Source organism: Ramlibacter sp. (assembly GCF_036383835.1).
GTDB lineage: Bacteria > Pseudomonadota > Gammaproteobacteria > Burkholderiales > Burkholderiaceae_C > Ramlibacter.
This window is the reverse complement of record NZ_DASVNN010000113.1, coordinates 1-52,731: the sequence shown is the minus strand read 5'-3', so window position 1 is coordinate 52,731 and position 52,731 is coordinate 1. Positions and strand designations below refer to the sequence as shown.

Here is a 52,731-nt window from a genome sequence, read left to right as displayed (position 1 = left end):
ATGCTCCCCAACACCCCCCGCATGATCTCCCGCCCCACGGTGCTGCCCATGGTCCGGATGGCGGACTTGGCCATGGCTTCGGCCAGGCCTTCGCGGCGGCCGCCGCGCGGGCCGGTGGAGCCGAACAGCACGTCGCTCAAGCCGCCCATGACGCCGCGGTCGGCATCGGCCGTCCCCGACTTGCCGGCGGCCGCGGTGGCCTGCGCCTCCTCGGTGCGCACCTTCAGCTTCTCGTAGGCCGATTCGCGGTCCTGCGTCTTCTCGTAGGCGCCGGCCACCAGCGAGCCGGCCATGAGCGCCTGGCGCTGCTGCGGCGTGATCGGGCCGATCTGGCTGCCGGGCGGCAGCACGTACAGGCGCTCGGTGATGCTGGGGCGGCCTTTCGAGTCGAGGAAGCTCACCAGCGCCTCGCCCACGGCCAGCTCGGTGATCGCCGTCTCGATGTCGAGGCCCGGCTTCTGCCGCATCGTCTGGGCGGTCGCCTTCACGGCCTTCTGGTCGCGGGGCGTGAACGCGCGCAAGGCGTGCTGCACGCGGTTGCCCAGCTGGGCGAGCACCGAGTCCGGGATGTCCAGCGGGTTCTGCGTCACGAAATAGACGCCGACGCCCTTGGAACGGACCAGCCGCACCACCAGTTCGATGCGCTCGACCAGCACCTTCGGCGCCTCGTTGAAGAGCAGGTGGGCCTCGTCGAAGAAGAAGACCAGCTTGGGCTTTTCCGGGTCGCCGATCTCGGGCAGCTGTTCGAACAGCTCCGACAGCATCCACAGCAGGAAGGTCGCGTACAGGCGCGGCGCGTTCAGCAGCTTGTCGGCGGCGAGCACGTTGACCACGCCCTTGCCGCCCACGGTCTGCATGAAGTCGTTGATGTCGAGCATGGGCTCGCCGAAGAACTTGTCGCCGCCTTGCGACTCGATCGTCATCAGCCCGCGCTGGATGGCGCCCACGCTCGCCGGGCTGATGTTGCCGTACTGGGTGCGGAACTCCGCCGCGTTGTCGCCCACGTGCTGCAGCATGGCCCGCAGGTCTTTCAGGTCCAGCACCAGCATGCCGTTGTCGTCGGCGATCTTGAACACGAGGTTCAGCACGCCGGCCTGCGTCTCGTTCAGGTCCAGCATGCGCGAAAGCAGCAGCGGGCCCATGTCGGAGACGGTGGCGCGCACCGGATGGCCTTGTTCGCCGAAGACGTCCCACAGGGTCACCGGACAGGCGGCCGATTCCGGCGCCTCCAGGCCGCGTTCCTTCAGGATGGCCGCCATCTTCTCGGGGATCGCCCCGGCCTGGCTGATGCCCGAAAGGTCGCCCTTGACGTCGGCCATGAAGACCGGCACCCCAATCCTGCTGAATTCCTCGGCCATTTTCTGCAGCGTCACCGTCTTGCCGGTTCCGGTGGCCCCCGTGATCAGGCCGTGCCGGTTGGCCAGCCCGGGGAGGACGTGGGCTTCAGTCTTGTCGTGCTTGGCGATCAGGATGGGGTCGGCCATGGTGCGAAAAGTAGAATGACGGGGTAATACGTAGAGTACAGCACAAGAGCAAGGAAGATTCCGTGGCCGGACACAGCAAATGGGCGAACATCCAGCACCGCAAGGGGCGCCAGGACGAAAAGCGGGGCAAGGTCTGGACGCGCGTGATTCGTGAAATCATGGTCGCGGCCCGCCAGGGCGGCGGCGACCTCTCGGCCAACCCGCGGCTGCGGCTGGCGGTGGACAAGGCCAAGGCGGCCAACATGCCCGCCGACACCATCAAGCGCAACATCGACAAGGCCACCGGCAACCTCGAGGGCGTGAGCTACGAGGAGATCCGTTACGAGGGTTACGGCATCGGCGGCGCGGCGATCATCGTCGACACCATGACGGACAACAAGGTGCGCACGGTCGCCGAAGTGCGCCACGTCTTCAGCAAGTACGGGGGCAACATGGGCACCGAAGGTTCGGTGGCCTTCCAGTTCAGGCACGTCGGCCAGATGATCCTGGCGCCCGGCACCAGCGAGGACAAGGTGATGGAAGTGGCGCTCGAGGCGGGCGCCGAGGACGTCATCACCGACGAGGACGGCGCCATCGAGGTGCTGGCCGCGCCGGGCGAATTCGAGGCGGTGAAGAACGCGCTGGAAGCCGCCGGCCTCAAGCCGGAAATCGCCGAAGTGACGATGCGTCCCGAGAACACGATCCCGCTCGCGGGCGACGACGCCGCGCGCATGCAGAAGATCGTCGACATGCTGGAAGACCTCGACGACGTGCAGGCCGTGTTCCACAACGCCGAAATCGAGGCCGAATGAAAGTCCTCGTCATCGGCGGCGGCGGCCGCGAACATGCGCTCGCCTGGAAGCTTGCCCAGTCGGGCAAGGTGCAGGCGGTCTACGTGGCGCCCGGCAACGGCGGCACCGCGCTCGACCCGCGCCTGGAAAACGTGCCCATCACCGACCTGCGCCAGCTGCGCGACTGGGCGCTGAAGGAGAAGATCGCGCTGACCGTGGTCGGCCCGGAAGCGCCGCTGGCCGCCGGCGTGGTGGACGATTTCCGCGCCCACGGCCTGCGCATCTTCGGCCCCACGCAGGCTGCGGCGCAGCTGGAAAGCTCCAAGGCCTTCGCCAAGGCCTTCATGGAGCGCCACAAGATCCCGACGGCGGAATACGGCACCTTCACCGACGCCGCCGAAGCCCACGCCTACGTGGACCAGAAGGGTGCGCCCATCGTGGTGAAGGCCGACGGCCTGGCCGCCGGCAAGGGCGTGGTGGTCGCCATGACGGCGCAGGAGGCGCACGAGGCGATCGACTTCATGCTCCTGGACAACAAGCTGGGCGTGACGCACAACGCCGGCGGCGCCCGCGTGGTGATCGAGGAGTTCTTGCAGGGCGAGGAAGCCAGCTTCATCGTGATGTGCGACGGCCGCAACGTGACGGCCATGGCCACCAGCCAGGACCACAAGCGCCTGCAGGACGGCGACCAGGGTCCCAACACCGGCGGCATGGGCGCCTATTCGCCCGCGCCGGTGGTCACGCCCGCTGTGCATGCGCGCGCCATGCGCGAGATCATCCTGCCGACGATCCGCGGCATGGAAAAGGACGGCATCCCCTTCACCGGCTTCCTGTACGCCGGCCTGATGATCGACGCCAAGGGCCAGCCGAAGACGCTGGAGTTCAACTGCCGCATGGGCGACCCGGAGACGCAGCCGATCATGATGCGGCTGAAGTCGGACCTGTACGACGTGATGATGCACGCCACCTCCGGCACGCTGGACCAGGTGGAGCTGCAATGGGACCGCCGCACCGCGCTGGGCGTGGTGATGGCCGCGGGCGGCTATCCGATGGATCCGCGCAAGGGCGACGCGATCCACGGCCTGCCCAAGGACACCGAGGACGCCGTGGTGTTCCATGCCGGCACGATCCCGCGCGACGGCGAGACGGTCACCTCCGGCGGCCGCGTGCTGTGCGTCACGGCACTGGCCGACACGGTCAAGGCGGCCCAGCAGCGCGCCTACGACGTGCTGCGCCACATCTCCTTCGATGGGGCGCAGTACCGCCGCGACATCGGTTTCCGCGCCGTGAAAGGCTGAAGTGGAATCCCGCATCCCCGAGGTGCGCGGCTGGCTCACGGGCCTGCAGCGGCGCATCACGGACGCCATCGCCGAAGTCGACGGGCAGCCTTTCCGCGCCGACGCGTGGAAGAAGGAGCCCGGCGAGCCGCTGCAGGGCGAGGGCGTGACGATGATCCTGGAGGAGGGCGGCGTGTTCGAACGCGCCGGCTGCGGCTTCTCGCATGTGCGCGGGCCCAGGCTGCCGCCGTCGGCCACGCAGCACCGGCCCGAGCTGGTCGGCGCTGCGTTCGAAGCCATGGGCGTGTCGCTGGTGTTCCACCCGCGCAACCCGTACACGCCGACGGTGCACATGAACGTGCGCATGCTGGCGGCGCTGCCCGAGGATGCGCCGGCGGTGTACTGGTTCGGCGGCGGCATGGACCTCACGCCGTACTACGGCTACGAGGAAGACGCGGCGCATTTCCACGCGGTGTGCCGCGACAGCCTGGAGCCCTTCGGCGCGGACAAGTACCCGAAGTTCAAGGCCTGGTGCGACGACTACTTCTTCCTGAAGCACCGCAACGAGCCGCGCGGCATCGGCGGCATCTTCTTCGACGATTTCTTCGAGGACGGCTTCGACCGCAGCTTCGCGATGCTGCAGTCGGTGGGCGACGGTTTCCTCGCTGCCTACCTGCCGATCCTGCAGCGGCGCAAGGGCACGCCCTTCACCCAGCGCGAGCGCGACTGGCAATGGCTGCGCCGCGGCCGCTACGTCGAGTTCAACCTCGTGTGGGACCGCGGCACGCACTTCGGCCTGCAGTCGGGCGGCCGCACCGAATCGATCCTGATGTCGATGCCGCCGCACGCCTCCTGGGCCTACCAGCACCAGCCGCAGCCGGGTTCGCCCGAGGCGGAACTGTTGTCGCGGTTCCTGGTGCGCAGGGAGTGGCTCTGAACGCGCGGCCGGCCCGCGTGGGCATGTTCGGCGGCGCCTTCGATCCGCCGCACCGCGCCCATGTCATGCTCGCGCGCGCGGCGGTGGACCAGCTCGGGCTGGACCGCCTGCACGTGCTGCCGACCGGCAGCGCCTGGCACAAGAGCCGCGACCTGACGCCGGCGGAGCATCGACTCGCGATGACGCGCCTGGCCTTCGCGGACGTGCCCGCCGTGCTGGTCGACGACCGCGAACTCAGGCGCACCGGCGCTACGTATAGCATCGACACCCTGCGCGAACTGCGCGCCGAACATCCGCAGGCCCAGCTGGTCCTGCTGATGGGCGAGGACCAGGCCGCCGGCTTCACGGGCTGGCGCGACTGGCAGGAGATCGCGCGCCTGGCCCTGCTGGGCGTGGCCGGACGCGGCACGGGCGAGGGTGTTGCCGCGCTGCGCGCCCTGCCGGGCGTCCGCCTGGAGACCCTGCAGTTGCCGCAGATGCCCGAGAGTGCGACCGAGGTCCGTCGCCGACTGACACAGGGGCAGGACATTACCGAACTGGTTGAGCCAGCCGTTGCCCGTTATATTGAATCCCATCATCTTTACAAGAACACCGATGACGACTGAAGCCGCAGCCAAGAAGGACACGCAGAAACTCCAGAGGGCCATCGTCGATGGCCTCGAAGACGTGAAAGGCCAGGACATCCAGGTCTTCAACACGGAGCATCTGTCTCCCTTGTTCGAGCGGGTCATCGTCGCCTCGGGCACGTCCAACCGCCAGACCAGGGCGCTCGCCTCGAGCGTGATCGATGCCGTGCGCGAAGCGGGCTTCCCCAAGCCGCGCATCGAGGGCGAGGACAACGGCGAGTGGATCATCGTGGACTGCGGCGCCGCGGTCGCGCACATCATGCAGCCGGCGATCCGCCAGTACTACCACCTGGAGGAGATCTGGGGCGAGAAGCCGATCCGCCTGCGCCTGGGCGCGCCCAAGCCGGAGGCTCCCGCGAAGAAGGCGATCAACAACGCGCCGGCCAGGGAGCCGACGTCGCTTCGCCGGACCACCGCCGTGAAGACCATGGAGCGCGAGGCGAGCGCGGCCAAGAAGGCTGCCGCGAAGAAGGCCGCGGCGAAGAAGGCGGCGCCCGCCAGGAAGGCCGCTCCCGCGAAGAAGCCGGCCGCCGGTGCCGGCGCGAAGTCCACCGCCCGCACCGCCGCCGGCAAGGCCGCCCTGAAGGCGCCGGTGAAGAAGGCTGCGCCGAAGAAAGCGCCCGCGAAGAAGTCGCCGAGCCGGGGCTGAGCGATGCGCCTGCTGGTGGTCGCGGTCGGCCAGCGCGTGCCCGACTGGGCGCAGGCCGCCTGGGACGACTACGCCAAGCGCTTCCCGCCCGAGATGCGTCTCGAACTCAAGGCGGTGAAGACCGAGCCGCGCGCCTCCAAGACCCTGGCCACCTTGCTCGCCGCCGAGCGCGAACGCATCGAAGCGGCGATCCCCAAGGGCGCGCGGGTGGTGGCGCTCGACGAACGCGGCACCTCGCTCACCACCGTGGCGCTCGCCGGCAAGCTGAAGGACTGGCAGCTGGAAAACGACACGGTGGCTTTGGTGATCGGCGGTCCCGACGGCCTCGATCCCGTCTTCCGCCAGGCGGCGCACGAACGCATCCGCCTCTCGGACCTGACGCTGCCGCACGCCATGGTGCGCGTGCTGCTCGCCGAACAGCTCTATCGCGCCTGGTCCATCCACACCGGCCATCCCTACCATCGTGAGTGACTTCGTCTACCTGGCGTCGCAAAGCCCGCGCCGCCGCCAGCTGCTGGAACAACTGGGCGTGCGCTACGAGCTGCTGCTGCCGGAGGCGCACGAGGACAGCGAATCGCTGGAGGAAGTGCGGGGCGGCGAAGCGCCGGCCGCCTACGTGCAGCGCGTGACCGGCCTGAAGCTCGATGCGGCGGTGGCGCGCCTGAAGCAGCGCGGCCTCGAACCCGCGCCCGTGCTGTGTTCCGACACCACCGTGGCCCTGGGCCGCACGATCTACGGCAAGCCGGAAGATGCGAAGGACGCCGCGCGCATGCTGCGCGAGCTGGCCGGCAGCACGCACCGGGTGCTCACCGCGGTGGCGGTGCAGGCCGGGCGCCGGCGGCTGGCGGCCCTGTCGGATTCGCGCGTGACCTTCGCGGCGATGACGACAGCGCAGGTGCGCGATTACGTGGAGACGGGCGAGCCCATGGGCAAGGCGGGCGCCTATGCGGTGCAGGGGCGGGCGGCGGCGCACATCGCGCGCATCGCCGGCTCCTACACCGGCATCATGGGCCTGCCCTTGTTCGAGACGGCGCGCCTGCTGCAGTCGGCGGGCGTGAAGACGCAGGCCTGACGTCGGCCAGCACGGTGCGCTCCGGCGCGGCGCCATCGAGCTCCACCGCCTCGGGCACCAGGCCGATCACCTCGCGCCGTGCGTTGAACACCGGGCGCAGCGAGAACTGGAAACGGCGCTCGCCGCCGGGCAGCTGGATCGTCATCGGCAGCATCACCTTCTGGCCGGTCCGCGCCTTCTCGACGGCCCGCCGGACTTCCTCCGGTGCGCCGGGTGTCGCGGTGAACCAGGGCGTGTCCCAGAAGGGCTTGCCCGCCACCTGCGGCAGGCTGCAGCGGATCGCCGCGAGCGAGGCAGGATTGGAATCCAGCAGCATGCCCTCGACGTCCAGGAAGCCCTGGAAGATCAGGTCGGTGGCGAAGGTCGCACGCATGCGGTCCGCCACGGCCTGCTGCGTGAGGAGCGTCCGCGTGAGTTCCTGCGTGCGGTCCTTCACCTGCATCTCCAGCGTCTCGGTGAGCCGGCGCAAGGCGAGCCGGGCGCGCTGTTCGGCTTCCATCAGCGAGGCGAGCCGCGCCCTTTCCTCGCCCAGCTGCCAGTTGCTCAGGCGCAGGGCGGACTCGGCGCGCGCGCGCTCGGTCACGTCGGTCGCCAGCACCAGGATGCCGTCCACCTCGCCGCGCGCATTGCGCATCGGCTGGTAGATGAAGTCCAGGACGCGCTCCTCCGGCGCGGCGTTCTCGCGCTGCTGCAACTGCACGACCGCGCCGGCGCCCACATAGGGCTCGCCGGAGCGGTAGACGCCGTCCAGCAGTTCGAGGAAGCCCTGTTGCACGACTTCGGGCAGCGCCTCCGCCACCGGACGGCCGCTGACGTCCCGGCCGCCCACGAGGCGCTGGTAGGCCAGGTTGGCGAACTCGAACACATGCTTCGCCCCGCGCAACAGGGCCACGGGCACCGGCGCCTGGGCGAACAGCTCGCGCCAGCGCGCCAGTTCGGCCTCGCGCTGGCGGCGCGCCACGATGACCTCGGTGATCTCGTTGCCCTGGTTGAAGATGCCGCCGACGCTGCTATCGGCGCCACGGATCGGCGTGAGGCTGTAGTTCCACCAGGTCTCGCGCGTCTTGCCGCCGCGCGCCATGGGCAGCATCTGCTCGTAGAGGGCCAGGCCCTCGCCGGACAGCACCTGGCGGAACTGGGGACCGACGATGTCCCAGATGTCCGCCCAGCCCTCGTGCGCCGGCTTGCCCAGGATCCAGGGATGCTTGTCCGCGGGAATCACCGACCAGGCATCGTTGTAGAGCACGTGCATGTCCGGCCCCCAGTAGATCGCGGTGGGGAAGCTCGAATTGAGGCAGAGGCTCAGCGCCATGCGCAGGGCGTCCGGCCACTGCTGCGGCGGGCCCATGGGATGCGCGTCCCACGCGAAGCCGCGGATGCGCTCTCCCATGGCACCGCCGCCTTGCAGGAACGCGAGGGGGGTCGGGGCGGCGGAACTCGGCATCGGTGCGGGTTGGCATGCCAACGGCGGCATGCGGGACGGGCAGTCTAGCAGGCGCTTCGCGGAGGATGATGCTGAGGTATCCTGTCGTGACAGATGCAGCAGGACATCCTGGTGAACTGGTCCCCGCAGGAGACGCGGGTGGCCATCGTGGAGAACGGCGCCGTGCAGGAATTGCACGTGGAGCGCACGCTGGAGCGTGGGCTGGTGGGCAATATTTACCTCGGCAAGGTCGCGCGGGTGCTTCCGGGCATGCAGTCGGCCTTCATCGATATCGGGCTGGAACGCGCCGCCTTCCTGCACGTGGCCGACGTATGGCAGAGGCAGCCGGACGGCGAGCCGCCGTCGATGGCCCGCAGCGGCCAGGTCCAGGTGCCGATCGAGAAGCAGGTCTTCGAAGGCCAGGCGCTGATGGTGCAGGTGATCAAGGACCCGATCGGCACCAAGGGCGCGCGGCTGTCCACGCAGATCAGCATCGCGGGCCGGCTGCTGGTGTTCCTGCCGCAGGACGACCACCTGGGCGTGTCGCAGAAGATCCCTTCCGAGCAGCGCGACGCCCTGCGTCGCCGGCTCACCAAGCTCGTCGGCGACGCCGGGGGCGGCTTCATCCTGCGCACCAACGGCGAGGACGCGAGCGACGAGGAACTGGCCGAGGACATCGCGTACCTGCGCAAGACCTGGGCGCGCATCCGCGAGGCCGCCACGCGGCTGCCGCCGCCGGCGCTGCTGCACCAGGACCTGAGCCTGCTGCAGCGCGTGCTGCGCGACCTGGTGACCGAGGAGACGCAGACCATCCGCATCGATTCGCAGGAGCAGTACGCGGTGCTGGCGGAGTTCGGGCGCGAGTTCATGCCCAAGGCGGCCGCCAGGCTGCAGCACTACAAGGGCGAGCGGCCGATCTTCGACCTGTACAACGTCGACGAGGAGATCGAGCGCGCCCTCGGGCGGCGGGTGGACCTGAAGTCGGGCGGCTACCTCATCGTGGACCAGACCGAGGCGCTGACGACGATCGACGTGAACACCGGCGGCTACGTCGGCTCGCGCAACTTCGACGACACGATCTTCAAGACCAACCTGGAAGCGGCGCAGGCCATCGCCCGGCAGCTGCGCCTGCGCAACCTGGGCGGCATCATCATCGTCGACTTCATCGACATGCAGCGCGAGGACCACCGCGAGGCGGTGCTGGCGGAGTTCCGCAAGCAGCTGGCGCGCGACCGCGTCAAGACGATGGCCGGCGGCTTCTCGCAGCTGGGGCTGGTGGAGATGACGCGCAAGCGCACGCGCGAGTCGCTGGCGCACCTGCTCTGCGAGCCCTGCCCCTCGTGCCAGGGCAAGGGCACCGTGCGCACGCCGCGCACCGTGGCCTACGACATCCTGCGCGAGATCCTGCGCGAGGCCCGCCAGTTCAACCCGCGCGAATACCGCGTGATCGCCGCGCCGAAGGTGATCGAGCTGTTCCTCGACGAGGAGAGCGCGCACCTGGCGGGGCTGTCCGATTTCATCGGCAAGCCGATCTCCCTGCAAAGCGAGAACGGCATGAGCCAGGAGCAGTACGACATCGTGCTGCTTTGAACGTCGTCGTCTGCCATCGGGGCAGGTCGTCGTAGGGTGGGCAAGCTCCGCTTGCCCACCCTACAAGGATTCGCCGGCAGCAGTCAGAAGACCTCCAGCTCCCGCCACCCCGCCCCGCCGTCGATCGCCTTCTTCATCGACGCGAAGAAGGCGTGCTTCCTCTGGAAGTTGTCGTTGTAGCTGATCCCGCCCATGTGGATCCACGCGCCGTCGATCACTTCGACCTGGCGCGATTCCGCCGCCGCCGGCGGCTGCATGCGCAGGAACTGCTGCGGCGCGAAGCGCAGGTCCGCGCGCGGCAGCACGCTGTACAGGGTGTCCCAGTTGTGCCCGCCGGTGTCCAGCTGGCGCGAGAAGTCGTACAGGAAGTTCAGCGGCTTGCCTTCCGTGTAGGCGAAGCGGTAGAAGCAGTAGCCGGCCCACAGCGACCAGTGGCCCAGGTTGCCCGCGTTCAGCACGCCGTACACCGGCTGGCCGCGCAGGCGTTCGTCCACGTCGACGGGCTCCATCGGGATGAGGTCGTGGTCGAGGAAGCCGAAGATATCCGGCCGCAGCGCACGCACCACGTTGTGGTAGACCCAGGACATCGCCATGCCGTGCGAGCGGTTCACGTGCGCGGTCTGGTAGGGCGGCAGCCCGAAACAGGAGACCTGGTGGTGGTCGCAGACCCGCTGGATCTCCCGCCGGATGCCTTCGTCGCCGGAGTTGTCGAAGACGAGCAGCTCGGTGCCCGGCAGGTAACGCGCGGCCATCTGCAATTGCCAGTCGAGCGACCAGGGCTGGCGGAAGGCGATCACGATCGCGACGCGGCCGCCCTTGAGGTGGTGGTGGCGGGCCAGGAATTCGGCGAGCTGCGGCGGCCGCACGTGCCGGTAGTGCCGCAGCAGCAGGTGGTTGCGGACCTGCCGGAACGCCTGCCCGAAGGGCACGAGGCGCAGCCACTCGCCGGCGCTGAACTGGTGCAGCTTACGCATTCGAGGCGGTTTCCTCGATGCGGGTCACCGGCGGGAGCACGCGCCGCGCCTGCTGCAGCACGCGGTCCGGCGTGATGGCGGGCAGGCAGTCGCTGCGGCTGCCGCGATGGTCTTCGCAGCCGGCGCGTCCGCAAGGCACGCAGTCCTGCGGACCCTGCAGCAGCGTCACGTTGCCCACCTGCTGGATCGCGGCGCGCCGCACGAAGCGCACGGGCTGCGGCGCGCTGGCCGGCCAGGGGGCCCAGCGCTGCGGGTTCGTGGGACCGAACACCGCAATCACCGGCAGTCCGGCGGCCGCCGCGAGATGCGACACCGACGTGTCCGGGCCGATGTACAGCGCGGCGTCCGCGAACAGGCGCACCAGCTGGTTGAAGTCGAGCCGGCCCGAGGTGTCGACCAGCTGCGGGGCCTCGCCAAGACGCCGCAGCGGGGCGATGCACTCCTGGTCGCGGGTGCTGCCGCTGCCGGTGAGGACGACCTGGCGTCCTTCGGCGAGCAGCGCGCGCACCACGGCGTCGTAATGCGCGATCGGCCACTGCTTGTAGTCCCACATGGACGGCGCGTGCACCAGTACGAAACCGGGACGCAGCAGGGCGGCGAGGTCCTCCGGCAAGGGCCGCGCCGGCGGGACGCTCACCGGCGGCACCGCCGCGCCGGCGGGCAGCCAGGGCGCGAGCAGGGCGTGCTTCTCGGCCACCGAGTGCACCTCGCCGCGGTCGCCCGCCGCCACGACGGCGTGGTCCAGGCTCCGCTTCTTCCACCAGTTGCTGCCGCTTTGCTCCGGCACGATGCCGCTGCGGGCGCGGCCGGCGATCCAGCCGAGGATGTGGGCGCGGTCGCCGACGTCGGTCACCAGGGCGAGGTCGTAGCGGCGCCACAGGCGCAGCGCGAGCGCGATGCCGCCGCGCCAGCCGAGGCGGGCCGGGACTTCCTGCAGTTCGTCGGCGTCCGGATTGCCCTTCAGCATGCCCAGCGTGCGTTCGATCCCCAGCACCTCGATGCGGGCGGCCGGCCAGCGTTCCCGGGCGGCGCGCAGCAGCGGCGTCGTCAGCAGGACGTCGCCGATCTGCCGCGAGGTGACCACGAGGACCCGCCGGGGCGACGCGTTCATGACGTCCCGAACTGGAGCGCGTGCAGGCGCGTGTAGATGCCGCCCAGCGCGATCAGCTCGGCGTGGGTGCCGCTTTCCACCAGCCGGCCGTGGTCCAGGACGGCCACGCGGTCCGCGTGTTCGATCGTCGACAGCCGGTGCGCGATGATCACCGTGGTGCGTCCGGCCATCAGGGTGTTCAGCGCTTCCTGCACCAGCCGCTCGGATTCGGTGTCCAGCGCGGAGGTGGCTTCGTCCAGGACCAGGATCGGCGCGTCCTTGTAGAGGGCGCGCGCGATCGCCAGGCGCTGGCGCTGGCCACCGGACAGCTTGGCGGCGTTGTGGCCGATCGGGGTGTCGATGCCCTGCGGCAGCTGCTGCACCAGCGAGGAGAGGTGCGCCGCTTCCAGCGCCCGCTCCACGCGCGCGCGATCGAGTTCGTTGCCCAGGGCCACGTTGCCCGCCAGCGTGTCGTTGAACATCACGACTTCCTGGCTCACCATGGCGAACTGCCGTCGCAGCGCCTGCAGTTCCCATTCGGACAGTGCATGGCCGTCCAGCAGCACCTGCCCGCCCGAGGGCTCCACGAAGCGCGGCAGCAGGTTCGCGAGCGTGGTCTTGCCCGAGCCGGACGGACCCACCAGGGCGAGGATCTCGCCGGGCCGCACTTCCAGCGAAAAGTGGTCCAGTGCCGGGCGGCTCGCGCCCGGGTACGTCACCGTCAGGTTGCGCAGTTCGAGGTGGCCCCGCGCGCGCTCCGCCGGCGCGTAGCTGCCGCCGCTTTCCGGTTGCGTCTTCTCCACCAGGTCGTAGGAACGCTCCAGCGAAGCCAGGGCGCGGGCGATGGGGTTGGCGAGCTCGGACAGGCGCTTCACCGGCGCGATCAGCATCAGCATCGCCGCGACGAAGGCCGCGAACGAGCCCACGGTCATGTCGCCGCCGCTTTGCCACAGCGCGATGCACACCACCACCGACAGCGCGGCCGCCGCCATCATGTGCGTCGTCGGCGTGAGCAGCGCGGAGGCCACGGCCGATTTCATGGCGAGCCGCCGCAGCGACAGGCTCAGCGCGCGGAAGCGGCCGGCCTGCGCGCCCTGCGCGGCGTGCAGGCGCACCATGCGGTTGGCCAGCACGTTCTCTTCCACCGCATACGCGAGTTCGACGGTGGCTTCCTGGCTGCTGCGGGCGAGCCGGTAGAGCCGCCGCGACGCCGTGCGCATCAGCCAGGCCACCGCGGGTGCCATCACCAGGACGATCAACGTCAGCTGCCAGTTGATCCACATCAGGTAGAGCAGCAGGGCGACGACCGCCAGGCTGTCCTTCACCAGGCCGGTGAGGGCGTTCACCAGCATGTTGAAGCCGTTCTGCACCTCGTGCACGATGCTGTTGGACAGCGAACTGGCCGATTCGCGCGTGAACAGGTCCATCCGCGCGTCGAGCAGGCGCCCGAACAGCGCCTGCCGCAGGCTGTACATGCCTTCGTTGGCGATCTTGGCCAGCGCGATGTCGGCGATGAAGCCCGCGGTGCCGCGAATCCCGAACAGCAGGAGGAGGGCGGCGGGCACCAGCCAGGGGTTGAAGTCCGCCTTGAAGCCCTTGTCCAGCAACGGCTTCATCAGCGCCGGAATGGCGGGCTCCGTGGCGGCGCCCACGATGGTGGCCGCAAGCACCACCAGCCACATCCTGCGCACGTGCTCGATGTACGGGAAGATGCGGCGGATGCGCTCGAGGAGAGTGGCGGGCGGAGGGCCGGAGGCGGCGGGTGCTGCGGCCGCCGCGCCGCCGGGAGAGGGGTCAGCCACGGCGGGGGCTGCAGGCATAATCCGGATTCATGCCCGGATTATCCAGCGATTCGCCCAGCGTCCTCCGCGCACGACCCCGGCGCCGCCCGGAACTCCCGATGAGACAGCATGCCAAGGTGGGCTGAACGCCTCGCGCCGTTCGCCACGCTGCTCGCCTGCGCCGCCCCCCTGTTCGTGGTCACCCTCAACGGGTGGAGCAGCGGCGTGCTGTTCGTGGCCAGCCTGCTGGCGATCCTGCTGCTCGCGCGGGGGCGGCTGCCGCCAACCCCCTGGCGTCCGGGGGAGCGGCACTGGCTCGCCGCCTGCGTGCTGGCGTTGCTGCTGCCGGTGCTGTCCGTCGCGGCGGCGGCCTCGTTGCGCGGTGACGCGTATGCCGCACAGTTCGACGCCCCGGCCCGGATGCTGCTCGGCATCCCCCTGCTGCTGCTGATCGCCCGCCGGCGTGTCGATGCCGCCACGCACCTCGCCTGGATCCTGCCGCTGTCGCTGCTGATCACGCTGGCCTGGCACGTCGTCGGCGGCCAGCCCGCGCGCTGGCAGCCGGCACGCATGACGACGAGCTTCGCCGACCCGCTGGTGTTCGGCTACCTGGCCCTGGCGTTCTCGATGATGTGCCTCATGTCCCTGGCGCCGGAGGACTGGCGTCGCGGGCCCGATGCCGGGGTGTTCCTGCGCGTCATCGGCGTGTTGCTCGGGATCTACCTGTCGGTGCGCTCCGGCTCGCGTTCGGGCTGGGCCGCCGTGCCGATCGTGCTGGCGGTCTGGCTGCACCTGGTCTGGGGACGCAGGCACTGGTCCGCCTCGATCGCGGGCTGGGTGCTCGCGGTACTGGCCGCGGTGCTTGCCTACCTCGCCGTGCCCACGGTGCACCAGCGGCTCGGCCTGGGCCTGCACGAGCTCCTCGGCTACTCCTGGCACGGCGTGGCGCCGGACACCTCGGTGGGCATGCGGATCACCTTCCTGCGGATCGCCGCGGACCTCGTGGCGCAGCATCCCTGGGCCGGCATCGGCGACATTCACCGCGCCGCCGCCGGCTTCACCGGTGCGTTCGGGTACGCATCCCCGGAAGCGAGTGCGATGGCCTTCCGGTCCGCGTTCCACAACCAGATCGTCACCAACGCCGTGCGTTCCGGAATCGGCGGCCTGCTGGCCACGACGGCCCTGTTGCTGGTGCCGTTGGCGGCCTGCAGCCGCCGGCTGCTCGCGCAGGGCTACCGGCGCAATGCGGCCATGGGCTTCGCCTTCTTCCTCACGATCCTCGTGAGCAGCCTGTCCACCGAAGTGGTGGACCTGAAGTACCTGGCGAGCTTCTACGCGGCGATGGCGGCGGTGCTGTGCGGCGCGGCGCTGGCCGAGTCGCACCGCGAGGACACGCCGCTCAGCGCCAGCTGAAGGCGCCGTCGCGGCGCTCGCCGTGCAGCGTCATGCCGTGCGCGGCGAGTTCCTGCTCGCGCCAGGCCTGTTCCTGGCGGCGGCGCGCGAAGCGATCCCACTTGCGGCGCAGGGTGGATTTGCCCAGCATGCGATAGTTGTCGCGCGCGCCCAGGCCCTCCTTGGCGGACAGCTTTCGCTCCTGCTTCATCGCACTGACGGTGACGGAGCCGAAATGGTGCAGCCAGGAGTCGCCGACGATCGCCGTCTCGATGCCGGCCTGGTCCAGCGCGTGGAAGAAGAGGGTGTCCTCGAAGCCCCAGAGCCTGGGCATGGCCTGGAAGTAGCCGACGTCGGCCCAGACGCTGCGGTGCACGCACAGGCACACGGCGTGGCGGGCGCCCTCGCGGGCGACGTCCCGCATGCGCGACGAGGCGTCCACGGAGAAACCCTCGAAGTCGTAATCGAGCGCGCCTTCCACCAGCGCGGGGGAGATCACTTTCAGGCCGCGTTTTCCGGCCGCCCCGATCAGGCTTTCGAGCCAGCCGGCCGACACCACCACGTCGTTGTTCATCACGACGGTCCATTCGGACTGGAGGGCGAGCACGCCCTGGTTCCAGGCGACGCCGCAGCCCAGGTTGTCGCGGTTGTAGATGCGTCCACCCAGCGGCAGCGATTCGAGGTAGCCGCGCGTGTCGTCGCGCGAGGCGTTGTCCACCGCCACCACGCGGCCCAGGTCGTAGCCGTGGCGCACCAGGCTGTCCACGCACTGGCGCGTGTAGTCCACCTGGTTGTAGCAGGCAAAAGTGATCGCGTAATCCGGCATCGAAGGTTCCCTGTTGTTCTGGCGCCTCGCAGCGGAGCGTCCGCCGCGGCCCTCCGGCGGCGCGGAAGGGCCTGCCCGGGCCGGCGAGCATAATCCCCGCCCATGCCCGGATTATCCAGTGCCGGCGGGCCCGGCCCGGCCGGCCTCAGTGTCATCGTGATCACGCGCGACGAGGAGGCCAACATCGCGGACTGCCTTGCTTCGGCCGGCTTCGCCGGCGAGCACGTCGTCGTCGATTGCGGCAGCCGCGACCGCACGGTGGAACTCGCGGAAGCCGCCGGGGCGCGTGTCGTGCGCACCCCGGACTGGCCCGGCTTCGGCCCGCAGAAGAACCGCGCGCTGGACCAGGCGACGCAGCCCTGGGTGCTGTCGCTGGACGCCGACGAGCGCGTCACTCCCGAACTGCGCGAGCAGATCCTGGCGGCGATCGCCCGCGGCGAGGGGCCCGACGCCTGGTCGATGCCGCGCCGATCCAGCTTCTGCGGCCAGTACATGGCGCATTCGGGCTGGTACCCGGACCGCGTCGTGCGGCTGTTCCGCCGCGGCTCGGCCCGCTTCTCGGACGACCTCGTGCACGAAAGGCTCGTGGTGCGCGGCGCCACCGGCACCCTGCGCGGCGACCTGCTGCACACCACTTATCCCGACCTCGAAAGCATGCTGGAGAAGCTCAATCGCTATTCCAGCGCCTCCGCCGAGTCAATGTTCGGTAAAGGCCAGCGCAGCTCGCTGGCCGGCGCGATGGGCCGCGGCCTGTGGGCTTTCTTCCGCACCTACATCCTGCGAAGCGGCTGGCGCGACGGGCGGCTGGGCCTGGTCCTGGCGCTGTCGATCGCCGAAGGAACTTATTACAAGTACCTGAAACTCTGGCTCATGGACCGGGCTCCGAGACGGCAGGGGCTTTAACATGCGCCGTCTGCCGCGAGGCGGCACCCCACAACAAGGAGAGACTCCGCAGCATGCATGATCGTGTACTCTGGCGCCGGCGCGAGCTGGCGGCTTTCCTCGGCGCCGCGGCCGCGGGCCCCGCGCTCGCGCAGTTCCGCGTCGAAGTCACCGGCGTCGGCCTGACGCAGCTGCCGATCGCGGTCGCGCCCTTCCGGGGCGAGGCCGAAGCACCGCAGAAGATCGCCGCGATCATCAACGCCGACCTCGAACGCAGCGGCCAGTTCCGCCCGGTCGATGCGGCCGCGGGCGCCGGCCTCGACGAGACCAGCCGCCCCGATCTCGCGCCCTGGCGCCAGAAGAGCGCCGACTCGCTCGCGGTGGGCAGCGTCACGCGCCTGGCCGACGGCCGCTACGACGTGCGCTTCCGGCTGTGGGACGTGGTGCGCACCCAGAGCCTGGCCGCCGACGGCTTCGTGGTGCAGGCCGCCGACCTGCGGCTCGCGGCGCACCGCATCGCCGACATGATCTACGAGAAGCTCACCGGCGACAAAGGCGTGTTTTCCACGCGCATGGCCTACGTGACCAAGGCCGGCCCGCGCTACAACCTGTGGGTGGCCGACGCCGACGGCGAGAACGCGCAGTCCGCGCTGGCGAGCAACGAGCCGATCATCTCGCCGGCGTGGTCCGCCACCGGCCGCCAGCTGGCCTACGTGTCCTTCGAGTCGCGCAAGCCGGTGGTGTACGTGCACGAGATCTCGTCGGGCCAGCGCCGCCTGATCGCCAACTTCCGCGGCTCCAACAGCGCGCCGGCGTGGTCGCCCGACGGCCGCACGCTGGCCGTCACGCTCACCCGCGACGGCGGCTCGCAGCTGTACACGATTTCGTCCGCCGGCGGCGAGCCGCGCCGGCTGACCCAGTCCAGCGGCATCGACACCGAGCCGCTGTACTCGGCCGACGGGCGCAGCATCTTCTTCGTGAGCGACCGCGGCGGCCAGCCGCAGATCTATCGCATGGGGGCCAGCGGCGGCGATGCGCAGCGCGTCACCTTTACGGGGTCTTACAACATTTCGCCGGCCCTCAGCCCCGACGGACGATGGCTGGCCTACATTTCCCGCATCAGTGGGGCCTTCAAGCTGCAGGTGATGGAACTCGCCAGCGGCAACGTGCAGTCGGTCACCGACACGACCGCGGACGAGAGCCCAAGCTTCGCGCCCAACGGCAAGCTCATCATGTATGCCACCCGCCAGGGCGGCAGCGAGGCGCTGATGACCACGACGCTGGACGGCAAGATCAAGACGCGCCTGCCGGGCAGGGGCGGCGACATCCGCGAGCCCGACTGGGGCCCGTTCCAGCGCTGAACCCAAATGCAAGCAGCTATCCCCAGGAGGATTTTGGAATGAAGAAGCGTGTGTTCCTGGCTCTGGCCGTCGCGGCCGCGCTGGCGGGGTGCGCCAGCGGTGTCAAGCTCGACGACGTACCGGTCGAGGACCGTGCGGCCACCAGCGTCGGCCCCGGCACCGGAGGCCCCAACAACGGCGCCAGCAGCCGTGGCGTGCCGGAAGTGCGGGCGGACGAAGCGGGTCGCAACCAGCCCGGCCCGCCGACGACCGTGGCGCGGATCGTCTACTTCGACTACGACAGCTACTCGATCAAGCCGGAGTTCCAGTCGCTGCTCGAGTCGCACGCGCGCTGGCTGCGCGCCAACGGCAGCCGCAACATCGTGATCGAAGGCCACACCGACGAGCGTGGCGGCCGCGAGTACAACCTGGCGCTGGGCCAGCGCCGCTCCGAGGCCGTGCGCCGCGCGCTGGGCGTGCTGGGCGTGCCCGAGGCGCGCATCGAGGCGGTGAGCTTCGGCAAGGAAAAGCCCGCCGCGCCGGGCAGCGACGAGACCGCCTGGTCGCAGAATCGCCGCGCCGAGATCAGCTACCGATGAAAGCCATGAAACGTACCGCGCTGGGATCGGCCCTGCTGGCCGGAATGCTCTTCACCGCCGCGGCGCAGGCCGCGCTGTTCGAGGACGACGAGGCGCGCCGCGCCATCCTCGAGCTGCGCCAGCGCGTCGAGCAGCAGCGGCAAAGCCTCTCCGAGGAACTGAAGCGCGCGAACGACGAGAACGCCACGCTGCGCCGCAGCCTGCTGGAGCTGCAGGGCCAGCTCGAGGCGCTGCGCCAGGACCTGGCGCGGCTGCGCGGCACGGACGAACAGATCACCCGCGACCTCGCCGACGTGCAGCGGCGCCAGCGCGACATCGCGCAGGGCGTCGACGAGCGCCTGCGCAAGTTCGAGCCGGTGCAGGTGACGGTCGACGGCCGCGAGTTCGCCGCCGACCCGCAGGAGCAGCGCGACTTCGAGGCCGCGCTCGCCGCCTTCCGCAAGGGCGACTTCGTCGCCGCGCAGACGGTCTTCGGCGAGTTCGTGCGCAAGTACCCGTCCAGCGGCTACCGGCCCACGGCGCTGTTCTGGCTGGGCAACGCGCAGTACGCCAACCGCGACTACCGCGGCGCCATCGCGAACTTTCGCGCGCTGCTGCAGCAGGCGCCGGACCATCCGCGCGCGCCGGAAGCCGTGCTGTCGATCGCCAACTGCCAGATCGAACTGAAGGACAACGCGAGCGCGCGCCGCACGCTGGACGACCTCGTGAAGGCCTATCCGCAGTCGGAAGCCGCCAGCGCCGCGCGCGAGCGGCTCGCCCGCCTGCGCTGACGCCCCCCGGGAGCGCATGACCCACCTCGACGAGGCCGCGGACCTGCAGCGCCGCTTCGGCGGCCTCGAGCGCCTCTACGGCATGGACGGCGCCGCCGCCATCCGCCGCGCGCATGTCGCGGTGGTCGGCATCGGCGGCGTCGGCTCCTGGGCGGCCGAGGCGCTGGCGCGCAGCGGCGTCGGCGCGCTGACGCTCGTCGACCTGGACCACGTCGCCGAATCCAACATCAACCGCCAGATCCACGCGCTGGAAAGCACGGTGGGCCAGGCCAAGGTGCTGGCGATGCGCGACCGCATCGCGCAGATCCATCCGCGCTGCGCCGTCCACCCGGTGGAGGACTTCGTCGAGCCTGAGAACTGGCCGCAGCTGCTGCCGCCGGGCGTGGATGCGGTGATCGACGCCTGCGACGCACTGAAGGCGAAGACGGCCATGGCCGTGTGGGCGCGCGAACGCAAGGTGCTGTTCATCTCCTGCGGCGCGGCGGGCGGCAAGCGCCTGGCGCACAAGGTCGACGTGGACGACATCGCCCACACCACGCACGACCCGCTGCTGGCGCAGCTGCGCTACCGCCTGCGCAAGTTCCACGGCGCGCCCAGGGAAGGCAAGCGCATCGGCGTTCCCTGCGTGTTCAGCCGCGAGGCGGTGGCGCCGCCGGACCCGTCGTGCGCGATCGAGGGCGACGGCTCGCTCAACTGCCACGGCTACGGATCGGTGGTCAGCGTCACCGCGACTTTCGGCCAATGTGCAGCCGGATGGGTGCTCGATCGCATCGCCGCGAGGAAGACGCAAAAAGTGACGCTATAATCGTGGGCTTTGCTGCTGCACAAACAGCGGCAAATCGGTTGGGACGTTAGCTCAGTTGGTAGAGCAGCGGACTTTTAATCCGTTGGTCACAAGTTCGAATCTTGTACGTCCTACCACCAACACAGAGGGTTTGCCGTCCTTGCGGGCGGCAAACCCTTTTTTCCTGGCGCGCCCTTATCATCCGCGTCCCATGACGAAACGCAGCAACTACAAGGTGCTCGTGGTGGACGACACCGAAGCCGGCCGCTACGCCCTGTCGCGGTTCCTGCGCGCCGAAGGCTTCCAGACCCTCGAAGCCGCCACCGGGGCCGAGGCGCTGGCGCTGGCCGGTGGCGCATCGGCGGTGGTGCTGGACGTGCACCTTCCCGACATCATGGGGGTGGAGGTGTGCCGCCAGCTGCGCGAGCGCCCGGACATGGCGGCGGTGCCCATCGTGCACGTCTCGGCGATCTATGTGACGGGCCATGCGCGGGCGGCCGCCGAGCGCGCCGGGGCCGATGCCTACCTGGTGTCGCCGGTGAATCCGAGGGAGCTGGCGCAGCTCCTGGACAAGCTGATCGACGTACGCGCGGCGCGCGAGCCGGCCGTCTGACGCTTCAGCGGCGGCGCACCAGCAGGTGCACGTAGTCGCTGCCGACCTGCTCCTGCGACAGCAGCTCGTAGCCCGGCACGTGCTTCACGAGCGACTGGAACTCGGCGAGCGTGTGCACTTCGGACGTCAGCACCTTCAGCGACTGGCCCGGCTGCATGCCGCTCAAGGTGCGGTGGGCGCGCAGCACGGACCGGGGCGAACCGAGGCCGCGTGCATCGAGCTCCTGAGCTTCGCGCTCGTCTTTGCTGGGTCTGGACATGGGGCGCAATGGTGGCACAGCGGCGCAGCGCCGGCCATGCCGTCAGGCGGCAGGCGCGAGCCGGCTGGCCTGCTCGTTCATCCAGCGGCTGAACAGCGCGGTGTCCCCCTTGTCGAACACCGCGGAAGCGCCGAGGGACAGGCAGTGGCTGCGCACGCCCGGCGTGGCGAAGCTGCTCAGGACCACCACCTTGCCGGGGTCCTGCCGGCCATTCGCGTGGGACACGACCCCGAAGCCGGAGCCCTGGTTCAGCACCAGGTCCACGATCGCCACGTCCCATTCCCCCTGGTGCTCGTCCAGCCAGAGCCGCGCTTCGGCTTCCGTGTCCGCGGACCCCACGAGCTGGATGCGGCCGATGGACTGGAACAGGTCGGACAGCAGGGTGCGCATGTTGGGGAAATCCTCGACCACGAATACTTTCAATTCCATGTCTCGTCCGCGTACGGCTCGTCTCGTTCGAACTCTGCGGACCATTGTCGTGCACGGACGACGATTCGTACCTCGGCCTTTTTCAAATCCGAACCCGCATTACATCTTCCGTGGTCACCCCGCCGGCGATGCCGGGCTTCGCCTGCCATAGCGCAGGCGCATGACCAGCACCGCGCACGCGAGGACGAGCGTGAGTCCGTTGGCCAGCATCATCGGCACCTCGCCGAGCACGATGCCGTAGGCGAGCCAGACGGCCACGCCCAGCGTGAACACGGCGTACATCTTCAGCGAGATGCCGCTCACGTCCTTGGTGCGGAAGGTGCGCCAGGCCTGCGGGACGAAGGAGAGGCTGGTCAGGGTCGCGGCCGCGTAGCCGAGCATGTCCGAGACTTCCATGGTGCTGCTCTTGTCGTTCTTGGATCTGCACCGATTGGACCCCGGCCGTGCATCACGCCGGATCGTCTGCCGGAGCGAGCCCGTGTCAGCCGGGGGCTATGGCGCCGGCTTCGGCCGCCTCGATCTCGCCGGAGAGCTCCAGCCAGCGCTCTTCCAGCGTTCCAAGTTCTTCCGCCGCTGCCTTCAGGCGGCGGCCCGCGTCCGCGATCTCGGCGGGGGTGAGCACGGTGGCCAGGCGGCCTTCCAGCTGCGCCTTCTCGGTCTCGAGGGCGGCGATGCGGCGCTCGGCCTGCTCCAGTTCCTTCTTCAGCGGCTTCAGACGCGTGGAGAGAAGCTGGCGCTGCTGGGCCTGCAGCTTGCGCTGCTCCTGCGGATTCAGCCGTGGCTCGGCGCCCTGCGGTGCCGCGGCGACGGCATTCGCGGTGGCGACCTGTTCGCGGATGCGGCGCGATTCTTCCAGCAGGTAGCGCTGGTAGTCGTCGAGGTCGCCGTCGAACGGTCCGACGCCGCCGCGGCCGACGAGCCAGAACTCGTCGCACACGGCCCGCAGCAGCGCGCGGTCGTGGCTCACCAGCATCACCGTGCCTTCGAATTCGTTGAGCGCCATCGACAGCGCCTCGCGCGTGGCCAGGTCCAGGTGGTTGGTCGGCTCGTCCAGCAGCAGCAGGTTGGGGCGCTGCCACACGATCATTGCGAGCACGAGTCGCGCCTTCTCGCCGCCGCTCATGGAGCCCACGGCCTGCTGCACCATGTCGCCCGAAAAGAGGAACTGGCCCAGGTAGTTGCGCAGGTCCTGTTCGCGGTCGGACTGGCCGGTGGCGGCCGCGAGTTCCCGCGCGAGGCGCACCATGTGCTCCAGCGGCGTGTCCTGCGGCCGCAGCACGTCGAGTTCCTGCTGCGCGAAGTAGCCGATCGCGAGGCCCTTGCCTTCGGTGACGCGCCCGGCGAGCGGCGGCATGGTGCGCGCGATCGTCTTGACCAGCGTGGACTTGCCCTGGCCGTTGGCGCCCAGGATGCCGATGCGCTGGCCGGCCAGGACGGAGCGGTTGACGTTGCCCAGGATCTGCGTGGGACTCCCTGCGCCTCCAGGGGAGGGTTGGGGTGGGGGCGCATAGCCGAAGGCGCCGTCCTGGATCGCCAGCATCGGGTTCGGCAGGTTCTGCGGCTCCTTGAACTCGAAGGTGAATTCGGCGGCGGCCAGCACCGGCGCGATCTTCTCCATGCGCTCCAGGGCCTTGACGCGGCTTTGCGCCTGCTTGGCCTTGGTGGCCTTGGCCTTGAAGCGGTCGATGAACTTCTGCAGGTGCGCGATCTTGTCCTGCTGGCGCGAGAAGGCGGCCTGCTGCTGCTCCAGCTGCTGGGCGCGCAGCAACTCGAAGGAGCTGTAGTTGCCGCCGTAGCGCGCGAGCTGCTGGTGGTCGATGTGCAGCGTCACGTCGGTCACCGCGTCGAGGAACTCGCGGTCGTGGCTGATCACCACCAGCGTGCCGGCGTAGCGCTGCAGCCAGCCTTCCAGCCACACCAGGGCGTCGAGGTCCAGGTGGTTGGTCGGTTCGTCCAGCAGCAGCAGCTCCGACGGGCACATCAGCGCGCGCGCCAGCTGCAGGCGCATGCGCCAGCCGCCGGAGAAGCTGGACACCGGCTTGTCCAGTTCGTCGGGGCGGAAGCCCAGGCCGAGGATCAGGGCCTGCGCCCGCGGCGCGGCGTCGTGCGCGCCGGCGTCGGCCAGGTCGGAATGCGCGTGGGCGATGGCGATGCCGTCGCCGCTGGCCTCGGCGCCCGCGAGTTCCTCGCGCAGCGTGACGAGGCGCGTGTCGCCATCCAGCACGAAGGCGGTGGCGGGTTCGTCGGTCTCGGGCATGTCCTGCGCGACCTGCGCCAGGCGCCATTGCGCGGGCACCGAGAAGTCGCCGGCGTCCTCGTGCAGGCTGCCGTTGAGGAGGGCGAAGAGGGTGGACTTGCCGGCGCCGTTGCGGCCCACGAGGCCGACCTTCTCGCCGGGGTTGATGGTGACGGAGACGCCGTCGAGGAGGACCTTGGCGCCACGGCGAAGCGTGACGTTGCGAAGTTGGATCACGGGAGGGATTTTCGCATTGGGGCGGTGGTGCCCCGGAGGTAGGCTGGGGTGGAACCCCAGCGCCGGGGTTGCCCCAGCCTACAGGAGATCGTCGCGCGTCAGCAGCAGCACCTGGTCGCCCCCCGCACTCGTCTCCAGCCACACCGCTTCGAGCTGCGGAAACGCGCGCTCGAAGTGCTCGCGCTCGTTGCCGATCTCCAGGACCAGCACGCCCTGCTCGTCCAGGCGAGAAGGCGCATCGCGCAGCAGCGCCCGCACGAAATCCATGCCATCGGCGCCGCCCGCCAGCGCGAGCTCCGGCTCGGCGCGGTATTCGGCCGGCAGCTGCGCCATGCTCGCTGCGTTGACGTACGGCGGATTGCACAGGATCAGGTCGTACGGGCCGGGCAGGGCGGCCAGGCCATCGGAGGGCACGAGGCGGATGCGGTCCTGCAAGCCATGCTTGTCGACGTTGATCCGCGCGACCTCGAGCGCCTCGGGCGAAAGATCCGCGGCATCGACCTGCACGTCGGGATAGGCCATCGCCGCGAGCACCGCCAGGCTGCCGTTGCCCGTGCACAGGTCCAGCACGCGGTGCGTGCGCTCCGACAGCCAGGCATCGAAGCCGCCGTCGGCGATCAGTTCCGCGATGAAGCTGCGCGGCACGATCGCGCGCTCGTCGACGTAGAAGGGCACGCCCTGCAGCCAGGCCTCGCGCGTCAGGTAGGCGGCGGGCTTGCGGGTGGCGATGCGTTCTTCCACCAGCGCGCGAACGCCGGCGGCTTCCGCATCGGACAGTTCGCGCTCCGCGTGTTCGTCGAGCGCGTCCAGCGGCAGCCCCAGCTTCCACAACACCAGCCACGCGGCCTCGTCGAAGGCGTTGGTCGTGCCGTGGCCGAAGCCCACGCCGGCGGCGTCCATGCGGGCGGCCATTTCCTCCAATAGCGCGATCAGCTTCACGACTGCCGGTCCAGGTGCTCCAGCGTGCGGCGGTAGATGTTCTTCAGCGGCTCGAGGTCCGCCACGCGCACGTGTTCGTCGATCTTGTGGATGCTGGCGTTGATCGGGCCGAACTCGATCACCTGCGGGCAGATGCGCGAGATGAAGCGGCCGTCGCTGGTGCCGCCGGTGGTGGAGAGTTCGGTGGTCAAGCCGGTCTCCTCGCGGATCGCCGCCTGCACCGCACCCACCAGTTCGCCAGGCGTGGTGAGGAAGGGCTGGCCGCCCACCGTCCACGCGAGCTGGTAATCGAGGCCGTGGCGGTCGAGCACCTCGTGCACGCGCTTCTGCAGCGCTTCGGCCGTGCTCACGCTGGCGAAGCGGAAATTGAAGTCGATCACCACCGAGCCGGGAATGATGTTGCCCGCGCCGGTGCCGCCGTGGATGTTGGAGATCTGGAAGCTGGTCGGCGGGAAGAACGCGTTGCCGCGGTCCCACTCGGTCTTCGCCAGTTCGTCGAGCGCCGGCATCGCCATGTGGATCGGGTTCCTGCCCAGTTGCGGATAGGCGATGTGTGCCTGGATGCCCTTGACGGTGAGCTTGCCCGAAAGGCTGCCGCGGCGGCCGTTCTTGATCATGTCGCCCAGGCGCTCCACCGAAGTCGGTTCGCCGACGATGCAGAAGTCCAGCTTCTCGCCGCGCGCTTCGAGCTGGCGGCAGACCACCACGGTGCCGTCGACGCTGGGGCCTTCCTCGTCGCTCGTGAGCAGCAGCGCGATCCCGAGCTTCGGATTCGGGTTCGCCGCGAGGAACTCCTCCGCCGCCACCGTGAAGGCGGCGATCGAGGTCTTCATGTCCGCCGCGCCGCGGCCGTACAGGTTGCCGTCGCGGTGGCTGGGCACGAAGGGATCGCTGCTCCACTGTTCCAGCGGGCCGGTGGGCACGACGTCGGTATGGCCGGCGAAGACCAGCGTGCGGCCCGAGGTGCCGGCACGCTTGGCCCAGAGGTTGGTCACGCGGAAATCGGCGGGGCCGCTGACGATGGTCTCGCAGCGGAAACCCTGCGCCTGCAGGCGCAGGGCGAGGATGGGCTGGCACTGCCCGTCTTCGGGCGTGACCGAGCGCTGCGCGATCAGCTGCTCGGCCAGGTGGAGCGTCTTGGACATGGGCCCGTAGTGTAGGGCCCGCGCCCCGGTCAGCCGTGCTTCACGTCCAGCGTGATCTCGGTGAAGGACGGCTGGTCGTCGAGGTCCGCCTCGCTGTCGCCGTCGTTGCCTTCCGCCTGTGCCACGGCGTGGGCGCTGTTCTGCAGGCGCCACTGCAGGTTGGTCGGCGAGTCGGAGTAGGCCAGGCCTTCCTTCTTGTCGACGATGCCGTCCATGATCAGGCGGGCGATGTCCATCTCGAAGGTCTGCGAGCCCTCGGCCATGGACTTTTCCATGGCCTCCTTGACGCCGGAGAAGTCGCCTTTCTCGATCAGCTCGGACACCAGCTTGGTGTTGAGCATGATCTCCACCGCCGGCGCGCGGCCGCCGGACACCGTGCGCAGCAGGCGCTGCGACACGACTGCCTTCATGGCCGCGGCCAGGTCGCCCAGCATGGTGGGGCGCACTTCCACGGGGTAGAAGGACAAGATCCGGTTCAGCGCCTGGTAGCTGTTGTTGGCGTGCATGGTCGCCAGGCACAGGTGGCCCGACTGCGCATACGCGATGGCGGCGGACATGGTCTCGCGGTCGCGGATTTCGCCGATCAGGATCACGTCGGGCGCCTGCCGCAGCGCGTTCTTCAGCGCCGTCTGCAGCGACTGCGTGTCGCTGCCCACCTCGCGCTGGTTCACCACGGACTTCTTGTTCTTGAAGATGAACTCCACCGGGTCCTCGATCGTGAGGATGTGGCCGGTGGTGCTCTCGTTGCGGTGGTCCATCATCGCCGCGAGCGTCGTGCTCTTGCCGGCGCCGGTGGAGCCCACCATCAGCAGCAGGCCGCGCTTTTCCATGATCAGGTCGGCCAGGATCATCGGAACCTGCAGCGTCGACAGCGGCGGGATCTCGGTGGCGATGTAGCGGATCACCGCCGCGATGGAGCCGCGCTGGCGCATCGCCGAGAAGCGGAAGTTGCCCGCGCCCTCGACCTGGTGCGCCATGTTCAGCTCGCCGCTGGCGTCGAGCTCCTCCATGCGGTGCGCGGGGAGCACTTCCGCGAGCAGGGCGCGCGGGGCATCGGAAGGCAGCAGCTGGTTGTTGATCGGCAGCGTCTGGCCGTTGATCTTGATCATCGCCGGCGCCTGGGCCGACAAGTAGACGTCCGATGCCCGCTTCTCGGACATCAGGCGCAGGATCCGCTCCATCGTTCCCATCGACAACTCCTCTTTTGTTCGTCATCCCCGCGCAGGCGGGGATCCAGGGCGCCCTGGGTTCCCGCCTCCGCGGGAACGACGGTGGTCCCTCAATCGCGCAGCAGGTCGTTCAGGCTGGTGGAAGCGCGCGTCTTGGCGTCCACCGTCTTCACGATGATCGCCGCGTACGTGTTGTAGTCCGTGCCGTTCTTCGTCTTCTTGGGCATGCTGCCGCTGATCACCACGCTGCCCGCGGGCACGCGGCCGTAGATCATCTCGCCGGTGTCGCGGTTGAAGATCGGCGTGCTCTTGCCGATGTACACGCCCATGCCGAGCACCGAGTTCTCCTCGACGATCACGCCTTCGACCACTTCCGAGCGAGCGCCGATGAAGCAGTTGTCCTCGATGATGGTCGGATTGGCCTGCAGCGGCTCCAGCACGCCGCCGAGGCCCACGCCGCCGGACAGGTGCACGTTCTTGCCGACCTGCGCGCAGGAGCCCACGGTGGCCCAGGTGTCGACCATGGTGCCTTCGTCGACCCAGGCGCCGATGTTCACGTAAGAGGGCATCAGGATCGCGCCCCTGGCGACGAAGCTGCCGCGGCGGGCCACGGCCGGCGGCACCACGCGCACGCCGGTGGCCGCCATCTCCTCGGGCGACAGGTGCGAGAACTTGGTGGGCACCTTGTCGAAGAAGGCCAGCTCGCCGGCCTTCATGATCACGTTGTCGTTCAGGCGGAAGGACAGCAGCACCGCCTTCTTGATCCACTGGTGCACGGTCCACTGGCCCACGGCCTGGCGGGTGGCCACGCGCAGCTTGCCGGTGTTCAGTTCCGCGATCACGTGCTCCACGGCATCGCGAACCTCCTTGGGTGCGGAGGCGGCGGAAAGGCTGGCGCGGTCGTCCCACGCGGTGTCGATGATCTGTTGCAGCTGCTGGCTCATGAGGGTGACCTGGAATTGTTCTGGACGAATTGCACGATGCGCTGGGCGGCCTCGACGCACTCGGCGGTGTCCGCCACGAGCGCCATCCGGATGCGGCCGGTGCCGGGATTCACGCCCCCGGCCTCGCGTGCCAGGTAGCTGCCCGGCAGCACGGTCACATTGTATTGAGCCAGCAGGTCGCGGGCGAACGCGGTGTCGCTTCCGCGCACCCCCGCCCACAGGTAGAAGGCGGCGTCGGGCAGCTGCACGTCCAGCGCCTGCTCCAGCAGGGGCGTGACTTCGGCGAACTTGCGCCGATAGAGCTCCCGGTTCTCCACCACGTGCTGCTCGTCGCTCCAGGCGGCGATGCTGGCCGACTGCACGATCGGGCTCATGGCGCTGCCGTGGTAGGTGCGATAGAGCAGGAACTGCCGGATCAGCGCGGCGTCGCCCGCGACGAAGCCGCTGCGCATGCCCGGCACGTTGCTGCGCTTGGACAGGCTGGTCAGCGCGATCAGCCGGCGGAAGTCGCCGCGCCCGAGTTTCGCGGCCGCTTCCAGCCCGCCCAGCGGCGGCTCGTCGCGGAAGTAGATCTCGCTGTAGCACTCGTCGGAGGCGATCACGAAGCCGTGGCGGTCCTGCAGCTCGAACAGCTTCTTCCACTCCGCCAGCGGCATCACCGCGCCGGTGGGATTGCCGGGGGAGCAGACGTACAGCAGCTGCGTCTTCGCCCACACGCTTTCGGGCACGCTGTCCCAGTCGACGGCGAAGTTGCGCGCCGGGTCGCTCGGCGCGTAGTACGGCTCGGCGCCCGCGAGCAGGGCCGCGCCCTCGTAGATCTGGTAGAAGGGATTGGGGCAGACCACCACGGCGGGCTTCGTGGGGTCGATCACGGTCTGCGCCAGCGCGAACAGCGCTTCGCGCGAGCCGTTCACCGGCAGCACCTGCGTGGCCAGGTCCACCTTCAGCGCATAGCGCTGCTCCAGCCACCGTGCGCAGGCCTGCCGCAGTTCGGGCGAACCCGCCGTCGCCGGATAGCCCGAGAGATCGTGCCCGGGCGTCTCCATGGCGCGGGCGAGGGCCTGCTTGATGAAGGCCGGGGTGGGGTGCTTCGGTTCGCCGATGCCCAGGCTGATGGGGCGATAGGAAGGATTGGGCGTCACGCCGGTGAACAATTGCCGAAGCCGCTCGAAGGGATAGGGCTGCAGCTTAGCCAGCAGGGGATTCATCCCCGGATTATCCCTGTCTCGATTGACGCTGCCGCCGCTGCAGAGGTTCAATGGGCCCATGTCGCTCCTGCGCCCGTCCGACCTGCGCTTCCTGCTGGCAGTGATCTTTCCGGCCCTGACGCTGGTGTCCGTGTCGTCGCACCCGGAACGTGCCGCGCTCAATGCGTTCGCGATCTGGGCCGGCATCGCGCTGCTGGAGGCCGCGCTGCCTCCGCTGTGGCGCTCGCCCGCGCCCGATCCGCGCGCCGCATGGCTCGCCTGGATCCCGCGCGCGTTCGTGCCGCTGGAACTGCTGCTGTTCGCCGTCGGCTTCCAGGCCGTCGCCGAGGCGGACTGGCTGACGGTGCTCGGCGTGGCCTACACCGCCGGCTTCGTCGCCGGCGCGCAGGGCATCACCTTCGCCCACGAGCTGGGGCACAGCCGCCACCGCGCCGACCGCCTGCTCGGATGGGTGCTGATGACGGCCGTGAACTACGGCCACTTCATGGTGGAGCATTACCGAGGCCACCACGTGCGCGCCGCGACCTGGGACGACCCGGCGAGTGCGCGTCCCGGCGAGAGCCTGTGGCGATTCCTGCCCCGCACGCTGTGGGGCAGCTGGCGCGATGCGTGGCGGCTGGAAGCCGAACGCCTGCGCCTGCACCGCAAGGGCTGGCATCGCAGCCCGCTGGTGTGGAGCACCGCGGTGAACGTCGCGGTGTTCGGCGTCCTGATCGTCGCGGCGCAGTGGAAGATGCTGGTGTTCTGGATCGTGCAGTCCGCCTTCGCCGTGTGGCTGCTGGAGACGGTCAACTACATCGAGCACTACGGGCTGCAGCGGCGCACCGGTCCCGACGGCCGTCCCGAGCCCTTCGCGACCGGCCACGCCTGGAACACCGACACCATGCTGGGCAACAGCCTCCTCCTGAACCTGCAGCGCCACTCCGACCACCACGTCCACGGCTGGAAGCCCTACGCCGAACTGCGGATGCTGCCCGCGCCGCAGCTGCCCACGGGCTATGCCGGGTGCCTGCTGCTGGCGGCGCTCCCGCCGGTGTGGTTCGCCCTCATGCACCGGCGCGCGCCGCAGCGGGCCGAAGTAGCGTCAAAGTGAACCGAAAGTAGCGCGCGGTAGTTCGATCGCCGAAATCCGGTACTGCTTCAGGGGCCTGCGGGCACATTCCGCGTCGCAGGCATGTGCCTGCGCCACCACGAGATCCCATGAAGATCGCTTCCCTTTCCGGTATCGCCCTGGCCGTCTCCACGCTGGCGGGCTGCTACGTCGTGCCGCTGCAGCCGATGCCGGCCGGAAACACCGTCGTCGTCCCCGCCGGTGCCGCCGCGCCCGCGGTGCCGGTGACCTTCACCGCGCGGCTGTACCCGGCGAACGAGCAGGCCGGCCCCTACGGCGTGGTCCCTGCCGTGGTGACCAACGATCTCAATGGCCGCGGCCACTTCTCCCCGGTGATCAGCGGCGAAAGCTTCAACGGCGAGGCCACGCGCGTGGCAGGCTCCAGCCGCGAGGGCGTGGCCAATGGCGCGGGCAACCGCGGCAGCTTCCTGAACTGCCGCTACACGATGAACTCGCCGACGCTGGGCACCGGCAACTGCCGGATGTCCAACGGCGCCTTGTTCACGATGCACGTGGGCAGCTAGGCCGGCACGCCCTGCCGGCTCTCGGCCGTGGCGCCAGGCATCGGTCGGCCGCGCGCTACGCCGCGAGCCGGCTTTCCATGTCTTCGTAGTCCTCCGTGCTGGACTGGTACAGCTGGTAGACGGTGATGAGGGCGGCCATGGTCATCGCGCCGAACACCACGAGGTAGGGCAATGCCGCGGCGCTCACGTAGCCGAAGCCCTGGGGCGTGGCTGCGCGGTCGGACACGGTGCAGACGAACTCCGCGGCCCGCATCCCGGTGTAGTGCATCGCGCACACCGCCACCCCCATGACGAGGCTTGCGACTGCCCGCATGCCGATGGACGCCGTGTTGAAGGCGAGCCACAGTGCCGCCGTGGCCGCCGCCACCGCGATCATCGCGGAGTGCGCCACGACCTCGTAGTCCCAGCGGATGAAGCCGCCGATCTTCATCCCGAACATGCCCAGGTAGTGCATCACCACCACGCCGATGCCGAGCAGGAGGCCGGCGCCGGCGATGCGGCCCAGGCGGTGCGGCGCCCTGGCCACGAAGCCCAGGGCGAGCGCGCTGCCGACGATGGCGGCGACCAGCGAGACGACGGTCTCCACCATCGCGTAGCTGCTCCCGGCATCGAGCTTCAGGGCCAGCATGCCGATGAAGTGCATGGACCAGACGCCGATGCCGCCGAGCGCGATGCCCGCGGCCACGGTGCTGCCCAACCGGATCCGGCCGTCGGGGCGCCGGATCCCGTTGGCGGAGTTGAGGGCGACGTAGCTCCCGATCGCGGAGATCGCGTAAGAAAGGGCCACGAAGCCCGATTGGTAACTCGAACTGACGACCTGTTCCATGGATTGCTCCTGCTGCGTTGCAGGCGCAATCTGACGCTGGACTAGGCAAATCCCCTATAGTCCATTAGGACTACGGCGTAAACAACTCCCCAGAAAGGGGAAGTCGGTGGGGCCGAATGCGGCGCGGGCGCCACACAGGGATCTGCCGGGGCCGGTCCGGGGCTGGGTGCGGGGAGACACCGGCGGCCCCGCCTGTTGCGCAAAGTCACGGCCGAGCTAGAGGGCGGTGCGGGGACCAGCGGTTATCATTTCCCGCAACGACGCCGGCCCGCAGCCGGCGTCTTCATTCGAATCAGCAGGGGCGAGGGGCCGTGCGTCTCACATCGATCAAGCTTTCCGGGTTCAAGTCCTTTGCCGAGCCCACCAACTTCATGCTGCCCGGCCAGCTGGTCGGGGTGGTGGGGCCCAACGGCTGCGGCAAGTCCAACATCATGGACGCCTGCCGCTGGGTGCTGGGCGAGTCCAAGGCCAGCGAACTGCGCGGCGAGTCCATGCAGGACGTGATCTTCAACGGCACGACCACCCGCAAGCCCGCCTCGCGCTCCTCGGTCGAACTGGTCTTCGACAACGCCGACCACCGCGCCGGCGGCCAGTGGAGCCAGTTCGCCGAGATCGCCGTCAAGCGCGTGCTGACGCGCGACGGCACCTCCAGCTACTACATCAACAACCAGCCGGTGCGGCGCCGCGACGTGCAGGACGTGTTCCTGGGCACGGGCCTGGGCCCGCGCGCCTACGCCATCATCGGCCAGGGCACGATCAGCCGGATCATCGAATCCAAGCCCGAGGAACTGCGCCTGTTCCTCGAGGAAGCCGCGGGCGTCTCCAAGTACAAGGAGCGCCGCCGCGAGACCGAGAACCGCCTGCACGACACGCGCGAGAACCTCACGCGGGTGGAAGACATCCTGCGCGAGCTGAATAACAACCTCGAGAAGCTGGAAAAGCAGGCCGAGGTGGCCGCGAAGTACAACCAGCTGCAGGCCGACGTCACTCTCAGGCAGCACCAGCTCTGGTACTTGAAGCGCGCCGAAGCCGAAGGCGACCAGGGCAAGATCAAGGGCGACGCCGACAAGGCGGTCAACGACCTCGAGGCGCGCGTGGCCGACCTGCGCCGCGTCGAGAGCGAGCTGGAAACCATCCGCCAGGCGCACTACGCCGCCGGCGACCAGGTGAACCAGGCGCAGGGACAGCTCTATGAAGCCAGCGCCGAAGTGGGCCGGCTCGAAGCCGAAATTCGCTTCGTGGTGGAAGGCCGCCAGCGCGTCGAGCAACGGCTGATCCAGCTGAAGGAACAGACGGCGCAGTGGGCGACGCGCAAGGAAGAAGCCGAAGCCGAGACCGAGAACCTCGCCGCGCAGACGCTCGATGCCGAGGAAAAGGCTGCGCTGCTCGCCGCGCAGGTGGAGGAGCAGGGCCTGCAGCAGCCCGATCTCGAGGAGGCCGTGCGCCAGGCGCAATCGAAGTCCTCCGAGCAGCGCGGTGCGGTCGCCCAGGTGCAGCAGCAGATCCAGGTGCTGGCCGCCGACCAGCGCAACATCGAGGAGCAGTCGCGCCAGCTGAACCAGCGCCGCGAGCGCCTGGTGACGGATCGCAATGCGCTGGCTGCGCCGGACGAACAGCGCCTCGTCAACCTGCAGTCGCAACTCTCGACGGCGCAGGAAGCGGCCGAGACGGCGGATGCGCGCCTGCACGAACTGCAGGAGCAGGTGCCGCAGCTCGATGAAGGCCGTCGGGCCAGGCAGCAGGACGTGAACACCCAGGGCGCACGCCAGGCCGACCTGTCGGCGCGCATGGAAGCGCTGAAGGCGCTGCAGGAAAAGGTCCGCACCGACGGCAAGCTGCAACCCTGGCTCGCCAGGCACGGCCTCGGGGGCCTGCAGGGCCTGTGGACGAAGATCCACATCGAGCAGGGTTGGGAAAACGCGCTGGAAGCGGTGCTGCGCGAGCGCATGAGCTCGCTGGAGGTCTCGCGCCTGGACATGGTCCGCGCCTTCGCGAGCGACGCGCCGCCGGCCAAGCTGGCCTTCTATCACGCCCCCCCGGCCGGCGCGCCGGAAGCGGCCGCCGCGCTGCCGCGTCTCGCCGACCTGCTGCGCCTCAACGACGCCGGCCAGAAGGCGCTGCTGTCCGACTGGCTGCACGGCTGCTACACCGCGGGCTCTCTGGAAGAGGCGCTGGCCGCGCGCGACAAGCTCCAGGCCGGCGAAGCGATCTACGTGAAGTCGGGCCACTGCGTCACGGCGCACAGCGTGAGCTTTTATGCCCAGGACTCCGAGCAGGCCGGCCTGCTCGCACGCCAGCAGGAGATCGAGAACCTCGAGAAGCAGTTGCGCGCCCAGGTCCTGATCGCCGAGGAAGCGCGCACCGCGCTGGTACGCGCCGAAGCTTCCTACAGCGACGCCTCGCAGCGCCTCACGGTGGCGCGCCGCGAAGCGGCCGAGAACCAGAGCCGCGCCCACGAGCTGCAGGTCGAGACCCTGCGCCTGACGCAGCTGGCCGAACAGACCCGCGCCCGCAGCGAGCAGATCGCCGGCGACATGGCCGAAGTCGACGCGCTGCTGGAAGAACTGCAGGAACGCCGCGTGGCCGCCGAAGGGCGGTTCGAGGAGCTGGACATGCAGCTGGCGGACAGCCAGGAGCGGCATGCGCAGCTCGACGAGCGCGTGATCGAGGCGGAGCGCAAGCTTGCGGAAGCGCGCGAGCAGCACCGCAGCCTGGAGCGCCAGGCGCAGGAAGCGCAGTTCTCGCAGCGCGCGCTGGAAGCGCGCAAGGGCGAATTGCAGCGGTCGATCGTGACGGCCACGCAGCAGACGACGTCGATCGCCTCGGAAGAAGAGCGTGCCCGCGCCGAGCTCGCGCGCCTGACCGACGCAGCGGCGCAAGCCGGCCTGCAGGGCGCGCTGCAGCTCAAGTCCGAACGCGAGCAGGTGCTGGGCGCCAAGCGCAGCGAATACGACGACCTCACCGCCAAGCTGCGCGCCAGCGACGAGCGCCGCCTGCAGCTCGAACGCGAACTCGACCCGCTGCGCCAGCGCATCACCGACCTGCAGCTGAAGGAACAGGCCGCGCGCCTGGGCCTGGAGCAGTACACGCAACTGCTGACCGATGCGCAGGCGGACCTCGAGGCCGTGGCCAGGTCGGTCGAGGATGGCAACGTGCGCCTCTCGGGCATGCAGTCGGAGATCGACCGCTTCCACCGCGAGATCGCCGCGCTGGGCGCGGTGAACCTCGCCGCGCTGGAGGAACTGAGCACCGCCCGCGAGCGCAAGCAGTTCCTCGATGCGCAGACCAAGGACCTGACCGAGGCGATGACCACGCTCGAGGATGCGATCAGGAAGATCGACGGCGAGACGCGCGAGCTGCTGGGCAGCACCTTCAACACCGTCAACGAGCACTTCGGCCGCATGTTCCCCGAGCTGTTCGGCGGCGGCAACGCCAAGCTGGTGATGACGGGCGAGGAGATCCTCGACTCCGGCGTGCAGGTGATGGCGCAGCCGCCCGGCAAGAAGAACCAGACGATCCACCTGCTGTCCGGCGGCGAGAAGGCCCTGACCGCCATCGCGCTGGTGTTCGCGATCTTCCAGCTCAATCCCGCGCCCTTCTGCCTGCTGGACGAGGTGGACGCGCCGCTGGACGACGCCAACACCGAACGCTACGCCAAGCTCGTGAGCAGCATGAGCAAGGAGACGCAGTTCCTCTTCATCTCGCACAACAAGATCGCGATGGAGATGGCGGAACAGCTGATCGGCGTGACCATGCAGGAGCAGGGCGTCTCGCGCATCGTGGCGGTGGACATGGAGTCCGCCGTGTCGATGGCCGAGGCCGCATGAGCGGTTTCACGCTCGGTCTCGCCGTCCTCGGCGGGCTCGTGCTCGCCTTCCTGGTCGGATGGAATGCGTGGACCACGCGCCGCGCGACGCCGCGGCAGGCCGAAGTGGCCGTGGCGCAGGCGGCGGCGGCCGACGTGCAGGAGCGCAATGAGCCGGTGCTGGACGACGTCCCGCTCGCACCGTTGCCCCTGCCTGAACGGAAGCCCGGCCTCGATGCGCTGATCGACGCGCTGGCGCAGATCGCCGTCGATGCGACGGCGTCCGGTGAGCTCGCGCTGTCGGCCCTGCCGCCCACGCGCCGCGCCGGCAGCAAGCCCTTCGCCATCGAGGGCCGCAACGAGGCCACGGGCGACTGGGAGACGCCGCGCGCCGGCCAGCGCTACACCGCGTTCCAGGCCGGCGTGCAACTGGCCAACCGCAGCGGCGCGCTCAATGACATCGAATTCTCCGAATTCGTGATGAAGACGCAGGCCTTCGCCGACGCGGTGAACGGCGCCGCCGAATTCCCCGAGATGCGCGACGAGGTCGCCCGCGCGCGCGAGCTGGACCAGTTCGCCAGCACGCACGACGCCCAGCTGGGATTCACCCTGCGCGCGCGCAATGCCGCCTGGAGCCCGGGCTACGTGCAGCAGAACGCGTCGCGCCTCGGTTTCGTCGCCGGAGCGATCCCGGGCCGCCTCGTGCAGCCGGCCAGCGTGCCCGGCGGCCCCCCGGTGCTGGGCTTGGCGTTCTCGACCCAGGCGGCGCTGTCGGACGATCCGTCCCATTCGGCGATCCGCGACGTGATCCTCAGCCTGGACGTGACGCACGTGCCGCGCAGCGAGCAGCCCTTCGCGCGCATGGCCGACGCGGCGATCGCGCTGGCGGCGTCGATGGACGGCCTGATCACCGACGACAACGGCCACGTGATCCCGAAGGAGGCGCTGGACCGCATCGGCGCCGACCTCGAGCAACTCTACGACACGCTGGACGCGCGCGACCTCTCCGCCGGTTCGCCGCAGGCCCGGCGGCTTTTCTCCTGAACCCATGAGCGCTTCCGGAAAAGTGCAGGAGCGCGTCGACGCGCTGCGCGAACTGCTGCACCACCACAACCACCAGTACTACGTGCTGGACCAGCCGGACATCCCCGACGCGGAATACGACAAGCTGTTCCAGGAGCTGCAGAAGCTGGAGGAGCAGCATCCCGAACTGCGCACGCCGGACTCGCCCACGCTGCGCGTCGGGGGCGCGGTGCTGGAGGGCTTCGCCAAGGTGCGGCACAGGGTGCCGATGCTGTCGATCCGCACCGAGACCGACATCGAGGCGAGCGGCGCGCGCAACTTCGACGCCCGCGTGCGGCGCGAGCTGGGCCTGAAGGAAGATGCCGGGCCGATCGAGTACGTCGCCGAGCTGAAGTTCGACGGCCTCGCGATCAGCCTGCGCTACGAGAACGGCGTGCTGGTGCAGGCCGCGACGCGCGGCGACGGCGAGATCGGCGAGGACGTCACGCAGAACATCCGCACGATCGGGCAGATCCCGCTGCGCCTGCGCGGCAAGGACCTGCCGCCCGTGCTGGAAGTCCGTGGCGAGGTCTACATGCGCCGCGACGACTTCGATCGGCTCAACGAACTGCAGCGCGACAAGATCGCCAAGGGCGCCAGGAACGAGAAGACCTTCGTCAATCCGCGCAATGCGGCGGCCGGCGCGGTGCGCCAGCTCGATCCGGGCATCGCGCGCCAGCGGCCCCTGAGCTTCTTCGCCTACGGCTGGGGCGAGATCGTCGACGGCCCCGCCTTCGCGACGCACCACGACGTGCTGATGGCGCTGAAGGCCTGGGGCCTGCCGGTCTCCGAGCGCGTGACGGTGGCGCGCGGCGCCGACGACCTGATCGCCTACCACCAGCTGGTGGGCCGCGAACGCGACGGCCTGCCTTTCGACATCGACGGCGTCGTCTACAAGGTGAACGGCCTGGCGCTGCAGCGGCAGCTCGGATTCGTCACGCGCGAGCCGCGCTGGGCGGTGGCGCACAAGTTCCCGGCGCAGGAGCAGATGACGACGGTCGAGGGGATCGAGATCCAGGTCGGCCGAACCGGGAAGCTCACGCCGGTTGCCAAGCTGAAGCCGGTCTTCGTCGGCGGGGTGACGGTGACCAACGCCACGCTGCACAACGAGGACGAGGTGCACCGCAAGGACGTGCGCATCGGCGACACGGTGATCGTGCGCCGGGCCGGCGACGTGATCCCCGAAGTGGTGGCCGTGGTGCCGGACAAGCGCCACGCGGACGCGCCGGTGTTCCACATGCCGAAGGCCTGCCCCGTGTGCGGCTCGGAAGCCGTGCGCGAGGAAGGCGAGGCCGACCACCGCTGCACCGGCGGCCTGTTCTGCAGCGCGCAGCGCAAGCACGCCATCCTGCACTTCGCGCAGCGCCGCGCGCTGGACATCGAAGGCCTGGGCGAGAAGCTGGTGGACCAGATGGTCGAGGCCAGCGTGATCCGCACGCTGCCGGACCTCTATCGGCTGGGCCTCGCGAATCTCGTCGCGCTGGAGCGCATGGGCGAGAAGTCGGCGCAGAACGTGCTCGCGGCCCTGGAGAAATCCAAGGCGACGACGCTGCCGCGCTTCCTCTTCGGCCTGGGCATCCGCCACGTCGGCGAGTCGACGGCGCGCGACCTCGCGCGGCACTTCGGCAACCTGGATGCGATCATGGACGCGCCGGTCGAGCAGCTGTTGCAGGTCCCCGACGTCGGCCCGATCGTGGCCGAGAGCATCCACGCCTTCTCCCAGCAGCCGCACAACCGCGAGGTGATCGAGCAGCTGCGCGCCTGCGGCATGCATTGGGAAGAGGGCCCGCCTGCCGCGCAGGAGCCCAAGCCGCTGGCGGGCAAGACCGTGGTGCTCACGGGCACGTTGACGACGCTGTCCCGCGACGAGGCGAAGGACCTGCTGGAAGCGGCCGGCGCGAAGGTCGCCGGATCGGTCAGCAAGAAGACCGACTACGTGGTGGCCGGAGCGGAAGCGGGCAGCAAGCTGGACAAGGCGCGCGAACTCGGCGTTGCCGTGCTGGACGAAGAAGGATTGCGCCGGCTGCTGGCGGGTTGATCAGTCGGGCCGGCGCTCCGGGCGCCGCCACAACCACGCGAGCACCGCCGCCATCGCGAGGACCGCGGCGCCGATCGCGAGCCACCAGCTGCGCGGTGCGACCAGCAGCAGCGTCCCCGCGCTGATCGCGATCATCACGGTGGCGGCCCACTTGGCGTAGCGCGGCACCACGCGGTGCATTTCCCAGTCGCGCAGCGGCCGGCCGAAGCGCGGATGCGTCATCAGCCACTGGTGGAGGCGCGGCGAGGAGCGCGAGGCCGCCCAGGCCGCCAGGATCAGGAAGGGAACCGTGGGCAGCACCGGCACGAAGATGCCGATCACCCCCAGCAGCACGCAGACGGCCGCCAGCGCGAGCAAAAGCCAGCGCGCCGCGGCGGACAAGGGGCGGGTGGCGGTGGCGGAGCCTGGTGCAGTCACAAGCAAAACATACCATCGCCGCCGCCCGCGCGGGGACGGAAACCTCTCGGGGTATGCTCGTATCCATGGCTGTCCGAGAGATATTGAAGATGGGCGATGCCCGCCTGCTGCGCACGGCGCAGCCGGTGCGCGCCTTCGGCACCCCCGAACTGCGCGCGCTCGTCGCCGACATGGAAGACACGATGAAGGCCGCCAGCGGCGCCGGCCTCGCCGCGCCGCAAATCGGCGTCGACCTGCAGCTGGTGATCTTCGGCACCGATGCGCCGAATCCCCGCTATCCCGACGCGCCGCCCGTGCCGAAGACGGTGTTGCTCAATCCGGAGATCACGCCCTTGTCCGCGGAAGAGGAAGACGGCTGGGAGGGCTGCCTGTCGGTGCCCGGCCTGCGCGCCGTGGTCCCGCGCTGGAAGGCGATCCGCTACACCGGCTTCGACGAACGCGGCAAGCGCATCGCCCGCGAAGCCGAAGGCTTCCACGCCCGCGTGGTGCAGCACGAGGTGGACCACCTGTTCGGCAAGCTTTACCCCATGCGCGTGCGGGACTTCACGCAGTTCGGGTTCACCGAGGTGCTGTTCCCCGGGCTGGACGCGGGCGAGGACGATTAAGTCCGTTCCGTCATTCCCGCGAAGGCGGGAAACCAGGGCTTCCAAGGAAAAAGCGGCCCGCCGGCCGCTTTCCTGAATGCTCTGGCTCCCCGCCTGCGCGGGGATGACCGCTATTCCGCCTTGATCCCCCGCATCATGATCACGCCGCCCAGCACGGCGGTGTCCTGCTTGATGCGGTTGGCCAGGCCCTCGGACGTGGTGCCCGCCGTCTGCCAGCCTTGCTGGAACAGCTTGGCGCGCACGTCCGGTGTGCGGGCGATGCGCGACACCGCCGCCGACAGGCGCTCCACGATCGGCCTGGGCATCGACTTCGGGGCGGCGGCCGCCGTCCAGATCTCCAGCTGGAAACCGAGCACGCCTTGCTCCTGCAGGCTCGGATATTCCGGCACCAGCGGGCTGCGCGCGGTGGAGGTCACGCCCACGGCCTTCAGCTTGCCCGCCTTGATCTGCGCGGCGGCGAGGCCGGGAGGCAGCAGCGCGAGCTGGATCTGGTTGGTCATCAGCGCCTGGATCACCTGCGGGTTGCCCGGGTAGGGCACGTGCAGCGGATCCATGTTGGTCTTGGTCTTGAGCAGCTCCATGCCGATGTGGCCCACGGTGCCGACGCCGGGCGAGCCGTAGCTCCACTTGCCGCCGCCGTTGCGCGCGGCCAGGAAGAACTCCTCCGCGGTCTTGAACGATGCGCTCGCGGGCGCGGCCAGCACCAGCGGCGCGGTGCCGATCAGGCTGATCGGCTGGAAGTCCTTGATCGGGTCGAAAGGCACCGCCGGATTCAGCAGCCTGGCGATGGTCATGTTGCCGTTGATCATCACGCCGATGGTGTGGTCGTCGGTCGCCTTGGCGATCGTGTCGGCCGCGATGTTGCCGCCGGCGCCGACCTTGTTCTCCACGATCACGGGCTGGCCGAGGTCCTTGGACAGCGGCTCGGCGATCGTGCGGGCCACCAGGTCCGGCGTGGATCCCGGCGGGAAGCCGACGACGATGCGCACCGGCTTGGTCGGCCACTTGGTGGCGGCGGCAGCGGCCGGAGCAGGGGTCTTCTGGGCGAGCACGCCACTCGTGGCGGCGGCAAGCGCGAGCAGCACCAGGCTGCGCCGCGCGGCGAACTTCAACATCTCTGGGTTCCTCCAACGACTGGCTCGGCTTTCATGACATCACGGGCCGATGCGCTGGCGATGGTAGCTCGGCAGGATTGCGGGACCCTGACGGCTGGCTAGGGATTTGGCGTAGCGCGGCAAGCAGTCATGCGCGCATCTCCCTCCGGGCGGAACTGCCCCTTCTCCGTTCCCGAGCTCCACAGCACCGGTTGCGGCCGCCACTCACCGGGGCCAAGCACGATTCCAGCGAGCTCCTCCAGGCCGGCGCCAAGCACCGCGCGCGCCGCTGCTTCGCCTGCGTCCTCGCGCAGCGCCTGGCCGCAGAAGCGCGCCAGCCGGTCGTAGTCCTTGTCCAGCAACTGCACGAGCAGCCGTGCCAGCTCGTAGCTGAGCGGCTGCCCGTCGTCGGCCCGCAGGAAGCTCTTGCCGGTCCAGAACTCCTGGATGGTGTCGGCGTTCCAGAAACGCCCGAACAGGAAGGCGAGTTCGGCGGCGGTATAGCGCGGGCGCGAAGGCGAGAAGCGCCGTTCGGTGTTGACTGCGAGGCCTTCGTTCAGCCACGCGGGGATGGGCAGGTGCCGCACGAGGCAGTGCGTGAGCTCGTGCACCACGACCGGCTCCATCTGCTCGAACGGGCCCTGGGCGAATACGAAGTGCCCGTAACCCCAGTCGATGAACATGCCGCCGCTGAAGGCCTCGGGCTCGTCGCTGCCGCTGCCGTAGTGCGCGATGTATTGGTAGTAACTGTCCTCGTCGTCCAGCACGAGGACGACCGTCTTGCCGTGCCCTTCATCGCTGGCGATGCCGGGCAGCGTGGTCAGCACGCGCCGCAGGGAGCGCTCCAGGTAATCCAGCAGGGCGCGCGCAGGCCGCGGCTCCAGCGCGGACAGCAGCATGAAGCTGGCGGATTCGTCGCGCCGATAGCCCGAATGCAACTGCGTGCCGAGCGCATCGACCCACGCGGCCGCCAGTCCATTCGCATAGGCGTGGAGCTTCGCGCCGTCGGTGGCATCCGGCCAGTCGTGGCGCTCCCAGTCCGGGATCGGCAAGGTGGTGCCATCGCGCCAGATCACTTCCCCGGGCAGCGACGTGCTGCGCTCGGGCGGCGGCTCCGCCACCTGCTTGCCTTTCAACCAGCCGAACATGTCCTTCCTCCTCCGGCGCATTCTGCGCAGGCGGAAGGCTCAGGCCGAGATCGCTTCCAGCAATTCCGTCTCGATCTCGATTTGTTTGCGGTTTTGCTGCAACTCCGGCCCGTCGATCAGGAAGGTGTCCTCGACGCGCTCGCCGAGCGTCGACACCTTGGCGAGCTGCAGGTTCAGCTTGTGCCGCGCGAGCACGCGCGCGATCGAATACAGCAGGCCGACGCGGTCGCTGGCGGAGACGGAGAGCAGCCAGCGCTGCGCCTTTTCGTCCGGATGCAGGTCGACCCGCGGCGGGATGGGGAAGCTCTTGACCCGCCGCGACACGCGGCCGCGGCTCGGCGGGGGCAGCGGGCCGGCCGCCGCGATGGTGCCGGCCAGGTCGGACTCCAGCATGCTGCACAGCTCGCGGTAGTGGTCCGGCATCATGGCGGTGACCACCTGGAAGGTGTCCAGCGCGTAGCCGTTGGTGGCCGTGTGGATCTTCGCGTCCAGGATGCTGAAGCCGGCCTGTTCGAAGTAGCCGCAGATGCGCGCGAACAGGTCCGGCTGGTCGGGCGTGTAGACCATCACCTGCAGGCCTTCGCCCACCGGCGACATGCGCGCGCGCACCAGCACCTTGGCCGTGCCGACATAGCGCGAGAGGTGGCGGGTGTGCCAGGCGATGTCGCCGGCGTCGTGCCGCATGAAGTAGCCGACGTCCAGCGTGTCCCACAGCTTCTTGTGCGCCTCGAAAGGTTGCGCGTGGAGCTGCAGCTGCACCAGCGCCTCGCGCTTGCGCGCCTCGACGTCCGCCTTGGGATCGGGCCTGCCGCCGCCGAGCGCGCGCAGGGTGTAGCGGTACAGGTCTTCCAGCAGCTTGCCCTTCCAGGCGTTCCACACCTTCGGGCTGGTGCCGCGGATGTCCGCCACGGTGAGCAGGTACAGCGCCGTGAGGTTGCGCTCGTTGCCCACGCGCCGGGCGAAGTTCTCGATCACGGAAGGATCGCCGAGATCTTCCTTCTGCGCGACGCGGCTCATGGCCAGGTGCTCGCGCACCAGGAACTCGACCAGCTTGCAGTCCCCGGCGTCGATCGCGTGCTGGCGGCAGAAGCGCCGCACCTCGCGCGCGCCGAGCTCCGAGTGGTCGCCGCCGCGGCCCTTGGCGATGTCGTGGAACAGCGCCGCGGTGTAGAGGATCCAGGGCTTGTCCCAGCCGGCCGCCAGCTGCGAGCAGAACGGATATTCGTGCGCGTGCTCGGCCATGAAGAACCGGCGCACGTTGCGCAGCACCATCAGGATGTGCTGGTCCACGGTGTAGACGTGGAACAGGTCGTGCTGCATCTGCCCCACGATGCGGCGGAACACCCACAGGTAGCGCCCGAGCACCGAGGTCTGGTTCATCAGCCGCATCGCATGCGTGATGCCCTGCGGCTGCATCAGCATCGCCTTGAAGGTCGCGTGGTTCGCCGGATCGTTGCGGAAGCTGGCGTCCATCACCTTGCGCGCGTTGTACAGCGCGCGCAGCGTGCGGGCCGACAAGCCCTTGATGCCCGGCGTGGCCTGGAACAGCAGGAAGGTCTCGAGAATCGCGCGCGGGTCCTTCAGGTAGAGGTCGTCGCTGGCGACCTCGATCATCCCGGCCTTCTCGAAGAAGCGTTCGTTGATCGCGCGGGCTTCGGAAGCCGCCGGATTGAGCCGCTCCTCGATGTTCAGCAGCAGGATCTGGTTCAGCTGGGCGACGGCCTTGGCGGCCCAGTAGAAGCGCTTCATCAGCCGTTCGCTGGGACGCTGCAGCAGGCGGCCGTCGGGCCGCATCACGGCCTTGTAGCCGAAAGACTCCGCCACCGCGTTCTGCAGGTCGAACACCAGCCGGTCTTCGCGGCGACGCGCCACCACGTGCAGGCGCGCCCGGATCGTGGAGAGCAGCGCCTCGTTGCGCTTGATCTGCCGCGCCTCGAAGGCCGTCGCGAGGCCGCGGCGCGCCAGTTCGTCCCAGCTCTTGCCGAAGCCGGCCGCGTTGGCCACCCACAGGATCACCTGCAGGTCGCGCAGGCCGCCGGGGGACTCCTTGCAGTTGGGCTCCAGCGAGTAGGGCGTGTTCTCGTACTTGGTGTGCCGCTGGCGCATCTCCAGCGTCTTGGCCACGAAGAAGGCGCGCGGGTCGAGTTGCGCGCGAAAGCGCTCCTGGAAGGCGGCGAACAGCTTGCGCGAGCCGGTGACCAGGCGCGATTCCAGCAGCGAAGTCTGCACCGTCACGTCGCTGGCGGCCTGCGCGAGGCATTCCTCCAGGGTGCGCACGCTGGAGCCGATCTCGAGGCCGGCGTCCCAGCAGCTGCCGATGAAGTTCTCGACCCGCTGCTTGAGCCGGAGGTCGTCGTCGCAGGAGATGCCGTCCGGCATCAGCAGCAGGACGTCGACGTCGGAATGGGGGAAGAGCTCGCCACGGCCGAAGCCGCCGACCGCCACGAGGGCGATGCCGGCGGGCAGCCCGGCGTGCGCCCAGAGCGCCTTGAGCGCCTCGTCGGCCGCCTGGCTCAGGGCCTGCAGCAGCGGCTTGATCGTGCGGGTGGAGTTGCCGTCGGTCTGCAGGCCGGAAAGCAGTTGCGCCTTGCGCGCCTTGCAGGCGTCGCGGACCGAGAGAACGTCATTCCCGCGGAGGCGGGAATCCAGGGCGTCCGCGTCCTGGAAGCCCTGGATCCCCGCCTCCGCGGGGATGACGTTCAATTTGTTCATCCCTTGACGAATGCCGGCGGAGGCGGGCTGCCGGCCGAGAGCGTCATCACCTCGTAGCCGGTCTCGGTGACGAGCACCGTGTGCTCCCACTGCGCCGACAGCGAGTGGTCCTTGGTGACGATGGTCCAGCCGTCGTTGCCGAACTCCTTCACGTCGCGGCGGCCGGCGTTGATCATCGGCTCGATCGTGAAGGTCATGCCGGGCACCAGTTCCTCCAGGGTGCCGGGCTTGCCGTAATGCAGCACCTGCGGTTCCTCGTGGAAGCCGCGGCCGATGCCGTGGCCGCAGAACTCGCGCACGACGGAGAAGCCGTTGCTCTCCGCGAACTTCTGGATGGCCCAGCCGATGTCGCCCAGGCGCACGCCGGGCTTGACCTGCACGATGCCGTGCCACATGGCCTCGTAGGTGATCTGCACCAGGCGCTTGGCCGCGATGGAAGCCTCGCCCACCACGAACATGCGGCTGGTGTCGCCGTACCAGCCGTCCCGGATGACGGTGACGTCGACGTTGACGATGTCGCCCTTCTTGAGCGGCTTGTCGTTCGGGATCCCGTGGCACACCACGTGGTTCACCGAGGTGCAGAGCGACGCCGGGTAGGGCGGGTAGCCGGAGGGCTGGTAGCCCAGCGTGGCGGAAGTCGAGCCCTGCTTCTTCATGTGCTCGGCCGCGATGCGGTCGATCTCGCGGGTCGTGATGCCCGGCTTGATGAAGGCCGTGAGGTGGTCGAGGACTTCCGAGGCCAGGCGGCCGGCGGTGCGCATCCCCTGGATGCCTGCTTCGTCTTTTACGGTGATACCCATGGGCGGGATTATCCCAGAGCGCCCATTCCCCCGCAGGTAGAATCCCGGGTTGCTTCCAGCCCCAGTCAGCGGCTGGAGGGTCCACTCCCCAGACAGGCTTCAGACAGTGTCCCTGCACATCACCGAGTTCGAGGGCGGACAGGCTCTCAGCGACTTCCGGATCCAGCAACTCCTGCCGCGCCTGCAAGCGGTCCACCCCAAGGTGGCCGGCCTGTCGGCACGCTTCGTGCACCTGGTGGCGGGGGACCACGCCCCCAGCGCCGCGGAACGCGAACGCATCGCGGCACTGCTGACCTACGGAGAGCCCTACGCCGGTGCGTCGGAAGGCCCGCTGCTGGTGGTGGCACCCCGTTTCGGCACCGTGTCGCCCTGGGCCTCCAAGGCCACCGACATCGCCCACAACTGCGGCCTGGCGCTCAAGCGGATCGAGCGCGTCGTCGAGTATCGCGTGCAGCTGCAGGGCGGCTGGCTCGGCAAGCCGGCGCTCGAGCGGGCGCAGCTGGAGGCGATCGCGACCCTGCTGCACGACCGCATGACCGAAAGCGTGGTGGCGAGCCGCGCCGAGGCCGCGGCCCTGTTCACCGAACTGCACCCGCAGCCCATGGAGCACGTCGACGTGCTGGGCGGCGGCCGCGCGGCGCTGGAGGAGGCCAACCGCCGCTTCGGCCTGGCGCTCGCCGACGACGAGATCGACTACCTGGTGCAGGCCTTCACCGGACTCGCCCGCAATCCCACCGACGTCGAACTGATGATGTTCGCGCAGGCGAACAGCGAGCACTGCCGGCACAAGATCTTCAATGCTTCCTTCGCCATCGACGGCGTGCAGCAGGACAAGAGCCTGTTCGGCATGATCCGCAACACGCACCAGGCGCACCCGGAGCACACGATCGTCGCCTACGCGGACAACGCCGCGGTGATGGAAGGCCACGCGGTGGAACGCTTCCTGCCCGCCGACGGCGGCCTGTACCGCAAGGCGGAGGCCACCCACCACGTGCTGATGAAGGTGGAGACGCACAACCACCCCACGGCCATCTCTCCCTTCCCGGGGGCGTCCACCGGCGCCGGCGGCGAGATCCGCGACGAGGGCGCCACCGGCCGCGGCGCGCGGCCCAAGGCGGGCCTGACCGGCTTCACGGTCTCGAAACTGTGGGACGGCCGCTTCGGCAAGCCGGAGCACATCGCCAGCCCGCTGCAGATCATGACCGAAGGCCCGCTGGGCGGCGCGGCGTTCAACAACGAATTCGGCCGGCCGAACCTGCTCGGTTACTTCCGCGAGTACGAGCAGGAAGTGGCGGGCGTGGCCCGCGGCTACCACAAGCCGATCATGATCGCGGGCGGCATCGGCGCGATCGACGCCGGCCTCACGCACAAGATCCCGTTCCCGGCCGGCACGCTGCTGATCCAGCTGGGCGGCCCCGGCATGCGCATCGGCATGGGCGGCGGCGCCGCTTCGTCGATGGCCACGGGCACCAACACCGCCGAACTCGATTTCGACTCGGTGCAGCGTGGCAACCCCGAGATCGAGCGCCGGGCGCAGGAAGTGATCAACCAGTGCTGGGCGCTGGGCGAGAAGAACCCGATCCTGGCGATCCACGACGTCGGCGCGGGCGGATTGTCGAACGCCTTCCCCGAGCTGACCAACGACGCCGGTCGCGGCGCGCGCTTCGACCTGCGCCAGGTGCCGCTGGAAGAGTCCGGCCTGGCGCCCAAGGAGATCTGGAGCAACGAGAGCCAGGAGCGCTATGTCATGGCGATCGCGCCGGAGTCGCTGGAGCAGTTCCGCGGCTTCTGCGAGCGCGAGCGCTGCCCGTTCGCGGTGGTGGGCGTGGCGACCGAGCAGCGGCAACTCGTCGTGGCCGACGAGGGCGCCGACACGCCGGTGGACATGCCGATGGACGTGCTCCTGGGCAAGCCGCCCAAGATGCACCGCGACGCGAAGACCGTCGCCCGCGAATCCGCGCCGCTCGACGTTTCCGGCGTGAAGCTGCAGGACGCCGTGATCCAGGTCCTGAGCCATCCCACGGTCGCTTCCAAGCGCTTCCTGGTCACGATCGGCGACCGCACCGTCGGCGGCCTCACGCACCGCGACCAGATGGTCGGACCCTGGCAGGTGCCGGTGGCGGATTGCGCCGTGACGCTGGCCGACTACAAGGGTTTCGCCGGCGAGGCGATGAGCATGGGCGAGCGCACGCCGCTGGCGTCGGTCGACGCCGCCGCGTCGGGCCGCATGGCGGTGGCCGAGGCCATCACCAACCTGCTGGCCGCGCCGATCGAGCTGTCGCGCGTGAAGCTGTCCGCCAACTGGATGGCCGCCTGCGGCGAGCCGGGCGAGGATGCCGCGCTGTACGAAACCGTGCGCGCCGTCGGCATGGAACTGTGCCCGCAGCTGGGCGTGGCTATCCCGGTGGGCAAGGACAGCCTGTCGATGCGCACGCAGTGGAACGAAGGCGGCCAGGTGAAGAAGGTCACCTCGCCGGTGAGCCTGATCGTCACCGCCTTCGCGAGCCTGGCCGACGTGCGCGGCACGCTGACGCCGCAGCTCGATGCGGACGAAGACTCGACGCTCGTGCTGGTGGACCTGGGCCGCGGCCGCAACCGCATGGGCGGCAGCATCCTGGCGCAGGCGCTGGGCCAGCCGGGCGGCGAGGTGCCGGACCTCGACGATCCGCAGGACCTCCTGAACCTGGTCAACGCGGTGAATGCGCTGCGGGCGCAGGACCGCATCCTGGCGTACCACGATCGCAGCGACGGCGGCCTGCTTGCCACGGCCTGCGAGATGGCCTTTGCCGGCCACGTGGGCGTGGCGCTCAACGTGGACCTGCTGGTCACCGAAGGCGACGGCATCAGCGACAGCCGCGCCGAGTACGGCGACGCCAAGAACTGGGCGGCGCAGGTCGGCCCGCGGCGCGAGGAACTGACGCTCAAGGCGCTGTTCAACGAGGAGCTCGGCGTCGTGCTGCAGGTGCGCAATGCGGACCGCAACGAGGTGATGCAGGTGCTGCGCGCGCACGGCCTGTCCAAGCACAGCCACTTCGTGGGCCAGACCCGGCCGCTCGCGTCCACCATCGACGTCGGCAAGGGCGAAGTGCAGGTCTGGCGCGACACCAAGACCGTGTTCGCCGCCAAGCTCGCCGACCTGCACCAGGTGTGGGACAGCGTCAGCTGGAAGATCTGCCAGCAGCGCGACAACCCGGTCTGCGCGGACAGCGAGCATGCGGCGGCGGGCGAGTCCGCGGATCCGGGATTGCATGTGCACCTGCCCCTCACCCCAACCCTCTCCCCAGAGGGGAGAGGGAGCAAGGCAGGTCTCCCTCTCCCGCCTGCGGGAGAGGGCAGGGGTGAGGGCCGCGGCGCTTACGTCAACACGGCCCGTCCCAAGGTCGCCATCCTCCGCGAACAAGGCGTCAATTCGCACGTCGAGATGGCCTACGCCTTCACCGAAGCGGGTTTCGACGCCGTCGACGTGCACATGACCGACCTGCAGTCCGGCCGCCACGACCTGAAGCAGTTCCGCGGCGTCGTCGCCTGCGGCGGCTTCAGCTACGGCGACACGCTGGGCGCGGGCATCGGCTGGGCGCGCAGCGTCACCTTCAACCCGGTGCTCTCGCAGCAGTTCCGCGACTTCTTCGCCCGCCAGGACACCTTCGGCCTGGGCGTGTGCAACGGCTGCCAGATGTTCGCCGAGCTGGCCGACATCATCCCCGGCGCGCAGGCCTGGCCGCGCTTCACCACCAACCGCAGCGAGCGCTTCGAGGCGCGCCTGGCCATGGTGGAGGTGATGGACTCGCCCAGCCTGTTCCTGCAGGGCATGGCCGGCGCACGCCTGCCGATCGCGGTGGCGCACGGCGAGGGCTACCCCAACTTCGCGCATCGCGGCAACGAAGCGCAGGTGATCCGCGCGCTGCGCTTCGTCGACAACCATGGCCAGGCGACCGAGCGCTATCCCTTCAACCCGAACGGCGGCGCGGGCGGCCTCACCGGCGTGACCACCGCCGACGGCCGCTTCACGGCGCTGATGCCGCATCCGGAGCGCGTGTTCCGCAACATCCAGATGTCCTGGACCTCGGGCGATGCGTCCGCGCCCAGCCCGTGGATGCAGCTGTGGCACAACGCCCGCAAGTGGGTCGGGTGAGATGACGACGCAGCATCGGCCGCAACGCGAACCCGACGCGCAGGGCGGCCCGGTGCGGCGCTTCACCGATCCCTCCTATCGCCCGCTGGCGGAGAACCTCGCCGGCATCCGTGCCGAGATCGACCGCATCGACGAAGCCATCGTCAGGCTGATGGCCGAGCGCGCGATGTACGTGAAGGACGCCGCGCGCTTCAAGCGCGATGCCTTCCAGGTGAGCGCGCCGGCGCGGCAGGCGCAGGTGTTCGCGCACGTGCGCGATCTGGCGCAGCGGCACCAGCCCGCGTTCAACGGGGGCTTCGAGGGCCTGCCCGACGTGGTGGAGGCCGCCTACCGCGCGCTCGTGGCCGGCTACATCGCCTGCGAGCAGCAGTACTTCGGCCAGACCGAAACCGACGACAACGAAGCACCCAAGGAAAGCGACCGGTGACGCAAAGACGCAGCCTCCTGAAAGCCCTTGCCGCCACGCCCGCGGCCCTGCTGGCCGGCCCCTGGACGCCCGCGCGTGCCCAGGGCGACTATCCCGCCAGGCCGGTCCGCATCGTCGTGCCGTTCGCGGCGGGCTCCACGCCCGACGTGTTCGCGCGCATCGTCGGCGAGCGCGCGGCGCAGGGCCTGAAGCAGCCGGTGGTGATCGAGAACCGCGCCGGCGCGGGCGGCAACCTGGGCACGGACGCCGTGGCCAAGGCGGCGCCGGACGGCTACACGATCGGCGTGTCGATCACGGGGCCGCTGGTGAACAACACGGTGCTGTACAAGCGCATGCCGTACGACCCGTTCAAGGACCTGGCGCCGATCACCTTCGGCGTGCACCAGGCCAACGTGCTGGCGGTGAGCCCGTCGCTGGGCGTGAACACGCTCAAGGAGCTGATGGACCTGCTGCGGCGCAATCCGGGCAAGTACAACTACGCGTCCATCGGCGTGGGCAGCCTGTCGCACCTGAGCGTGGAGATGCTCAAGACGCTCACCAACAGCTTCGTGGTGCACGTGCCGTATGCGTCTTCGCCGGCGGCCGTGACGAGCGTGCTGCAGGGCGACACGCAGATCGTGAGCCTGGCGCCGCTGGCGGTGATGCCGCAGGTGCAGGCCGGCCGCCTCAAGGCGCTGGCGGTGTCCACCGCCAAGCGCGTGCCGCAACTGCCGAACATCCCGACCTTCCGCGAAGCGGGCCTGCCCATGGACGGCAGCGCCTGGATCGGCCTGGTGGCGCCCGCGGGCACCCCGGCACCCATCGTCGAGCGGCTCAACCGCGAGTTCGTGGCGGCGATGCGCGACCCGGCGACGCACGACAAGCTGCAGGCGCAATACATGGATCCTGAGCCGGGCACGCCGGCGCAGTTCACCGCGTTCATGCGCGCGGAGCTGGCCAAGTGGGGGCCGGTGATCAAGCGCAGCGGGGCGACGATCGATTGAGATTCCGTCATCCCCGCGGAGGCGGGGAACGAGAGCGTTCAAGCAAAAGAGCGGCCGATGGCCGCTCTTCGTTCATGGAAGCCCTCGGTCCCCGCCTTCGCGGGGATGACGATCAGGCAGGTGGGCGCGTGAGATCGAACTTCATCGGCACCGCCCGCGAGCGCCATACGAAGAAAGGAAGGCGGGATTTTACGAGGGCACGGCTCTTGCTGCAGATGCCATCATCGGAAATCCGACCTTCACGACCATGCAAAGAACCATCTCCCGCCGCCTGCTGCTCGCGCTGAGCTTCACCCTGGCCGCCACCGGCGCCGCCGCCCAGTCCTATCCCTCCCGGCCGGTGAGGCTCGTCGTGCCGTTCCCGGCCGGCGGCGCCACCGACGTGCTGGCCCGCGCGATCTCCCTGTTCGCGCAGGACAAGCTGGGGCAGACCATCGTCATCGACAACAAGCCGGGCGCCGGCGGCACCATCGGCTCCGACCTGGTCGCCAAGGCCGATCCGGACGGCTACACGCTGCTGATCGCCACCGGCAGCACGCACTCGATCGGTCCGCTGGTGAATCCCAAGACGCCGTACAACGTCGAGCGCGACTTCGCCCCCATCATCGACGTCGCCAGCACGACGACCGTGATGATGGTGAGCAAGACCGTTCCGGCGAACAACCTGCAGGAATTCATCAAGGTCGCCAGGTCGCAGCCCGGCAAGCTCAATTTCGGCTCCAGCGGCAACGGCACCAACAGCCACCTGACCGGCGAGCTGTTCAAGGCCCAGGCCGGCGTGTTCATGACGCACATCCCTTACCGCGGCACCGGCCTGGTGTTCAACGACATGGTCTCGGGCCAGGTCCACATGCTGATGGACAACGTCGTCACCGCCATGCCGCACATCAAGGAAGGCCGCCTGCGCATCCTGGGCGTCACCAGCCTGAAGCGGCTGCCCTTCCTGCCCGACGTGCCCACGCTCGACGAGCAGGGCCTGAAGAACTTCGACGTGAGCAACTGGTTCGGAATCTACGCCCCGCGGGGCACGCCGTCCGAGGTGGTGCAGAAGGTCAACGCCGCGTTCAACGCGGCGCTGAAGGACCCCGAGCTGCAGAAGAAGATGTCGCTGCTGGGCGCCGTGCCCACCGGCGGCACGCCGCAGCAGATGGCCACCATCGTCTCGTCCGAGACGAACAAGTGGAAGCGGCTGATCACCGAGCGCAAGCTCGTGGTGAACTAGAACCCGACCGGGTAGCCGTCCTTGCGGTGGTCGGACGCGGCGATGTAGCCGTGTTCCGTCTTCATCGCGAGCTGCGCCGAGCCGAACTCCGTGTCGAAGCGCTGCGCCACGCGCAGCTCGTGGCCGCGCGCCCGCAGGCCTTCGATCGCCTCGGGCGGGAAGTTCCACTCCACCGCCACCGTGTGGTTGTCGTCGTGGATGCGCCAGCGCGGCGCGTCGCTCGCCGCCTGCGGGTTCATGCCCTGGTCGGCGATGCGCACGGCGACCTGCACGTGTCCCTGGGCCTGCATCGAGCCGCCCATCAGGCCGAAGCTCACGAGCGGGCGTCGGTCCTGGGTGAGGAAGCCCGGGATGATGGTGTGGAAGGGGCGCTTGCGCGG

Annotated in this window: 47 protein-coding genes and 1 tRNA gene; 26 read left to right on the top strand and 22 right to left on the bottom strand. The window is 69.4% G+C overall.

The features are described 5' to 3' along the window. Nucleotides 1–1,484, bottom strand: a 1,484-nt coding sequence (locus VF522_RS17985; RefSeq protein WP_330909675.1) for a helicase HerA-like C-terminal domain-containing protein, incomplete at its 3' end; no start/stop codon positions are given. Nucleotides 1,485–1,546: 62 nt separating this feature from the next. Here VF522_RS17985 and VF522_RS17980 point away from each other — a divergent pair. From VF522_RS17980 to VF522_RS17950, 7 genes are read left to right on the top strand one after another with little or no spacing between them, the layout of a single operon-like run. After that, nucleotides 1,547–2,275: a YebC/PmpR family DNA-binding transcriptional regulator gene (locus VF522_RS17980; RefSeq protein ID WP_330909674.1), complete on the top strand. Its 729-nt coding sequence runs from the start codon at nucleotides 1,547–1,549 to the stop codon at nucleotides 2,273–2,275. Next, nucleotides 2,272–3,552, top strand: a complete 1,281-nt coding sequence (purD, locus tag VF522_RS17975; RefSeq protein WP_330909673.1) for a phosphoribosylamine--glycine ligase — start codon at nucleotides 2,272–2,274, stop codon at nucleotides 3,550–3,552. The genes VF522_RS17980 and purD overlap by 4 nt, the downstream gene beginning before the upstream one ends. Nucleotide 3,553: 1 nt before the next feature. Beyond that, a complete protein-coding gene (hemF, locus tag VF522_RS17970) occupies nucleotides 3,554–4,468 on the top strand; it encodes an oxygen-dependent coproporphyrinogen oxidase (protein WP_330909672.1) in 915 nt (304 codons plus the stop codon). Further along, entirely contained in the window at nucleotides 4,459–5,073 is a 615-nt protein-coding gene (gene nadD, locus VF522_RS17965) for a nicotinate-nucleotide adenylyltransferase (RefSeq protein ID WP_330909671.1), read from the top strand. Before hemF ends, nadD begins: the two co-directional genes overlap by 10 nt. Continuing rightward, on the top strand, nucleotides 5,063–5,743 hold the full coding sequence (gene rsfS, locus VF522_RS17960) for a ribosome silencing factor (protein ID WP_330909670.1): 681 nt from the start codon (nucleotides 5,063–5,065) through the stop codon (nucleotides 5,741–5,743). Before nadD ends, rsfS begins: the two co-directional genes overlap by 11 nt. A gap of 3 nt (nucleotides 5,744–5,746) precedes the next feature. Continuing rightward, a complete protein-coding gene (rlmH, locus tag VF522_RS17955) occupies nucleotides 5,747–6,214 on the top strand; it encodes a 23S rRNA (pseudouridine(1915)-N(3))-methyltransferase RlmH (RefSeq protein ID WP_330909669.1) in 468 nt (155 codons plus the stop codon). Beyond that, nucleotides 6,207–6,815, top strand: coding sequence for a Maf family protein (locus tag VF522_RS17950; RefSeq protein ID WP_330909668.1), 609 nt, complete (start codon nucleotides 6,207–6,209; stop codon nucleotides 6,813–6,815). The genes rlmH and VF522_RS17950 overlap by 8 nt, the downstream gene beginning before the upstream one ends. On the opposite strand, the gene VF522_RS17945 is transcribed toward VF522_RS17950, so the two are convergent. Next, the gene (locus VF522_RS17945) at nucleotides 6,748–8,205 is read right to left on the bottom strand and encodes a PAS domain-containing protein (RefSeq protein ID WP_330909667.1); all 1,458 of its coding nucleotides are present in this window, start codon (nucleotides 8,203–8,205) and stop codon (nucleotides 6,748–6,750) included. The two genes, VF522_RS17950 and VF522_RS17945, sit on opposite strands and share 68 nt — an antisense overlap. Nucleotides 8,206–8,352: 147 nt before the next feature. On the opposite strand from VF522_RS17945, the gene rng reads away from it, so the two are divergent. Continuing rightward, the gene (rng, locus tag VF522_RS17940; RefSeq protein ID WP_330909666.1) at nucleotides 8,353–9,828 is read left to right on the top strand and encodes a ribonuclease G; all 1,476 of its coding nucleotides are present in this window, start codon (nucleotides 8,353–8,355) and stop codon (nucleotides 9,826–9,828) included. Nucleotides 9,829–9,911: 83 nt separating this feature from the next. Here the strand turns inward: rng and VF522_RS17935 are convergent, their stop codons facing one another. The 3 genes from VF522_RS17935 to msbA are packed head-to-tail and all read right to left on the bottom strand — an operon-like array spanning nucleotide 9,912 to nucleotide 13,712. Next, on the bottom strand, nucleotides 9,912–10,802 hold the full coding sequence (locus tag VF522_RS17935) for a hypothetical protein (RefSeq protein WP_330909665.1): 891 nt from the start codon (nucleotides 10,800–10,802) through the stop codon (nucleotides 9,912–9,914). Next, entirely contained in the window at nucleotides 10,795–11,913 is a 1,119-nt protein-coding gene (locus tag VF522_RS17930) for a glycosyltransferase family 9 protein (RefSeq protein ID WP_330909664.1), read from the bottom strand. The genes VF522_RS17935 and VF522_RS17930 overlap by 8 nt, the downstream gene beginning before the upstream one ends. Further along, nucleotides 11,910–13,712, bottom strand: a complete 1,803-nt coding sequence (gene msbA / locus VF522_RS17925) for a lipid A export permease/ATP-binding protein MsbA (RefSeq protein WP_330909663.1) — start codon at nucleotides 13,710–13,712, stop codon at nucleotides 11,910–11,912. The genes VF522_RS17930 and msbA overlap by 4 nt, the downstream gene beginning before the upstream one ends. 90 nt (nucleotides 13,713–13,802) lie before the next feature. Here msbA and VF522_RS17920 point away from each other — a divergent pair, with 90 nt between their 5' ends. Next, nucleotides 13,803–15,086 carry an O-antigen ligase family protein gene (locus VF522_RS17920; RefSeq protein ID WP_330909662.1) on the top strand — a complete coding sequence of 428 codons (1,284 nt, stop codon included), beginning with the start codon at nucleotides 13,803–13,805 and terminating at the stop codon, nucleotides 15,084–15,086. Here the strand turns inward: VF522_RS17920 and VF522_RS17915 are convergent. Further along, on the bottom strand, nucleotides 15,073–15,891 hold the full coding sequence (locus tag VF522_RS17915; protein WP_330909661.1) for a glycosyltransferase family 2 protein: 819 nt from the start codon (nucleotides 15,889–15,891) through the stop codon (nucleotides 15,073–15,075). The two genes, VF522_RS17920 and VF522_RS17915, sit on opposite strands and share 14 nt — an antisense overlap. A 102-nt stretch (nucleotides 15,892–15,993) precedes the next feature. Here VF522_RS17915 and VF522_RS17910 point away from each other — a divergent pair, with 102 nt between their 5' ends. From VF522_RS17910 to VF522_RS17880, 7 genes are all read left to right on the top strand, one after another. After that, nucleotides 15,994–16,794: a glycosyltransferase family 2 protein gene (locus VF522_RS17910; RefSeq protein WP_330909660.1), complete on the top strand. Its 801-nt coding sequence runs from the start codon at nucleotides 15,994–15,996 to the stop codon at nucleotides 16,792–16,794. 53 nt (nucleotides 16,795–16,847) lie between these two features. Beyond that, nucleotides 16,848–18,134 (top strand): Tol-Pal system beta propeller repeat protein TolB, encoded by a 1,287-nt coding sequence (tolB, locus tag VF522_RS17905; RefSeq protein ID WP_330909659.1) that lies wholly within the window; start codon nucleotides 16,848–16,850, stop codon nucleotides 18,132–18,134. Nucleotides 18,135–18,172: 38 nt separating this feature from the next. Then, nucleotides 18,173–18,712, top strand: a complete 540-nt coding sequence (gene pal / locus VF522_RS17900; protein ID WP_330909658.1) for a peptidoglycan-associated lipoprotein Pal — start codon at nucleotides 18,173–18,175, stop codon at nucleotides 18,710–18,712. After that, nucleotides 18,709–19,482 carry a tol-pal system protein YbgF gene (gene ybgF, locus VF522_RS17895; RefSeq protein ID WP_414709557.1) on the top strand — a complete coding sequence of 258 codons (774 nt, stop codon included), beginning with the start codon at nucleotides 18,709–18,711 and terminating at the stop codon, nucleotides 19,480–19,482. Before pal ends, ybgF begins: the two co-directional genes overlap by 4 nt. A 16-nt stretch (nucleotides 19,483–19,498) precedes the next feature. Continuing rightward, nucleotides 19,499–20,287 carry a tRNA threonylcarbamoyladenosine dehydratase gene (locus tag VF522_RS17890; RefSeq protein ID WP_330909656.1) on the top strand — a complete coding sequence of 263 codons (789 nt, stop codon included), beginning with the start codon at nucleotides 19,499–19,501 and terminating at the stop codon, nucleotides 20,285–20,287. 40 nt (nucleotides 20,288–20,327) lie between these two features. Next, nucleotides 20,328–20,403, top strand: a tRNA-Lys gene (locus VF522_RS17885). A 74-nt stretch (nucleotides 20,404–20,477) separates the two neighbouring features. Further along, nucleotides 20,478–20,879 (top strand): response regulator, encoded by a 402-nt coding sequence (locus VF522_RS17880; protein ID WP_330909655.1) that lies wholly within the window; start codon nucleotides 20,478–20,480, stop codon nucleotides 20,877–20,879. A gap of 4 nt (nucleotides 20,880–20,883) precedes the next feature. Here the strand turns inward: VF522_RS17880 and VF522_RS17875 are convergent, their stop codons facing one another. The 9 genes from VF522_RS17875 to dapC form a co-directional block, all read right to left on the bottom strand. Continuing rightward, nucleotides 20,884–21,138 (bottom strand): sulfurtransferase TusA family protein, encoded by a 255-nt coding sequence (locus tag VF522_RS17875; RefSeq protein WP_330909654.1) that lies wholly within the window; start codon nucleotides 21,136–21,138, stop codon nucleotides 20,884–20,886. 42 nt (nucleotides 21,139–21,180) lie between these two features. Beyond that, nucleotides 21,181–21,567, bottom strand: coding sequence for a response regulator (locus VF522_RS17870; RefSeq protein WP_330909653.1), 387 nt, complete (start codon nucleotides 21,565–21,567; stop codon nucleotides 21,181–21,183). 114 nt (nucleotides 21,568–21,681) lie between these two features. Further along, nucleotides 21,682–21,963 carry a SemiSWEET transporter gene (locus tag VF522_RS17865; RefSeq protein ID WP_330909652.1) on the bottom strand — a complete coding sequence of 94 codons (282 nt, stop codon included), beginning with the start codon at nucleotides 21,961–21,963 and terminating at the stop codon, nucleotides 21,682–21,684. An 85-nt stretch (nucleotides 21,964–22,048) separates the two neighbouring features. Beyond that, nucleotides 22,049–24,040 (bottom strand): ABC-F family ATP-binding cassette domain-containing protein, encoded by a 1,992-nt coding sequence (locus VF522_RS17860; RefSeq protein WP_330909651.1) that lies wholly within the window; start codon nucleotides 24,038–24,040, stop codon nucleotides 22,049–22,051. A gap of 78 nt (nucleotides 24,041–24,118) precedes the next feature. Beyond that, complete coding sequence (gene prmB / locus VF522_RS17855; protein WP_330909676.1) at nucleotides 24,119–24,952, bottom strand: 50S ribosomal protein L3 N(5)-glutamine methyltransferase; 834 nt, start codon at nucleotides 24,950–24,952, stop codon at nucleotides 24,119–24,121. A gap of 23 nt (nucleotides 24,953–24,975) precedes the next feature. Beyond that, nucleotides 24,976–26,124: a succinyl-diaminopimelate desuccinylase gene (dapE, locus tag VF522_RS17850; protein WP_330909650.1), complete on the bottom strand. Its 1,149-nt coding sequence runs from the start codon at nucleotides 26,122–26,124 to the stop codon at nucleotides 24,976–24,978. Between the two features lie 29 nt (nucleotides 26,125–26,153). Next, nucleotides 26,154–27,314 carry a PilT/PilU family type 4a pilus ATPase gene (locus tag VF522_RS17845; protein ID WP_330909649.1) on the bottom strand — a complete coding sequence of 387 codons (1,161 nt, stop codon included), beginning with the start codon at nucleotides 27,312–27,314 and terminating at the stop codon, nucleotides 26,154–26,156. A gap of 89 nt (nucleotides 27,315–27,403) precedes the next feature. Next, the gene (dapD, locus tag VF522_RS17840) at nucleotides 27,404–28,237 is read right to left on the bottom strand and encodes a 2,3,4,5-tetrahydropyridine-2,6-dicarboxylate N-succinyltransferase (protein ID WP_330909648.1); all 834 of its coding nucleotides are present in this window, start codon (nucleotides 28,235–28,237) and stop codon (nucleotides 27,404–27,406) included. Next, on the bottom strand, nucleotides 28,234–29,445 hold the full coding sequence (gene dapC / locus VF522_RS17835; protein WP_330909647.1) for a succinyldiaminopimelate transaminase: 1,212 nt from the start codon (nucleotides 29,443–29,445) through the stop codon (nucleotides 28,234–28,236). Before dapC ends, dapD begins: the two co-directional genes overlap by 4 nt. Nucleotides 29,446–29,503: 58 nt before the next feature. Between dapC and VF522_RS17830 the strand changes: the two genes are divergently transcribed. Both VF522_RS17830 and VF522_RS17825 read left to right on the top strand, forming a co-directional pair. After that, nucleotides 29,504–30,538, top strand: a complete 1,035-nt coding sequence (locus VF522_RS17830) for an alkane 1-monooxygenase (protein WP_330909646.1) — start codon at nucleotides 29,504–29,506, stop codon at nucleotides 30,536–30,538. A gap of 107 nt (nucleotides 30,539–30,645) precedes the next feature. Then, nucleotides 30,646–31,080: a hypothetical protein gene (locus VF522_RS17825; protein WP_330909645.1), complete on the top strand. Its 435-nt coding sequence runs from the start codon at nucleotides 30,646–30,648 to the stop codon at nucleotides 31,078–31,080. 55 nt (nucleotides 31,081–31,135) lie between these two features. On the opposite strand, the gene VF522_RS17820 is transcribed toward VF522_RS17825, so the two are convergent. Then, on the bottom strand, nucleotides 31,136–31,906 hold the full coding sequence (locus tag VF522_RS17820) for an MHYT domain-containing protein (RefSeq protein WP_330909644.1): 771 nt from the start codon (nucleotides 31,904–31,906) through the stop codon (nucleotides 31,136–31,138). Between the two features lie 311 nt (nucleotides 31,907–32,217). On the opposite strand from VF522_RS17820, the gene smc reads away from it, so the two are divergent. Genes smc through ligA form a run of 3 tightly spaced genes read left to right on the top strand, consistent with a single transcriptional unit; the run spans nucleotide 32,218 to nucleotide 38,811 of the window. Continuing rightward, complete coding sequence (gene smc / locus VF522_RS17815) at nucleotides 32,218–35,733, top strand: chromosome segregation protein SMC (RefSeq protein WP_330909643.1); 3,516 nt, start codon at nucleotides 32,218–32,220, stop codon at nucleotides 35,731–35,733. Next, entirely contained in the window at nucleotides 35,730–36,755 is a 1,026-nt protein-coding gene (locus VF522_RS17810) for a cell division protein FtsZ (RefSeq protein WP_330909642.1), read from the top strand. Before smc ends, VF522_RS17810 begins: the two co-directional genes overlap by 4 nt. A 4-nt stretch (nucleotides 36,756–36,759) precedes the next feature. Further along, on the top strand, nucleotides 36,760–38,811 hold the full coding sequence (gene ligA, locus VF522_RS17805; RefSeq protein WP_330909641.1) for an NAD-dependent DNA ligase LigA: 2,052 nt from the start codon (nucleotides 36,760–36,762) through the stop codon (nucleotides 38,809–38,811). Here the strand turns inward: ligA and VF522_RS17800 are convergent, their stop codons facing one another. Further along, complete coding sequence (locus tag VF522_RS17800; protein WP_330909640.1) at nucleotides 38,812–39,228, bottom strand: YbaN family protein; 417 nt, start codon at nucleotides 39,226–39,228, stop codon at nucleotides 38,812–38,814. 65 nt (nucleotides 39,229–39,293) lie between these two features. Here VF522_RS17800 and def point away from each other — a divergent pair, with 65 nt between their 5' ends. Next, a complete protein-coding gene (def, locus tag VF522_RS17795) occupies nucleotides 39,294–39,833 on the top strand; it encodes a peptide deformylase (RefSeq protein WP_330909639.1) in 540 nt (179 codons plus the stop codon). Between the two features lie 110 nt (nucleotides 39,834–39,943). On the opposite strand, the gene VF522_RS17790 is transcribed toward def, so the two are convergent. From VF522_RS17790 to map, 4 genes are all read right to left on the bottom strand, one after another. Further along, nucleotides 39,944–40,948 (bottom strand): tripartite tricarboxylate transporter substrate binding protein, encoded by a 1,005-nt coding sequence (locus VF522_RS17790; RefSeq protein ID WP_330909638.1) that lies wholly within the window; start codon nucleotides 40,946–40,948, stop codon nucleotides 39,944–39,946. A gap of 98 nt (nucleotides 40,949–41,046) precedes the next feature. Then, nucleotides 41,047–42,075, bottom strand: a complete 1,029-nt coding sequence (locus VF522_RS17785; RefSeq protein ID WP_330909637.1) for a hypothetical protein — start codon at nucleotides 42,073–42,075, stop codon at nucleotides 41,047–41,049. Between the two features lie 39 nt (nucleotides 42,076–42,114). Further along, nucleotides 42,115–44,787: a [protein-PII] uridylyltransferase gene (locus tag VF522_RS17780; RefSeq protein ID WP_330909636.1), complete on the bottom strand. Its 2,673-nt coding sequence runs from the start codon at nucleotides 44,785–44,787 to the stop codon at nucleotides 42,115–42,117. Continuing rightward, entirely contained in the window at nucleotides 44,784–45,587 is an 804-nt protein-coding gene (gene map, locus VF522_RS17775; RefSeq protein ID WP_330909635.1) for a type I methionyl aminopeptidase, read from the bottom strand. The genes VF522_RS17780 and map overlap by 4 nt, the downstream gene beginning before the upstream one ends. Nucleotides 45,588–45,693: 106 nt before the next feature. Here map and purL point away from each other — a divergent pair, with 106 nt between their 5' ends. From purL to VF522_RS17755, 4 genes are all read left to right on the top strand, one after another. Next, nucleotides 45,694–49,719 (top strand): phosphoribosylformylglycinamidine synthase, encoded by a 4,026-nt coding sequence (gene purL / locus VF522_RS17770; RefSeq protein ID WP_330909634.1) that lies wholly within the window; start codon nucleotides 45,694–45,696, stop codon nucleotides 49,717–49,719. 1 nt (nucleotide 49,720) lies between these two features. Then, entirely contained in the window at nucleotides 49,721–50,146 is a 426-nt protein-coding gene (locus tag VF522_RS17765; protein ID WP_330909633.1) for a chorismate mutase, read from the top strand. Further along, nucleotides 50,143–51,129 (top strand): tripartite tricarboxylate transporter substrate binding protein, encoded by a 987-nt coding sequence (locus VF522_RS17760; protein WP_330909632.1) that lies wholly within the window; start codon nucleotides 50,143–50,145, stop codon nucleotides 51,127–51,129. Before VF522_RS17765 ends, VF522_RS17760 begins: the two co-directional genes overlap by 4 nt. A 247-nt stretch (nucleotides 51,130–51,376) precedes the next feature. Further along, nucleotides 51,377–52,351 carry a tripartite tricarboxylate transporter substrate binding protein gene (locus VF522_RS17755; RefSeq protein ID WP_330909631.1) on the top strand — a complete coding sequence of 325 codons (975 nt, stop codon included), beginning with the start codon at nucleotides 51,377–51,379 and terminating at the stop codon, nucleotides 52,349–52,351. Here the strand turns inward: VF522_RS17755 and VF522_RS17750 are convergent. After that, on the bottom strand, nucleotides 52,348–52,731 hold a 384-nt coding region (locus tag VF522_RS17750), incomplete at its 5' end, for a gamma-glutamyltransferase (RefSeq protein WP_330909630.1). The genes VF522_RS17755 and VF522_RS17750 overlap by 4 nt on opposite strands.

Bases quoted from the DNA above. Each gene is read 5' to 3' on its own strand.
- VF522_RS17935 (WP_330909665.1), bottom strand. From the start codon at position 10,802: ATGCGTAAGCTGCACCAGTTCAGCGCCGGCGAGTGGCTGCGCCTCGTG.
- dapC (WP_330909647.1), bottom strand. From the start codon at position 29,445: ATGAATCCCCTGCTGGCTAAGCTGCAGCCCTATCCCTTCGAGCGGCTT.
- dapE (WP_330909650.1), bottom strand. From the start codon at position 26,124: ATGTCCAAGACGCTCCACCTGGCCGAGCAGCTGATCGCGCAGCGCTCG.
- VF522_RS17785 (WP_330909637.1), bottom strand. From the start codon at position 42,075: ATGTTCGGCTGGTTGAAAGGCAAGCAGGTGGCGGAGCCGCCGCCCGAG.
- prmB (WP_330909676.1), bottom strand. From the start codon at position 24,952: ATGGCCGCCCGCATGGACGCCGCCGGCGTGGGCTTCGGCCACGGCACG.
- ybgF (WP_414709557.1), top strand. From the start codon at position 18,709: ATGAAAGCCATGAAACGTACCGCGCTGGGATCGGCCCTGCTGGCCGGA.
- VF522_RS17765 (WP_330909633.1), top strand. From the start codon at position 49,721: ATGACGACGCAGCATCGGCCGCAACGCGAACCCGACGCGCAGGGCGGC.
- VF522_RS17945 (WP_330909667.1), bottom strand. From the start codon at position 8,205: ATGGGAGAGCGCATCCGCGGCTTCGCGTGGGACGCGCATCCCATGGGC.
- VF522_RS17865 (WP_330909652.1), bottom strand. From the start codon at position 21,963: ATGGAAGTCTCGGACATGCTCGGCTACGCGGCCGCGACCCTGACCAGC.
- VF522_RS17875 (WP_330909654.1), bottom strand. From the start codon at position 21,138: ATGTCCAGACCCAGCAAAGACGAGCGCGAAGCTCAGGAGCTCGATGCA.
- VF522_RS17845 (WP_330909649.1), bottom strand. From the start codon at position 27,314: ATGGGAACGATGGAGCGGATCCTGCGCCTGATGTCCGAGAAGCGGGCA.
- rsfS (WP_330909670.1), top strand. From the start codon at position 5,063: ATGACGACTGAAGCCGCAGCCAAGAAGGACACGCAGAAACTCCAGAGG.
- VF522_RS17880 (WP_330909655.1), top strand. From the start codon at position 20,478: ATGACGAAACGCAGCAACTACAAGGTGCTCGTGGTGGACGACACCGAA.
- map (WP_330909635.1), bottom strand. From the start codon at position 45,587: ATGGGTATCACCGTAAAAGACGAAGCAGGCATCCAGGGGATGCGCACC.
- pal (WP_330909658.1), top strand. From the start codon at position 18,173: ATGAAGAAGCGTGTGTTCCTGGCTCTGGCCGTCGCGGCCGCGCTGGCG.
- VF522_RS17910 (WP_330909660.1), top strand. From the start codon at position 15,994: ATGCCCGGATTATCCAGTGCCGGCGGGCCCGGCCCGGCCGGCCTCAGT.
- VF522_RS17825 (WP_330909645.1), top strand. From the start codon at position 30,646: ATGAAGATCGCTTCCCTTTCCGGTATCGCCCTGGCCGTCTCCACGCTG.
- VF522_RS17755 (WP_330909631.1), top strand. From the start codon at position 51,377: ATGCAAAGAACCATCTCCCGCCGCCTGCTGCTCGCGCTGAGCTTCACC.
- msbA (WP_330909663.1), bottom strand. From the start codon at position 13,712: ATGCCTGCAGCCCCCGCCGTGGCTGACCCCTCTCCCGGCGGCGCGGCG.
- VF522_RS17915 (WP_330909661.1), bottom strand. From the start codon at position 15,891: ATGCCGGATTACGCGATCACTTTTGCCTGCTACAACCAGGTGGACTAC.
- rlmH (WP_330909669.1), top strand. From the start codon at position 5,747: ATGCGCCTGCTGGTGGTCGCGGTCGGCCAGCGCGTGCCCGACTGGGCG.
- VF522_RS17920 (WP_330909662.1), top strand. From the start codon at position 13,803: ATGCCAAGGTGGGCTGAACGCCTCGCGCCGTTCGCCACGCTGCTCGCC.
- rng (WP_330909666.1), top strand. From the start codon at position 8,353: ATGCAGCAGGACATCCTGGTGAACTGGTCCCCGCAGGAGACGCGGGTG.
- def (WP_330909639.1), top strand. From the start codon at position 39,294: ATGGCTGTCCGAGAGATATTGAAGATGGGCGATGCCCGCCTGCTGCGC.
- tolB (WP_330909659.1), top strand. From the start codon at position 16,848: ATGCATGATCGTGTACTCTGGCGCCGGCGCGAGCTGGCGGCTTTCCTC.
- dapD (WP_330909648.1), bottom strand. From the start codon at position 28,237: ATGAGCCAGCAGCTGCAACAGATCATCGACACCGCGTGGGACGACCGC.
- VF522_RS17820 (WP_330909644.1), bottom strand. From the start codon at position 31,906: ATGGAACAGGTCGTCAGTTCGAGTTACCAATCGGGCTTCGTGGCCCTT.
- VF522_RS17830 (WP_330909646.1), top strand. From the start codon at position 29,504: ATGTCGCTCCTGCGCCCGTCCGACCTGCGCTTCCTGCTGGCAGTGATC.
- VF522_RS17780 (WP_330909636.1), bottom strand. From the start codon at position 44,787: ATGAACAAATTGAACGTCATCCCCGCGGAGGCGGGGATCCAGGGCTTC.
- purD (WP_330909673.1), top strand. From the start codon at position 2,272: ATGAAAGTCCTCGTCATCGGCGGCGGCGGCCGCGAACATGCGCTCGCC.
- VF522_RS17870 (WP_330909653.1), bottom strand. From the start codon at position 21,567: ATGGAATTGAAAGTATTCGTGGTCGAGGATTTCCCCAACATGCGCACC.
- VF522_RS17890 (WP_330909656.1), top strand. From the start codon at position 19,499: ATGACCCACCTCGACGAGGCCGCGGACCTGCAGCGCCGCTTCGGCGGC.
- VF522_RS17810 (WP_330909642.1), top strand. From the start codon at position 35,730: ATGAGCGGTTTCACGCTCGGTCTCGCCGTCCTCGGCGGGCTCGTGCTC.
- VF522_RS17790 (WP_330909638.1), bottom strand. From the start codon at position 40,948: ATGTTGAAGTTCGCCGCGCGGCGCAGCCTGGTGCTGCTCGCGCTTGCC.
- ligA (WP_330909641.1), top strand. From the start codon at position 36,760: ATGAGCGCTTCCGGAAAAGTGCAGGAGCGCGTCGACGCGCTGCGCGAA.
- VF522_RS17930 (WP_330909664.1), bottom strand. From the start codon at position 11,913: ATGAACGCGTCGCCCCGGCGGGTCCTCGTGGTCACCTCGCGGCAGATC.